Origin of the sequence: Pontibacter aquaedesilientis, from assembly GCF_014773225.1 — a bacterium.
GTDB classification, from domain to species: Bacteria; Bacteroidota; Bacteroidia; order Cytophagales; family Hymenobacteraceae; genus Pontibacter; species Pontibacter aquaedesilientis.
This window is the reverse complement of sequence record NZ_JACXAJ010000005.1, coordinates 57672-115342: the sequence shown is the minus strand read 5'-3', so window position 1 is coordinate 115342 and position 57671 is coordinate 57672. Positions and strand designations below refer to the sequence as shown.

Here is a 57671-nt window from a genome sequence, read left to right as displayed (position 1 = left end):
GACGAAGTACTTCGCATAGGCATCGTAGAACTCCGGTTTCAGGCTGCCGCCAATAGAGCTGTTGTTGGTTTTCATCCAGGTAGGAGGGGACCAGGGCGAGCCCATCAGCTTAATACCCGGATTAACGGTCAGTATTTCCTTTAGCACAGGTATAAGATCGGCACGGTCCGGACCCAGGTCGAATTTCATCATGTCAGGGTCAGTTTGCCCGGCAGGCAGGTCGTTGTAAGAGAAGACATGGCTGCTTAAGTCCGATGCCCCGATGCTGAGCCTGAGATAACTGACACCAATGTTATTGCCATCCGTCGCAAAAAGCTCCTTCAAGAGGTCTGCCCGGGCTGCGGGTGACATCTTGTTGAGGAGCAGGGCGCTTCCCCCGGTCAAGGTATAGCCAAAGCCGTCCATGGTCTGGAAAGTCTCTGTGGTGTCAACGGTGATGGTGGGATGCTGATTTTCGGAAGCCCCAAATGTAAGCGGAGTAATTTGCTGCTTAAACAGCACTGATGTGGATGGATCTGTCAACCAAAGGTTCACCTTGCGGCCGGTCAGTTCTTCCTTCGAACTGGATCCTGTACCTGATTCACTGACTTCCTTTTTGCAGGAAATTGCAAAGGGAATAGCCAGGAGCAACCACCAATGTTTCGGGAAGTAACTTGCAGCAAAGTAATTCACCTTTTTAAGGTTAGTTGGTGAGCCATTCAGGTATAGCCGTTGCTTTCTGGCATACCTTTTCATGTTGTGTAAGCCACCGAAGCTTACTAAGACCAGATTGGAATTTACTTCTGTATCATTTTGTAAACCCTCACATAATCTACTTCCATGGTCTGCGGAAATACACTTGGGTCCACCCCTTTGGCGCCACCCCAGTTGCCGCCAACGGCAATATTTAGCAGCAGGTGAAACCGCTTATCGAAAGGCCATTCGTTGATTCCTTTGCCCTCATTTATAAATTCAAAAACAGGCAGGTCGTCTATATAGCCCCTTATAGCGTAGGGAGTCCAGTCAACCCGATAGAGGTGGAAGGCCGTGCTAGCCGTTTCGATGATCTTGCTTTTTCCTTTCTGGGTGTTTTTGCTGTGGTTGTAGGCCTCTGTGTGTACCGTAATGTGCACATTGTTCTGATCGTAGCCCACATGCTCCATAATGTCGATCTCGCCGGATCTAGGCCATCCGCCATAAGCCCAGTCGGTTGGCAGCATCCAGATGGCGGGCCAGGTGCCCAGCCCTGTCGGGAGCTTGGCTTTTATCTCGAACCGGCCGTATAAAAAGTCGCCTTTGTTTTTGGTAACCAGTCTGGCGGAGGAGTATTCTTTGCCTTCTGTGTTTTCCCTTCTGGCCGTAATTTTAAGGATACCGTTTGCCACGCTGGCATTGCTGGCTTTGTTGGTATAGAATTGCAGTTCATTATTCCCCCAACCGGTTCCGCCTATGTCGTAGCCCCATTTATCGGGGTTTGGCTGACCGGTATAGTCAAACTCGTCGGCCCAAACGGGGGCGGACTCAAACTGCCAGTTCAGGTCCTGGGGGGCCTTCGGTTGGGAAATATAAGGCTGGGACTCCTCTGCTCCGTTTTTGCAGGAAGAAAAGGCAAATGAGAAGCAAACAGCACTGGTTGCCAGTAAGGCAGAGATGGTTTTTATGGGAGTAATAAAACTCATAAGACGATATGGTAAAAGAAATAAAATCAGGTCGATGCGGCAGTTAAAAGACGGCTGAGGCCTACTCCAGGCCCCGGCCTCTTTCACTTATTCACCCTTATTGCTCTAATCTGAAGTCGTCCAGGAAGAAAATGCCTGGTATGTGGTTTCCTTCGCCGCCAATTTGGATCAGTACCCGGTTAAGATCCTTTCTTTCAGCGAATTTTGAGAAGTCAAACGTAAGCTCCACCCATTTGTCCAGTTGGGTCACCTCTTGCTTGATTTCCACCTGGTTAGCCCAAGGTTGTGGCTTTGTGCCATCTTGCAACTTAACAGATACCTGCTTGAGCAGCGTCTTGATCGCCCAGTCCTCGCCGGCCATGGTATTAAAGTCGTTGTAGCTAGGAATGAATACCTTGAGCTTGAAAACGCTGCGCTTGCTTAGGTCGAAGTCAAAGGCGAAGTCGGCAAACATATTGGCGAACATGTATCCCGGGCCTTCCTGCTTCACATACATGGCTACTTTGGCTGATGTGTTGATCGGAACAGGGGCAGGGTTGTCGTAGCTTTCGTTGAGGGTGAGGGTCTCTTTTTTCCAAACCAGATTGCCATCCTCGTCGAAGTTATCGAACATATTCTCCATTTTGTAAGGGCGGGCCTCCACCGGATGAACAAAGCCTTTCGGTACAAGGCGCAGCCACCAGCCATTTCCGGCATTGGCTCCGTCTCCTCCTTTCAGGTATAGCACATTCTCTGACAACGACAGGATCTCATAGCGCGAAACACCCGTGTAGTATCCTATGAAGCCCTTGTTGGAGAGCACCAGGTATTTTTTGCCGCCTTCCTCTACCATGCTCCATACCATGTTAGTAGGAGGGGTGTAAGACAAGGTATAGTCGCTAGACTGCGCCGTTCCACCCAGGCCAGCGGCATTTGAGCCGTTCACGAAGGTGTTGCCATTGTTCTGGTAGGTATAGGCAAAGCCGTTCAGGTTAAAGGTCATTTCGTCGTCATACAAACCTTCCGAAGCTTTGTCGTTTGGTGCAGCAGACCACCATTCCGGCGTTGCCGCGCCGATAGGGCCAACGCCCATGTGACCTGCTTTGTGTCTGTCGATCACCCAGGTCTTTCCATTGGCTTTGGCAGCGCCACCGGTCAGGAAATTATAGTCTTCTCTGTCCAGCATCGACACATTGGTCTTGGCGATGGCGATGGTTTTGGTGTTGGAAGCATAGCCTCCGCTCGTGAAGATGGTCAGCTTCACGGTGTAGCTTCCTTCCACCGGGAACGAGCCGTTTACCTGGTTACCTTCTGCCGTGCCACCGTTTCCGAAATCCCAGATGGCCTTAAAAGCACCCGGAGTCGTGTTGGTGAAAGTGATGATGTTTGGGTTGCTGGCCGTGGGAGTGGCTGTAAACTGCACTTCCTCCGACCTTGGGGCAGGCGCCAGCCCACCCTCCATTTCATCCGGCGTACAGGCGGTATAGGCACCCGTTAGCAACGCCATTGCCAGGTAGAAGCAAACGCTGGATATAAGTCTATTATATTTCATGATTTTCTAGAGTTAAGGTTATGGACCTGTCTATTATTTGTATGCAGGGTTTTGGACCAGCTTTGTGTTAATCAGCTCATTTTGCGGGATTGGTAGCACTTCGTGCTTTCCAGCCACAAAACCCATCGGGGCCAACACTGCAGCGGCTCTGCCCGTGCGCACCAAGTCATAAAAGCGGTGCCCTTCAGTTGCCAGTTCCAGTCTTCTTTCCCGGTAGATGTTATCCAGGGTGGCTGCTACCGGTGCAAGGCCTACGCGGGCTCGCACGGCATTGAGCAGTTGTCCTGCTCGGGCAGCGTTGCCGCCAGCCTGTACCAGCGCTTCGGCTTCCATCAGGTAGGTGTCCGCCAGGCGCATTTCAATGTAGTTGTTCGGGTAGTTCAGGATCACATCGCCACCGCCTTTGCTCAACCACTCCGTTGTAGGGGCATATTTTTTCACGAAGTAACCCGTGTCATCGAAACCGGGCTCGTAAACCGCTCCTTCTACTTTTTTGATATCCAGCACGGTATGCTCATAACGGGGGTCACCGGTCAGGGCATTCACCAGGTCTTTGGTAAGCGGGTTAAAACCCCATCCGGCTTCGTAGGTTGGTCCTGTATAGCCCCTTGGCCCAAACATCAGCACCGCAAGGTTTCCTTCGAAGTTTGGCCAGCTGCCCCAGCCGCCGTTGGCAAGCGAGGTATGCACAATCTCAAAAATAGCTTCGCTGTTAAATTTGTTGGCCGGGCTGAAAATCTTGCCATAGTCATCGAGCAGTCGGTAACCATACATGCTGGTGCCGCCAGGAGTACCGTTCACGTCTGCCAGTTGCGTTGCCGCCGCTGCCCACTTGCTTTGGTACAGCAGCACTTTGCCCAGCAAGGCTTTGCCGGCGCCCTGTGTCACGCGTCCACCTTCTGTGGAGGCTGGAACTGTTGCTGGCAGGTTAGGTATAGCCTCTGTCAGGTCTTTCTCTATCTGGGCGTATACCTGCTCCGGAGTAGCCTGTTCCTGGCTGAACAGCTCTGATGTTGCCAGCGGAGCCGTGAAAAGAGGGACATTCTTGAAAAGGCGTACCAAATCGAAGTAGTAATAAGCACGCAGGAATTTTGCCTCCGCTATAAACCTGGCCTTCATGTTTTCCGACAGTCCCGGAACACCGGCCTCCACTTTCGACAAGATCGTATTGGCGCGGGATACGCCCCGGAAGTTCCTGTTCCAGTATTCCTCCTGCGGACCAATGGCCGGGTTCAAGGTAAATCTGTTCCATACCTGCCAGGTGTTCATGTCCGAAGGACCTCCACCGCCAGCGTGTGCGTCGTCGGAGGCGGCATTGACTGCCCCGAAGTTATGGAAGGTGTTGCCGGCTTGCCATCCCAGCGGGTCGTAAGCAGCTACTAAGCCTGCATAGGCTTCTTCCGGATTTTTATAATAGTTTGACTCCAGGATAGTGCCTTTTGGGTCCACTTCCAGGAATTCATCCTTGCACGAACTTAGCAAAGGCAGACCTAGTGCGATGCAGGCGATGTATGTGATATATCTTCTTTTCATGTTGCTTCTTTTTTTAAATCTGTCAGACTAAAAGCCAATGTTAACGCCAGCCATCAGGGTGCGTGCCTGTGGGTAGAAAGCACGATCTACACCCATAATGTTGCCACCGATCTCAGGGTCATAGCCTGTGTATTTGGTGAAGGTCAGCAGGTTGTTGGCGCTCACATAGAACCGTGCCTTTTGCAGGGAAATTTTATCGGTGAGTGTGCTTGGCAAGGTATAGCCGATCTGGAAAGTTTTGATCCTGAAGTAATCGCCATCCTCTAAGTAGAAGTCAGAAGGGTTGGAGAAGTTGTTGTTCGGATCGGTGGTAGACAGTCTTGGGTAGTCGTTGGAGGTGCCTTCGCCGGTCCAGCGGCCCAGTGCTCTGGTCTGCCAGTTGGCGTTGGTAATCTCGAGGCGGCGCAGACCCTGGAAGATCTTGTTGCCCGTCACACCCTGTCCGAATACCATCATGTCGAAGTTTTTCCAGGAGGCGTTCAGCGTTAAACCGAATGTCCAGTCAGGAAGTGGCTTGCCCAGTACCATGCGGTCATCGGCGTTAATCTGGCCGTCGTCGTTCGCGTCTACCCAACGGAAGTCACCAGGCTTGGCATTTGGCTGAATCACCTGTCCTGCCGAATTAACATAGGCGGCTACTTCTTCTTCGTTCTGGAAGATGCCATTTGTCTTGTAACCATAGAAAGCGCCATAGGGCTGTCCCACGATCATGCGGTTCAACCGGCCGTTGAAGGTCTGGATGCTGGCAGCCCCGTCTTCTGTGAATTCTTTACCGCTCTCGAGCGCAAGAATCTCATTCTTCACATAAGAGGCGTTGCCCGTTACACCTAAATTGAATTCGCCTATCTGGCGGTTATAGCCTAGCTCAAGTTCTATACCTTTGTTCTGCATGTCAGCAATGTTCGCCAGCGGGAAACCGGTTGAGCCCACGTAGCCAGGCAGTTCAAGCGGTCTCAAAATGCCGTTCGTCTTTTTGTTGAACCAGTCAAAAGTGAAGTTAATGGAGTTGAAAAGGGTGGTCTCGAAGCCGATGTTGGTCTGGGCTGTTTCCTCCCAACGCAGGTCAGGGTTGGCCGGAGCGTTCGGGCTGTAACCGATGGTATAGCCTTCGTAGCCGAAGGTATAGTTTCTGCCAGAGCCAACGGTGGAGATATAACCGAAGTTGCCGGTATTGTCATTGCCAACCACACCATAGGAACCACGCACTTTCAGGAAGTCCACTACCTGGTTGCTAGGCCAGAATGCTTCGTTCGATGCAACCCATCCTACTGAGATGGAAGGGAAGTAACCGTATTTGTTGTTGGATCCGAACCTCGAAGAGCCGTCACGCCGGATGATACCCGTAAACAGGTATTTCTCATTGAAATCGTAGGTGACACGACCAAAAAGTGAACTAACAGTGTGTGCCACGGCATCATACCCGTAAGCATTGATATTGGCCGTAGGTACCTGCAGGTTAAAGGAGGCCTCTTTGAAATTGGTGGCAGGTATAGCGGTATAGGATACGCCGAGCCCGTCGGATTCGCCGTCTTTATAAGCACCCTGGCCTAATAGTATTGCTAAGTTATGGTTGCTGAACTTACGGGCATAAGAAATGGTGTTCTCGATGTTGTAATCCAGCACCATGTTCCGGTCACGGCTTCTGGCCGTCTGCTGACTGGTTGTAGAGGCATTCAGGTAATAGATCGGTCTGTAGCTTTCGCCGCCCCAGAAGGCCAGCTTGCCACCCAGTGTCGATCGTACTTTCAGGCCAGTTAGCGGCTCTATTTCTACAAAGGCATTGCCCACGATGTTGTCGGACCAGCCATAGTTGCCCAATTGCGTCTGAATATAGGCCAGTGGGTTAGTCATTTCCTGCTGCACGGTAGTCGAAATGCCGTAAGGGAAGCCCTGAGCGTTTCTTACAACAGGCTGTCTGTTGTAAACGCTTTCCGGATCATCCAGAATCGCACGGTCGGTGATGAGAACCGGTGTAGTAGGGTCGAGGTTGATGGCAGAGCTAAGCGGACCGCCGAACTCCGTGTTGGCATTCAGACCACCCTGGCTCTTGATGTGAGAGTAGCCCAGTGTCTGCCCGATGGTTAGCCATTTGGCTGCTTTGTGGGTAGAGTTCAGGCGGATGTTGTGCCGTTCGTAGTTTGAAATGTCGCTTGTGACGATGCCTTGCTGGTCCAGATAGCCATAAGAAGCATAGAACGTGGATTTGTCGTTGCCGCCGCTAAAAGCGAAGTCGTGGCTCTGTATAAGGGCGTTGTCATTGAAAACGTACTCTTGCCAATCGGTGCCTTCTCCCAATGCGCGTGGATTATCATACACAATGCCACCGCCACCGGCCACTGACGCTTCGTTGCGAAGAGTGGCATATTCCGTTGCGTTCAACAGGTCCAGCTTTCTTACCGGCGCCTGTGTGCCTACATAGGCATTGTAATTAATTCTGACAGAACCCTGACGGCCTTTTTTGGTCGTTACCAGGATAACACCAGCTGCGCCACGTGTACCATAAATGGCAGCTGAGGCAGCATCTTTCAGCACTTCAATAGATTCGATGTCGGACTGGTTCAGGAAATCAATGCCTCCGTTTACTACCACGCCATCTACTACATAAAGTGGCTCGTTGCTGTTCAGCGTTGTGATGCCTCTTACCCTAACGGTGGCCGCCGCGCCGGGAGCACCGGAGTTGGATGCTACCGTCACACCGGAAGCTCTGCCCTGAAGCGCCTGCTCTACCCTGGTGATCTGCTGATTCTCGAGGTCTGTGGCACGCACACTGGAGATAGCGCCGGTCACGACACTTTTCTTTTGTACGCCATAGCCAATTACCACTACCTCTTCCAATGCCTTGGCATCTGTTTGAAGCTTAATATTGATAGTGGTATGATCATTAATCGGCACTTCCTGCTGCAGAAACCCAATGTAAGACACAACCAGAATGCCGCCCTCATCAGGTACGGTTACGGTATAATTGCCATTGGCATCGGTGATAGCCCCGGTTGAGGTTCCCTTAAGCGAGACGCTTGCGCCAATCAGTGGCTCGCCCGTGTCGGCTGTTACGCGGCCTGTCACCGTCTTGGCGTAGGCTTTCTCTTTTTTGAGTCGTACTTGGCCTGGATTATCTGCATAGGAAACTGAGTTCATGCAGGCAACCATGCTAAGACAACCCATAGCGGTGAATAAGTATTTTCTCATAAATTATTTATTATTGATTAAACTCAATTTATTTAGGTGAGAAATATGTAATCGTAAGTAGATAAAGTATGGTCTTACACCATGCCCCGGACGTTATGTGGAGCAGCTATAGGCACAGCTTTTTGTTGCGGTGAAATCCCCGGTCAGCCCTCTAGATTATTCCGTGTTATAAGTTTAGGGATGTTATCAGGAAATTCATAAAAAGTAGCCACATCATGGTTGCTTTTTGGCTACGTCATAACTACGTCAAATGCCGTTATGTTGCTGTAATGGTAAGATATAGAGTGATTTGCCAGATAATGAGACTGGCATTTAGCGGATGTTTTACAAGTAAAAGTGCGGAGAGGCAGGATTTTTCATTTCGTAAAAACCGAAGGTTGCGAGCCAGTACAATTAAAAAAAAGCAGGTATACGCAGCGTTTTTTTGTCAAATTATTAAGGCTGCGTGTGATGAGAAAGTTGGCAAAGCCCGTTGCTTTGAAAATTGTTAAGGGCAAGCAATAAACTGAAAGGATCATGTCGCGGAATACGTCACTCTGCAATCCCGGAATACAGTACGAATTTAGGTGCCTTTGTTTTGTTCTATTTTTTGTAAAGTGACTTAGCCTCGTTGTACCAAAAAAGCAATGTAAGCCACATAGATAAAAAGGAAAAGAATGCCATTCCATCTGTCTATAGTGTTTTTCTTGCCTAATGGTATCACCACTACCAGAAGCGTGCTGGCAAAAATCATGACCATGATGTCGGAGTTGCTCACCACGTTGAATGGTAGCGGATTGATGACGGCGCTTATACCTAGTATCCAAAGCAGGTTGAAAATATTGGACCCAATCACGTTGCCTATGGCAATGTCGATGTTTTTTCGGTGCGCGGCCATGGCGGAAGTAACGAGTTCTGGCAGGGAGGTGCCAATGGCCACTATGGTCAGGCCGATAAAAGACTCGCTCAAACCAAACGACTGCGCAATCGATACTGCTCCATCTACCACCCACTTCCCACCCAGAAATAGCCCTACGCCACCAAGCGCCATATATAACACTGATTTAGGGATAGTCATCATCGGTGTCTCCCCCTCCTGAATTACTTCATCTTTGTTTGTTTTGCTGATGTTGTAGATGTAGGCCATAAACAGCACAAAGAAGAACAGCAAAATGCCCCCATCGAGACGACTGATATACAAACTGGTCTTGTCTCCCACCAGCACGGCATTGGCCAGAAACCCCACCAATAGGGTAGCGATGAGGGAAAAGGGGATCTCGGTGAGGATGGTGTTGCGCTTGATAGGCAAGGGGCAAATGATAGAAGTTACCCCGATGATTAGTAGTAGGTTTGCTACGTTGCTGCCAAACACATTGCCTATCGCCAACTCAGACTGCCCCTGCATACTGGATAAAATATTGATAATCAGCTCAGGAAGGGACGTGCCGAACGATACAACGGTCAGGCCGACCACCATATCGGATATATCGAAGCGCTTTGCAATGGAAGACGCCCCCGAAACAAGCATGTCTGCACCTTTTATGAGTATTATAAAGCCAAGTACAAACAGGATGTAAAGCAGCATAGGAATGTTTTGTGCAGGTATGGAGGTAAAAAAGAAGGCTGCCCTGTTATGACAGGCAGCCTTCCACTATACTTTGCAGACTAGCGATGGGTTATGCCATATTATGGTAGACAGCCTGCACATCGTCATCCTCTTCAATTTTCTCTACCAGGTTTTCAATTTCCTCAGCCTGCTCATCCGTGAGTTCCATGCGGGTATTCGGTACACGCTGCAGTTCGGCACTGATGACGTTCAAACCTTTGTCCTCCAATGCCTTCTGCATTGCGCCAAAATCAGTGAAGGCGGTCTCAACGATGATCTCGCCCTCGTGCTCATAGATATCCTCGGCACCGGCGTCGATCAGTTCCAACTCCAGTTCCTCTATATCGAGCCCTTCGGCCGCAATCTTGAATATACCTTTGCGGGTAAAGATAAAGTCCAGGGAGCCTGTTTTGCCTACTGCGCCTCCGGCACGTGAGAAGTATACGCGCATGTTGGCAATGGTGCGGTTGATGTTATCAGTCGCTGTTTCGACAAGTATCGCAATGCCATAAGGTCCGTAGCCCTCGTACACTACTTCTTCGTAATCTTTCTCTTCTTTGGATGATGCACGCTTAATGGCAGCCTCCACACGGTCCTTCGGCATGTTCACGCCCTTGGCGTTCTGGATAGCCGTGCGCAGTCGGGAGTTGGATTCCGGGTTAGGGCCTCCCTCTTTCACCGCCATAACGATCTCTTTGCCTAGTCGGGTAAAGGCCTTGGACATTTTGTCCCAACGCTTAAATTTACGGGCTTTTCTAAATTCAAATGCTCTTCCCATAGTATCTGGTTAAGTATATCTATTACAAATTTAGGCAGCTTACCTGTAAATTGGTAACATTTTCGTTATTCGTTGATCGTTGTTTGTGGATCGGTGCTCGTAATTTGTTAATAACTATTAGCTATAGAGTCCTGCAGCACTTTTTGTAAAGCCGACCCTTGCTTAGGACTGTTATTTAAGAACACTCCCAATCAAAATTACCCCGAATAACAAACAACGACTAACGATTAACGAACTTGTCTGGCCTGCACGTGATAGTCGGTGATGTGGAGGTGATGCTCGCAGAAACTGTACTCATGCACAATATTGGAGCCCACGACGATCAGCCTGTCGGCTTTGTTCTGTTCCACGTGGTTCTGGTACCAGTCTATACCTTCCTGGTCGAGGTTTGTGGTGGGTTCATCCAACACGAGCAGTTGTGTATCAGAATAAATGGCCAAACCTAGCTTCAGTCGCTGCTTCATGCCGGAAGAGAAGTCTTTTATATATTTGTTTCTGGATTTCTGCAGCCCCATACGCTCTACCAGGTTCTGGTGCGAAAGATCGCCCCGCAAAGGCTTGAAGCGGGTATGGAAGGCGATCATCTCGAGTAGGGTAAATTCCTCTACCAGCTCCAGGTATGGAGCGGTGAGCGAGAGTTCGCGATAGGCCTTATCCGGTGCAATGGTTTTTCCATCCAGCTTATATGTAATGTCCCCTTCGCTGTGGAGGTTATGCCCGGCTATAATCGTAAGAAGAGTGGATTTCCCGGACCCGTTATGCCCCAGTATGGCATAGGAGGTGCCTGACTCCAAGGTATAGGTCAGGTTCCGGAAAATCCACTCGTAATTGTATCGTTTACCTAAATTGCTTAGGTTAATTTGCATCTTTGGCGAAGTAACTCTTAATGATGCCGCGGCCGGAGTTACGCACAAAGTTCACAATCTCGTCGCGCTCACGGCTTGGGGCCAGTTCCAGCTCAATTTTGTCGAGTGCCTCGGTGTTGTTATACCCGCTCATGAACAAGATGCGGTAAATCTGCTGCACCTCATTGATCTGCTCGCTGTTAAAACCCCTTCTGCGCAGGCCAATCGAGTTGATACCAGCGTAGGTAAGTGGTTCTCGTGCCGCTTTAACATAGGGAGGAACGTCTTTACGCACCAGGGAGCCACCTGAAATCATGGCATGTGCCCCGATCTTCACGAATTGGTGCACGGCGCTGGAACCCCCGATAATGGCGTAGTCGCCCATCTCTACGTGACCGGCCATCTGCACGGCGTTTACCACAATGCAGTTGTTGCCCACGATGCAATCGTGCGCGATGTGCGCGTAGGACATGATCAGGCAGTTGCTACCGATGATGGTCTTCATCTTATCGATTGTGCCGCGGCTTACCGTCACACACTCTCTGATCACGGTATTGTCTCCAATGATGGCGGTTGTTTCCTCGCCTGCGAACTTGAGGTCCTGTGGCACAGAGGAGATAACGGCACCCGGATAGATCTTGCAGTTCTTGCCAATGCGGGCGCCTTCCATGATGGTCACATTTGGGCCAATCCAGGTGCCTTCTCCGATCTCTACGTTTTTGTAGATGGTGGAAAAAGGCTCTACGACCACATTTTGGGCGATTTTAGCCTCTGGGTGGATGTATGCTAACGGCTGATTCATGCGTCTTTCTTTACTATACTTGCCGACATCTCTGCCTCCATTACCAGCTGGCCGCCCACGAAGGCCTGACCACTCATCTTGGCAATACCCCGCTTCACAGGGGCAAGCAATTCACATTTAAATATTATGGTATCGCCAGGTATAACCTTGCGCTTGAAACGGCAACGGTCTATCCCCAGGAAATAAGTCCAGTAATCCTCCGGGTTCTCCACGGTGTTGAGCACCAGGATGCCACCCGTCTGGGCCATCGCCTCGATCTGAATCACGCCTGGCAGCACGGGGTTGCCCGGAAAGTGACCCTGGAAGAATGGCTCATTCATGGTTACGTTCTTAACGCCCGTAACCGTGGTTTCGTCTAAGTGGATGATTTTATCGATGAGCAGGAACGGGTAACGGTGCGGCAAAGTGGCTGCTATCTGGTTGATGTCCATTACCGGTGGCTTCTTCGGGTCGTAAGTTGGTACGTTTTTGATCGAAGCTTCCTGTATCAATTTCTTAACACGTTTCGCAAAAGCGATGTTGGCGGCGTGGCCTGGTCTTGCTGCCAGAATCTGTCCTTTGATAGGACGTCCGATCAGGGCAAGGTCGCCCATCAGGTCCAACAGCTTGTGGCGGGCCATCTCGTTTTTGAAGCGAAGTTCTGTGTTGTTCAGGATGCCTTCTTCTTCTACGGTCACTTTTTTCTTGCCTAGCAAATCTGCCAGGTAAGACAGCTCACCGTCTTCCACCACACGATCCACAATCACAATGGCGTTGTCCAGGTCGCCGCCCTTAATCAGGTTCTGCTTGTAAAGCGCCTCCAGTTCGTGCAGGAAGCAAAAAGTCCGGCAAGGGGCTATCTGCTCTTCAAACTGGCTCATATCCGTAATGGATGCATGCTGGCTGCCCAGCACCGGAGAGTTATAGTCCACCATCACGGTCAGGCGATAGTCGTCTAGCGGGAGGGCCGCGATCTCAACACCACGCTTCTCGTCCTTATAGCTAACGCCTTCGGTTATCTCAAAGTAGTTGCGCAGGGCGTTCTGCTCCTGCAAGCCCACTGACAGCAAGGCCTTCACAAATTCGATGGAAGAGCCGTCCATGATCGGAGGTTCAGGGCCATCCAACTCGATCAGCACGTTGTCAATCTGCAGACCAACAAGTGCAGCCAGGGTATGCTCCACGGTATTTACCCGGGCACCATTCTGCTCGATGGTAGTGCCACGCGATAAATCCACTACATTATCCACGTCTACATTTACAATTGGCTGGCCTTCGAGGTCTATGCGCTGAAATTTGTAGCCGTGGTTAGCAGCAGCAGGCTTAAAGGTCATATTAGACACCACGCCTGTGTGCAACCCAACGCCCGATACGGTTACCGGAGACTTGATGGTGTGCTGTTTATAATTCATTAATGTATCATTATTTACTTTTTGCAGGGCAGTGATTCGCCGTGTCGGTCAGGTTATAGGCTGAGTTACAGGAACTACTTGCTTTGCGCCTGCAAACTTAAGACTTTATAAACTGCCTTGCCAATTTTTATTATAGTGTCGCGATAGGAGTAGGCTAAAACCTAATTTCTTTCCTTCAGTTCTTCGAGTACGCGCTGCAGGTCAGGTAATTTCCTGAAAACAGTGATAGCCCGCAGGTTTTGTTTGTAGTCAAAAGCAGGGGAGCCCTGTATGATGGTGCCGGACTCTTTTACCGTCTTCGATACACCAGACTGAGCACCGACGGTGGTTTTGTCTGCTATGCTGATATGGCCTACTATACCTACCTGGCCGGCGATAACGCACTGATTGCCAATTTTGGCTGAACCTGAAATGCCGGTTTGAGATGCGATCACTGTGTGCTGGCCTACTTCCACGTTATGGGCTATCTGCACCAGGTTGTCGATTTTGGTGCCTTTGCGGATAATGGTGGAGCCCATGGTGGCGCAGTCAATGGTGGTGTTGGCGCCGATGTTCACGTCGTCCTCCAGTACCACGTTTCCGATCTGCGGCACGGCTTTGTAACTGCCGTCGGGTTGCGGCGCGAAGCCGAAACCGTCGCTGCCCAGCACAACGCCCGCATGGATCGTACAATCTTTGCCTACCACGGTGTTGGCATACAGTTTTGCACCTGCAAAGATAGTGGTGTTGTCGCCGATGGTTACGTTATCGCCAATGTATACCTGCGGATAGATGCGCACGTTCTGGCCCAGCTTGCAGTTATTGCCGATATAAGAGAAAGCGCCACGGTAGTGGCCAGCGCCAATTTCGCTGTTTGCGCCGATAAAGCACGGCTCCTCTACGCCTGTTTTGGAAGCGAGCACCGCCTGGTGGTAGTACTGGAGCAGGGTAGAAAAACTGGAATAAGGATCTGCCACCCGAATAAGCGATGCGGTCACTGGTTTTTTGAGTTCCAGCTTGTCTGACACAATCACTGCACTCGCTCCGGTGGTATATAGATATGATTCGTATTTCGGATTGGATAGAAATGCCAGAGCGCCAGTAGTGGCCTCCTCGATTTTAGCTAATGAGCTGACATTTACTAAATTGTCTCCTTCAACTTCACCCTGCAAAAGGTCTGCAATCTGTTGAACAGTAAATTCCATCTTGTAAAATTAGAGCAAAAAATTAAATGTGCGAATGCTTAGGGGGCGCAAAATTAACAAAAACTTTACGCAGCACCGCCACATTCTTTCGGTAGATTGAAGAGAATGCCAGCAAATTTTGTGCAATTCCTGTTTAACGCACCTATAGGGCTGCTACCTCCTTTGGGTAGCACACAAAGTATTTCTCCACCTTATTGCTCAGGGCCTGTATGTTGGGCAGGTCAGAGGCATCGGCCACATTCACGACATACCCCGTTTTGGTGAGCACATCGATGGACTGCCCCACGGCCTGGTAGGCATTGTTGCTGATCTGCCCTGAGATCATCAGGTATTTCACATCCTCCGGAGCTACCCCAAAACGCTCCTGTACTAGTTCGCTTATACCTAGCATCATCTCTTCGTCTATCGGTTTGCTGGATATAAACACTTTAAAGAGTTTCCGGCTCAGGATACTCCTGGAGAGGTATGCAATAATTGGGTCGGGATGGGAGGCCCAAAGCTTGATGCCGCTCCAGACGTCGTGGTCGTCCAGTGAGACGAAGCGTTCCAGGATGGTGTTATCAGACTGAAAATCCTCCAGTGTGAGGTTGGAGGATAGAAAATACTGCAGGCAAGGGCTGGCCGGTACTTCTATACCTTGCTGCATAAGTTCCCGGGCACGCTGCACGGTGCGCAGCACCATGTTCTCGGCACTGATCACGGTTTTGTGCAGGTATACCTGCCAGTACATCAATCGGCGGCTCACCAGAAAGTTCTCTATACTGTAAATGGCTTTTTCTTCCACCACCAGTTTGTCGTTGGCCACGTCGAGCATCTTGATCAGGCGGTCGGCACCGATTTTGCCCTCGTATACCCCGGTATAGAAGCTGTCGCGGTTCAGGTAGTCGAGGCGGTCCACATCCAGCTGGCTTGACACGAGTTGGTGAAAGAACCGGCGTTCATAGGTATCTGTGAATATTTTTATCGCCAGACTCAATCTTCCACCAAAGGCGTCGTTGAGTAGGTGCATGATGTGCAGTGAGAGGTGCTCGTGGTGCACTTCCTGAAAAATGGCCGTTTCCAGTGCATGCGAGAAGGGCCCATGGCCAATGTCGTGCAGCAGGATGGCGATAAGAGAGGCTTCAAATTCCTCGTCAGAAATCTCGTTGTTCTTGCTGCGAAGCGTGTTCAGGGCTAGGTTCATGAGGTGCATGGCGCCTAAAGCATGATGAAATCGCGTATGCAAGGCCCCAGGGTATACCATATCGGTCAGGCCCAGTTGCTTGATGCGACGCAGGCGCTGGAAGTAAGGATGGTCGATGATGTCGAACAGCAGTTCAGTCGGCACCGTGATGAAACCGTAAACAGGGTCGTTTAATATTTTTTTCTTATTCACAAAAACCGAGGTTTTTAATTGTTAAATTGCTAATCATTAAACGGTTGCTTTGCAAAAAGACCTGATTCGCCGGATCTGCCGCATACCACTGGCAGGCAGGAAACTGCGCTGCCGCAGAACCAGTAACCTTAAGGCATAGGTGTAGTAAACTACATAATACTATCCCTTGTCTAAGACCCGCGACCAGCAATTAAGTTGCGTAACCATTTAAGTAGTAAGCCATTTAGCCTAATTAAGCAACAAGTAAAACTATGCAAAGATATACTATTTTATGGGCCGATGATGAAATCGACCTGCTCAAGCCGCACATTCTTTTTCTGGAAGAAAGAGGCTACGACATTACTCCCGTGAACAGTGGGGCCGACGCCATAGAGAAGGTACAGGAACAAGGATTCGACGTGGTGTTCCTAGACGAAAACATGCCCGGTATCAGCGGATTGGAAACCCTCAATGAGATCAAAACCATACGCCCGGCCATGCCTGTGATCATGATCACCAAAAGTGAAGAAGAGCACATCATGGAGGAGGCCATTGGATCCAAAATATCCGATTACCTGATCAAGCCACTCAACCCGAGCCAGATTTTGCTTTCTGTGAAAAAGACCCTGGAGAACAAGCGCCTAGTGTCCGAGAAAACCAACATGAGCTACCAGCGTGATTTCCGCCAGTTAGGTATGGCTTTTGGGGAACGTTTGAGCCCGGTGGAATGGGCTGACATTTACAAGAAACTCGTGTACTGGGAGCTCGAGATCGACGAGACCGAGAACAAGAGCATGGCCGATGTAATCAACATGCAGAAGGACGAGGCCAACTCCAACTTTGCCCGGTTCATCATGGATAACTACGAGGACTGGATCAACAAGGAGTCGGACGATGCGCCCCTGATGTCGCACCAGCTGTTCAGGGAGCGGGTAATCCCTATGATGAAGGAGTCTGACAAGCCCGTATACTTCTTGCTGATCGATAACCTGCGCTACGACCAGTGGAAAGTGCTAGAGCCGCTTATCTCGGAGTACTTCACTGTAGACACAGAGGAGATGTATTATTCCATACTCCCTACCACCACGGCCTACTCCCGAAATGCCATTTTCTCAGGTATGATGCCCACCGAGATCATCAAGAAATACCCGAATCTGTGGGTAAGCGACGACGAGGAGGAGGGCAAGAACCTGAATGAACCAGACTTCCTGGAGATTCAGTTGCAGCAAAACCGCATCTCGGACAAGCACAGCTATCACAAAATCACTAACCCGTCCGCCGGCAAGGACCTCAACAGTAAGTTCAATAACCTGGATAATAATAAGCTCAACGTCATTGTCTACAACTTTGTGGATATGCTCTCGCATGCCCGCACAGACAGCAACATGGTGCGCGAGTTGGCCCCGGACGAGTCGGCTTACCGCTCCATTACGCGATCCTGGTTCATACACTCGCCCTTGTTTGAGATGCTAAAGCTGATCGCTGAGCGCAAAGCCCGCCTCATCATCACTACAGACCACGGCACGATACGGGTAAAACGGCCTTTCAAGATTATTGGCGACCGCCAGACCAACACGAACTTAAGGTATAAGCACGGTAAAAACCTGGGCTACACCGACAAAGATGTGTTTACGGTTCGCAAGCCAGAGCGATTTTTCTTGCCAAAAGCCAATGTTTCTACTACGTTTGTGTTTGCGATTGAAGACTACTTCTTCGCATACCCAAATAACTATAATTACTACGTGAACTACTACAAAGACACTTTTCAGCACGGAGGTGTCTCACTGGAGGAGTGTATCATACCGTTTATCACGCTGACACCTAAGAATGTATAACGCAGGAGTTGAGAAGAAGAGTATTAAGATGTCGTCGTTGGCTGATTTGCCAGCGGCGGCTTCTGTGCTTTTAGAGGAGTGCCGGAAGGAGCCGATTATTTTGTTTGAGGGCCCCATGGGAGCAGGCAAGACCACGCTCATAAAAGAGCTTTGCCGCCAAATGGGCGTGAAGGAGAATGTGAGCAGCCCGACCTTTGCCCTGGTGAATGAGTATGAGAAGGGTGACGGGAACCTAATCTACCATTTTGACTTTTATAGGATTAATGAGGAGCGTGAGGCGCTGGGCATTGGGGCGCTGGAGTATTTTGACTCCGGCAAAACTTGCCTGATCGAGTGGCCCTCTATGATCCCGAACCTGTTGCCGGAGCATTACCTGTTGGTAAAGCTGGAGCCTGCCGCCGAAGGCGAGGAACGCACCATGACCATAAACCTTGTATGATATGACGGAGAGATTCGCCGTTGAATTAGGAAAGCTGGCCAATAGTCCGGCGCTATACCCAAAGGAGTCGATGCTGGCTGTGGAGGAACGGCACAAAAGCCTGTTTATCGGCCTGCCAAAAGAGTCTTCGTTTCAGGAAAACCGCATCGGCCTGACTCCAGACGCCGTGAAGCAGCTAACCGACCAGGGACATAAGATCTGGATTGAAGCCGGAGCAGGAAGCCCATCCAAGTACTCCGACAACGACTACTCCGAAGCCGGTGCCCGTATTGTTTATTCTCCGGAGGAAGTATACGAGGCTGGCATCGTCCTGAAGATCGCACCTCCAACCTACGACGAGATCGAGTATCTGCGCCCTGGCCAGACCCTGATCTCCGCCCTGCACTTCGGTAACTTGACTTCCGATTACGTGAATGCCCTGCTACGCAAGAAGATCAACGCCATTTCCTTCGAGCTGATCCGCGATAAATCGGAGTCTAAACCGGTGGTGCGTGCTATGAGCGAGATAGCCGGCAGCTCTGTTATGCTGATCGCGGCAGAGTATTTGAGTAGCAGCAACGATGGCAAAGGCGTAATTCTGGGAGGTATAACTGGTGTGGCCCCGTCCAAGGTGGTAATTATGGGAGCCGGCACGGTAGCCGAATACGCAGCACGCGCGGCTTTGGGCCTGGGAGCCGAAGTAAAGGTGTTCGACAACCACATCTACAAACTTCGCCGACTCAAGCACAATATCGGGCAGCAGATCTTTACCTCTACCCTGGACAAAGCCATCCTGTACAACGAGCTAAAGCAGGCTGATGTCGTGATAGGGGCGTTGGTGGCTGAAGAGGGGCGTATGGCCTGTATGGTAGAGGAAGGCGTTGTAGGCCAGATGAACCCGGGTTCCATCATCATCGATGTGTGCATTGACCAAGGAGGTTGCTTCGAGACCTCCGAACTGACATCGCATAGCCGTCCGATCTTCCGCAAATACGATATTATTCACTACTGCGTACCAAACATTGCATCCCGTGTGCCCCGCACAGCTTCAACGGCGCTCAGTAACATCTTCACGCCGATTTTCACAGAGATTTCAAAATTCGGAGGTATCAACGAAGTTTTGTTCACCAATGAGCATTACCGCAGCGGTGTGTATATCTACAAAGGCAGCCTCACAAATTCGCAGATCGCCAAGAAATTTGGCATGCGGTATAAAGAGTTGGGTTTGATGATTGCCGTAAGAAATTAAGGTATAGCAGTACCTAAGTATAAAACGAGAAAGTCCCGGCTAGGTATAGCCTGGACTTTCTCGTTTTATAGGGCTTTTAAGAAAGAGGGTTACTTCACCAAAGCTTTATCGACCCGTGTAGGTGTGTCTTCGCCCGATACAACCCCTTGCGCAGCCAGGGCAATCGCCCGGATCATACTCGTAAAGTGCGGCATGTCCAGCAGTTCGAACTCATCTTTTACGGTATGGTAGGTTTTGTCCTGGTCTATCTGAACAGACGAAATGGTATGCGCCGGCACACCAAGGCGGGCCAGGGTGGCATTATCGGATCGGTAGAACAGGTTCTGCTTCGGGTATGGGTCAGGATGAATACTGTAGGTGGTGCCTTTTAAGCGTTTTTGCATGAGCAGACCCAGGTCAGATTTCTCGAAACCCGTGAGGTAGGCGCTGTTGGGACCGAACCTGGACGGTTTGCCTACCATCTCGATGTTGAACATGGCCACAATCTGGTCGGGGTTGAGTTGCTCAGAAAAATAGCGCGAACCATGGCCACCGATTTCCTCCGCCGTGAAAGCGGCAAAGATGAGCGTGCGCTCTGGCTGGACCTGCTGCTTGTAATAGCGGGCCAGCATCATCATGGCGGTAGTGCCGGAGGCGTCATCGTCGGCACCGTTGGCGATACTGTCACCATCCACAGACTTGTGGAAGCCGATGTGGTCGTAGTGACCGGAGAATACCACAAACTCATTTTTACGCTTCCCCTCTATCATACCCACCACGTTGGACAATTCGAGTTTGTCTATTTTGTTCTCGAACTTTACCTGGTATTTCTTGGGATTGGCCTGGTCGGTGAGCACGTATACCTTACTGCTGCCCGTTCCGATTTCTTTCTTCACGGCGCCTTTCGCAAAATAGCCTCTGTAATCTTGAAACGCTTCGGCATGACTAGGGTGGACTAGCACGATCGCATCCTGCTCCTGGGAATTGACCTTGGCAAACGCCGCCCTGAAATTTTTGCCTTTTGATATAGTGATGATATCGACCTTGTTTTTCTGGTTCCAGTCCAATTGCTTCTGGGATGTATTGACGAATAAATGCTCGGCAGCAATCTCTATATTGTCGAGGTTCACTTCCGTTTGGCTGGGCGTGAGGCGATGAACGTAAAAAGTTTGACGGAAAGACGGAGCCTGGCTGGCGCTGCCACCCTTGAGCGGAAGCAGACCTGCTGCGCTAAATTCCGTTTCTATAAAAGTAGCTGCTTTTTCGATGCCGGCAGTAAAGGTGGCACGGCCCTGCATGTCATCGTGGCTCAGCGTCTGCAGCAGGCGGGTGGCTTCCTGTTGGTTGATAACGGATAGGTCCTGGGCCGAGAGGGATGCGCCCATCAAAAGTGAGAAGGCAGTGACGAACAGCTTTTTGCGGATCATAGGTATAGGGGTGTGTATGCTTAGGATTTTGTGATTTATTAGAAATAGTACAGAAGTATCAGTTGCCTGTGTACCCCTGCACGGAAACAGGCACCCAATATACTCAAATATGGAAAAAAGCCCCAACGTGAACTGGCTAAAGTTGCTACAGTATACCTTGTTGGTAGCTGCTTTGCTGTATTTTGGGCGCACCCTTTTTATTCCTTTTAGTTTTTCGTTGCTTATCAGTTTTGTGCTATACCCCATTGTGCGTTGGATGGAAGAGCGGGGTTGGCGACGCTGGAGTGCGATCTTGCTTTGTTTGCTGGCGCTGGTGCTGTTTGTCGGGGGCATGAGTTGGCTGTTGGTGCGGCAAATGGCCAGCTTTGGCCAGGAGTGGCCTGTGCTTCAGGACAAACTGCTCGGTGCCTGGCAGCAGCTGAACCGGTACCTGGAGCACCAGTTCGGTATAGACGATGCACAGCGGAGCAGCTGGATAGAAGGGCTTGTGAAAGACGCCACCTCCCAGGTGTTTGACATGATACAGGGGGTGCTCTTCGCATCCCTAAAGACCGTAGTGCTGGTCCTGCTGATTCCGCTGTATGCCGCGCTTATTCTGTTTAACCGGGAGCAACTGGCAGCCGCGCTGTTCTCTATGTTCCCCAAATCTGAGCATAGCAAGATCCGCAGCATACTGCATGAGACCATCACCACCTACTATAATTTTATCAAAGGGATGATTATTGTGTATGCAGTAGTGGGCGTGCTTAACAGTGTTGGTCTACTGCTGCTAGGTATACCGCATGCCATATTTTTCGGTATTGTAGCTTCTATCCTCACCTTTATACCTTATGTGGGCATTACGATCGGGGCCATTCTGCCCATGGCAGTCGCCTGGATTACTTACGACTCGGTGTGGTATCCGATCGGGGTGATCATCGTGTTCTCGGTGGTGCAGTATCTGGAGGCCAACCTGATTTTCCCGTTGGCGGTGAGTTACCGTCTGCAGGTAAATATGCTGTTTACCCTGCTGGCTATTGTGGCGGGCGGGATTATCTGGGGGGCTTCGGGTATGATTTTGTTTGTGCCCTTTCTGGCTATCCTGAAGCTCATTGCCGACAAGCACGAAGAACTCAGGCCGGTGTCGCTGTTGCTGGGAAGTAAAGTGTCTGCCAAGCCAAAGGCCAAACCTACGATCAAGCTGAACCGCTTTCGCCGGAAGTAGCATCGGATTACTTTTTATGCCACTCCCGCTTCAGCAGGCTGTATACCTCCAGGTCGATGAAGCGGCCCCGAAGCCATTCCCCGTCGCGTTCTATACCTTCCAGTATAAACCCCAGTCGTTTTGGAATGCGGCTGCTTTTGTGGTTGCCAACGCCTACTTTTATCTGAATCCGGTTGATGTGCATCTGCTCGAAGGCCTGCTTTATCATTGCCTCACAACTCCGTGCCATGATGCCCTTGCCTTGGAAATTCTCACCCAGCCAATAGCCAATCTCCAGCCTGCTGTTGGCACGGTCAATCGACTTATATCCAATCACGCCAATCACCTGGCCGTGGTAGCGAATGGTGTATACCTGATCCTGTATGTTGCCGGGGGCTGTAACGGTGCGCAGGTATAGCTCGGTGTCGGCAGCCGAAACCCTATGATCGACAAAAGGCAGCCATTCCCGCATGTAAAGCCGGTGCTTGTCTATAAGCTGGTAAAGCGCCTCAGCGTCGGATACCTGAGCCTCATGCAGCGCAAGCTCGGGGGAAACAGTAATCGGTGGAGACGTTGCTGTAGTTTTCATTTCTCTTCTTAGGGATTTAGGTAATTCACAGATCGTGAAAATAGTTTCAGCGCAAAAGCTGTTCGCCTTTTACTGAAGCTGGTGTACTAGTTAGGTTGTAAACATATGTTGCTAAAAATCAGTTAAATAAAGTGTTGTGCTATACCTGCAACGCATGATTCTGTGAACATCGATACCCACACCATAAACGCCAGGTTATGAAAAAGTCTATTTTACTGCTGCTATTTTTATATGGCTTCATTCACACCGTTTCTGCGCAGGATACACCTGTTCGGTTGGGCGGTAAAATCGGTCTCAATGTGGCCAACATCAGTAGCGACCCAACGCTGGTAGAAAAATCATCGGGGCTGGGCACCGAATTTGGCGCTTTTGCGCGTATCGGCGAGCGCTTTTATGTGCAGCCGGGCGTGGACTTTGTGAGTAACAAAGTAACCATACAGCGCACCATCCAACCCCGCTCCGGCGAAAGCGACGAAGTACGGCTGCACTACGTCAGGGCGCCTGTGCTGATCGGTATGGAAAACGTTTATAACAGCAGCAGCGGTAGTTCTACCATATTTCGCGTCATGGCGGGTCCTTCGTTTGGCTACAATGTGGGCGTGAGCGATAACAACCTGGACGTGCGCCGTCGCAACATCCGCAATGCTCAGTTCTCGCTGCACGGAGGTGCGGGGATCAGGTTGCTTCGTTTCGTTGAGCTCGACCTTATGTATACCCATGGCCTAATGACGGTATTCAATGACAACGACGCCGAAGGCAAGTTCCGAAACATTTCGGCGACAATTGGCTTCAGTATTTAAGTCTTCGCTATTCATCCAAGTGCTTTCTGATAAACTCCACCGCTAGTTTGTGAGCATCCTCGGCTGCCTCTTGATCATATTTGGGATTGCTCGGGTTTGCAAAGGCGTGCACGGCATCATACATTTTGATCGTCACCTTTTTGTCTGCTTCCTTCATTTTTGCCTCGAAGTCGCGCACTATTTCCGGTGTAATGGAACCATCCTGTTCGGCGAAAATACCCAGTACCGGAGCCTTCAGTGTTTTCAGTCGCTCCACATCACGTTCCGGCATGCCATAATAAATAACGGCTGCCTCTGCCTGATTCCCGGCCAGCAGGGCGGCCTGCAGTGACCAGCCACCGCCAAAACACCAGCCAATGGTGGTAATGTCGGCTTTTGACCCGGCATAGGTAATAGCCCCTTGGATGATAGCTTTCGCACGTTCGTTATTCACAGCCTGCATATACTGCATCGCCTGTTCCCGCTCTTTGGCGATTTTGCCGTCATATAAGTCCAGGGCAATCACGTTCACATCACCTAGTTCGCGGTGAAGCCGCTCAGCCTCTTGTTTAATGTAGTCGTTAAGACCCCACCATTCATGAATCACAAAAAGGTAGTTATTAGTTTTCTTGGCCGCTTTTATCTCGTAAGCGCTGGCCGTTTTGCCATCCGGGGTCTTGTAGGTAATGGTCTTGCCTGCCTGTTTCTGGAGCGTGAAGGGCAGCGGATTTTCGTGTTTCTCTACAAAGGACTTGTCGTTGGCCAGCATGGCAAATTGTGTGGTAGCCTCATTGGAAGCTGGTTTTACGCAGCAGGACATCTTCTCCTGGGCAGTGGCGGCCTGGAAGATAAACAGGCAGAGCGCCAAAAGGAAGGCAAGTTTTTTCATAGTGGTGTAGGTTTAGTGTGCTGTAAGTTAGTGATTTAGGTGGTTGTTCGAAAGCGGATGCCGCTAAAATAAAAACAGCCTTTCCCCGGGTAAACAGGAAAAGGCTGTTGATGTTAATTTTCAGGGACGATTTAGTTGTGCCGCTCTTCCTTGGCCGAAGATGTTTCCTTTGCTTTGGATGGCTTGCGCCTTTTGACCGCACTGCGGCGCTTCACATAGACCGCCGAGGAGCCTTTGTCGTCTTCCTTGCGGATCGTGAACAGGTCTTTATGCGCTTTGATGAGCTGAATGAGCTGGCTATACCCAAACGTGCGCGGATCGAAGGCCGGATCGAGGGTACGCAGGCTGGTGCCGATGCCTCCCAGATGTGCCCAACCGTCTTCGCCCACCGCCATCGTAAAGGCTTCTTTCAGCATCGGCACCGGGTTCGGTCGTGGGTTGTCCTGTCCGTTTGGTGTTATTTTATCGGCTGCTGCAATTTGCTTTTCGTCGATATCGTCCGTCAGGTTTTCGGTGTAGATAAAAATGTTGCAGGCGTTCACAAACGGCTTGGGCGTCTTACGCTGCCCGATGCCCATCACAAAGATGCCTGCCTCCCGGATACGGGTTGCCAGTCGGGTATAGTCGCTGTCAGACGACACGATGCAGAAACCATCTACCAGGTGGCTGTGCAGCAGGTCCATCGCGTCGATGATCATGGCGCTGTCGGTGGCGTTTTTGCCCACGGTATAGCGGAACTGCTGAATGGGCTGTATGGCGTGGTTATTCAGGCAGTCTTTCCAGCCGTTCATCTGCGGGGTGGTCCAGTCACCGTAAATGCGGCGGATGGTGGTTTGCCCGTATTTGCCGGCCTCGGCCAGTATTTTAACAATCAGGGTTGGTTGCGCGTTGTCGCCATCTATCAGCATGGCCATGCGCTGCTGTTTTTTCTCGTTGAAGGGTTTGGTCATAAAAGGATACTCTGGGTTTAATATTCCCGGTTTGAGCTGTTTTTGTACTGTTATACTTCTGAAATGAAGATGGGTTGTAAGAAGGTAGGGAATTCCCTATATAAGGGGAGAATGCTTATATTGTGGTGTAATTTAAGGAATTTAAATTAAAGAGGATAAAGGAGGGAGATATTTGATTTCGGGGTAAGTATAAGCCAAGTAAGTTAATCCTATTAATAATTAAGGACTCTTTAGTTAATTTTTAAACATGAACTTGTACTAAAAACTACATGACATGCACATCTTTGTAGAGACAGAACGGCTTATATTGAGAGAGCTTTTACCTTCTGATGATCTTGGTATGTTTGAACTTGACTCGGATGTTGAAGTGCAGCGGTATCTAGGAAACAAACCTATCAAACAAATTGCGGAAGCAAGAGAGACCATCGATTTTATAAGAAAGCAGTATCAGGAAAATGGGATTGGAAGGTGGGCAGTGGTCGAAAAAGAAAGTAACAACTTTGTTGGGTGGGCAGGACTAAAGCTTGTTAAAGACCGGACTAATAACCACATCAACTATCATGATTTGGGGTATAGGTTGATAAGAAGATACTGGGGGCGAGGTTACGCAACAGAGGCTGCAAATGCTTCATTAAAATATGGTTTCGAACGACTGGTATTGGAGAGAGTGTATGGGATGTGTGATGTGGAAAATGCCACGTCCAGAAAAGTTCTGGAAAAGGTAGGGCTTAAACTTATGGGTACTTTTGATTTGGAAGGTATTCCACATTATTGGTTCAATATTTCGAAACCTCAAATCCGATGAACAGACTGATTTTACTTTTGCTGATTACAATAGCATTCTCTTGCAATAAAAAATTGGCTAGTACGGAGCAATTGGTATTTGACAGGATGGCGTATATGTATGATCTCAAACCAGCCATAGCAAAAGATATTTGGCCGGGCTTCGATGAAAAGCAGTATGACGTACCGTTAATATACTACACCGATTCCACATCGTTCATAGCCAATCCTACGGCGCGGTTTTTAGCAATTTATAACCCAATTGCAGTTTTCAAAAGCAGCGCAATAAAGGTATACAAAACCGCCTCCCGCCTTGACAGTACTCCTTTTCACATGGCTGTGAACTTCACTCTTGGAGACTCAAGTGCCTATGATAATTATGTGCCCTTTATGCATTGCAGCGGTTTTGAAGAAACCCGCGACGTGATAGAAGACGTGGAATCTGTAGAGGTATGGGTGACGATGGTTGTACATGAGTACTTTCACGGATTTCAATTCCAGCACAAAGACTATCTTGAGCGCTTTGGCAACCACGCAGCTTCTTCTCAGAAGAGCAAGCTAAAGGAGCTTTATAAAGAGCATGCGTGGTTCAAAACTGCAGTGGACAAAGAAAACGAACTCTTGCTGCAGGCTTTAGCTTCTGATGATCGGAATGAGATCAGAGAACTGATTGCAGCCTTCTTCAAAGAAAGGGAAACGCGCAGAGATGAAGCAAAGCGGAAACTCGATCTTGACATTGGAACTGTTGAAAGTACTTACGAAACACTAGAAGGTACGGCAAGGTATGTAGAACAAAAGCTCTACGAAAAGTTCTCCCAAAAGCTACCGGATGCTAAATTACAGCAGACAGATTCAGCGTATCATGCTTACCATGCTTTCAAAGGTTACAAATTAGAGAAAGATCAATGGCTATACCTGACGCCAAAGTCTGGCGTGTACTTTTATGCAACAGGCTTCAATATGACAAGACTTTTCGATAAGCTGCATATAGGGTATAAAGACAGACTGTTCAAAGAAAGTCATCTGTCATTAGAAGATATACTTAAAACAATCTAACACGAACAATAACTGCGGGTATAACCTAACCTACTTAAACTCTGTACTCCCCATGAAAAAACTATTCTCCATACTAACCCTCCTTCTCACCGTGACACATTTCTCCACACAGGCGCAGGTGTTTAAAAGTGAAGAGCCCCTGGCCCATACCTATTCGATTGTAGCCCGCGACGCGAAGACCGGCGAGATGGCCGTAGGCGTGCAAAGCCACTGGTTCTCGGTGGGCACGGCCGTGCCCTGGGTAGAAGCGGGCGTGGGCGTAGTGGCCACCCAGTCTTTTGTGAACAAGTCATTCGGCTTGCGCGGGCTTGCTTTGCTGAAAGAGGGCAAGTCGCCGCAGGAAGCGCTGGATATGTTGCTGGCCGAAGACGAAGGCCGTGAAGTGCGGCAGGTGTCGATACTGGACGCGCAGGGACGGGTGGCGACACATACGGGCAAGCAGTGCATCCGCTATGCGGGGCACACCGTCGGCACAAATTTCTCGGTGCAGGCCAACATGATGCTCACCGATAAGGTATGGCCCGCCATGGCCAAGGCCTTTGAAACAAGTGCAGGCAAGCCACTGGCTGAGCGGGTACTGCTGGCCATGCAGGCAGCCGAGCGGGAGGGAGGCGACATCCGGGGCAAACAGTCGGCGGCGCTGGTAGTGGTGCGCGGCAAAGCCACAGGCCAGCCTTGGGACGACAAAACCATCGACCTGCGGGTAGACGATCACGAAAAACCGCTGGACGAACTGGAGCGACTGCTCAAGGTATACCGTGCCTACGAGCACATGAACAATGGCGACTTGGCCGTGGAGAAGGGGCAGATGGAGAAGGCCATGGAAGAGTATGGCAAAGCCGAGACCATGTTCCCGAACAACCTCGAAATGAAGTACTGGCACGCCATCACGCTGGCCAACAACGGCGACATCAGCGGGGCCACCAAACTACTGAAGGAGGTATACAAAAAAGACAAAAACTGGAAAGAACTGACAGAGCGCCTACCCGAAGTAGGGCTGCTCACCCTAAGTGCTCAAGACCTGCAGAAGGTGCTGCAAGTGAAGTAGGTATAGCCGGAAATTGGCGATTGTTGTCTATACTTCAAATAGATTGCTTATATTAAAGCCACAAACTAATCTAAACAAACCTTTCACGCATTATTCACCTGATGATGTTATTTAAACACAAATTACGCGCTTTTGTGGCGGGGGCAGCAATGTTGTCTGCTATACCTGCTACGGCGCAGCAAAATACATTCAAGTCCGACTCAACTGTTATCCGGAAGTTCTACGACGACGCCCTCACCAGCCACGAAAGCTACGAGAACCTGCGCTACCTTACCAAGAACATCGGTGCTCGCCTAAGCGGATCCCCGCAGGCCGCCGCCGCCGTGGAGTGGAGCCGACAGGTGATGGAGAACATGGGCCTCGACCGCGTATACCTGCAGGAGGTGATGGTGCCGTACTGGGTTCGCGGCGACAAAGAAGTGGGTCGGATTATTAGTGGGCGCAACGGTAGCCAGGATGTGAACATACTGGCCTTGGGCAGTTCGGTAGGCACCGGCACGCAAGGCCTGAGTGCACAGGTGCTGGAAGTGCAAAACTTCGAAGAACTCGAGAAGCTGGGCAAAAAGAAAGTAAAGGGCAAGATTGTCTTCTTCAACCGTCCGTTTGACAACAGGCATGTGGTAACGGGGGCAGCCTATGGCGGTGCCGTAGACCAACGTGGAGGCGGTGCCGTGGCGGCAGCCAAGCTGGGCGCAGTGGGTGTATTGGTGCGCTCCATGACAAACGACATTCAGGATGTGGCCCATACCGGTAACATGCGTTATGAAGATGGCGTGGAAAAGATTCCGGCAGCGGCCATTAGTACCAAAGGAGCCGAGGAGTTGAGCGCCATGCTGAAAAATGACCCGGAGTTGAAGTTCTACATGCGCATGACGAGCGAAACCCGCCCGGATGTGCTGTCTTATAACGTGATTGGCGAGATAAAAGGCTCTGAAAAGCCCGACGAGATCATCGTGGTAGGAGGCCATCTGGACTCTTGGGATGTAGGCGAGGGTGCCCATGACGACGGCACCGGCTGCGTGCAATCCATCGAAGTGCTGCGTTTGTTCAAAGAGCAAGGTATACGTCCGAAGCGCACCATCCGGGTAGTGATGTTCATGAATGAGGAAAACGGGCTGCGCGGTGGTCGCAAGTACGCCGAAGAAGCCAAAGCAAAAGGAGAGAAGCACGTAGCGGCCCTCGAATCTGACGCAGGTGGCTTTACCCCACGTGGTTTCGGCATCGACGGCAATGACGCTCAGTTTGCGCAGGTGCTGACCTGGAAACCCTTGTTAACGCCTTACGGACTGCATGATTTAACCCGTGGCGGCGGGGGCGCTGACATCGGTCCCCTGAAAGGGCAAGGCACGGTAGCGCTTATTGGATTCAAGCCTGATTCCCAGCGTTATTTCGATTATCACCACACCCACATCGACACATTTGAAACCGTGAATCGGCGCGAAATGCAGCTCGGTGCCGCCTCTATGGCCGCACTGGTATACCTGATTTCGGAGCACGGATTGGATGGCAGTAGTGCCAAGGCAGGCAAGTAATCATCTGATTGACCATAAAAAAAGCCAGCCCTGTATTTCAACAGGGCTGGCTTTTTTTATAAGTAGTAATCACACGGTGTCCGAACGCACCGCAAGGTCATCCAGCCTTTAGGGCAGCAACAGCGAACTGTCACCATAGCTCAAAAAGCGGTAGTCATTATCAAGGGCATGTCGGTATACCTGTTTCCAGTTTTCGCCGATCAGGGCAGCTACCAGTAGCAGGAGCGTACTTTCAGGCTGGTGGAAGTTTGTGATGAGTCCGCTGCATACCCGGAAGGTATAGCCCGGCGCGATGATGATCTGGGTGCTGGCATGCAAATGATCAACCTGATGCCGATCCATGTAACCGAGCAAGGCCTGCAAAGCCTCCGAAGCAGCAGGTGGGGCGCTGGTCTCGTAAGGCAGCCATTGCGTGACGTGCAGTTGCTCTGCTTTCAACTCCGGCTGCTGCAAAAGCAAAGTGCCCAGCCAATACAGGCTCTCCAGACTACGCATCGAAGTCGTGCCGACAGGTATAAGCGGCTGGCCTATGTGCTGCAAAAGCTGCGCTACCACTTGCTTCGTCACCATCAGCTGCTCGGCGTGCATTTCGTGGGTATCCATGGTATCGGCTTTCACGGGCTTGAAGGTGCCGGCTCCTACGTGCAGCGTGAGGTAGGTGCTTTCTATACCTTTGTCGTGCAGTTGCGTCATCACGTTATCTGTGAAATGCAGGCCAGCGGTCGGGGCAGCCACAGCGCCTTCGTGGTGGGCATAGATGGTTTGGTAGCGGGTACGGTCTTCGGGCGTCAGGTCGCGGTTGAGGTAGGGCGGCAGTGGCAACCTTCCGCAACGCTCCAGCACTTCTGCAAAGGTAAGTTCGGCAGGCGTCCACGTGAAACGGATCAGGAAGTGGCCGTCCTGCTGTGCTTCACGTTCGGCTGTCAGCACGCCTCCTTCAAAAAATATCTTCAGAGGACCCTCTTTCCAGCGCTTGTTATTACCGACGAGGCATTTCCACGTGCAACTGCGGGTTTGCTGCATGGCCAGCTGCACTTCGCGGTGCGGCTTCACTGGCTCCAGGCAGAAAATCTCCACAGCCCCTCCGGTTGGTTTTTGAAAGATCAGGCGAGCCTGCACTACTTTGGTGTTATTGAAAACGAGCAAACTGCCAGCGGGCAGCAAATCAGGCAGCTCAGTAAAGGTATAGTCGGCTATGCGGTGGTTTTTGTAATAGAGCAGTTTTGACTGGTCGCGCTCCGGCAGCGGAAACTTGGCAATGCGCTCATCTGGCAGCTCATACACAAAATCCTTTATGGCCAGATTTTTCGGATTGATTTTCATTTGTTGAAATAAAGCGTGAAGAGTTTTGAGTTAATGCCGAGAGCTAATGCTTGCTTTTCTTGTTAACATGGAACTCCTAACAAAATTCGACTTTTGACTCATGAAGCGCAAAGGTACGAAATCCCAAAAATATCGCTTCTGCGGATCAATTTGCGAGCTAAGGTAGGCGGAAGGCATACGAGGAAACATTTGGGGCCATGCTGTGGCAGCGGTATAGGCGCAATCGAAACGGCTGTGTTTATTTTTTGCCGGAAGATTCCGCCAGGTCGTTCAACTCCAGTTCCAGCGCCCTGACAGAGATCTGGATTTCGCGCAGGGCCAGCGCCAGAGAGATCATCAGAAGCAGTAGGCTCAGTCCGAAGGTATACTTCCCCACCGTGGTGTAGCCTGCGAATAGAATAAACATACAGAACACGCAGCCGAACATACTCGCAATGCCGAAGGCCTGCATGTTACGGATCAGCCCCAGCCGGATGCGCAGGTTCTTTATCTGGCCATAGACCAAATGACTTTGCGTGGAGGCATAGCGGCTCTTGAGGCTACGGATAAGATTAGCCAAAGCCATAAATCGGTTGGTGTAGGCCAGCAGCAGGAGCGAAATCGCCGGAAACAGCAGGGCAGGAGTGGTTAGCGTGATTTCCATGAGCCCAAGAAGGTATAGCGTTATTTGATACTTTTCAGAAAATCTTCATCCAAAGGCTCATCATCGTCCTCATCATGACGGGCACTTTCAAAGTCTATTTCCTGCAAGGCCTCCAGCCCTTCCATGATCAACTCATCCAGTTCATCTTTGGAAGCGGAGTCCAGGGTTTGCTCAAAAAGGGCCAGGATATGCTCACGCTGCTCGTTCACAAATATCTCGTGATACAGGCTGTCAAACAGGGATATTTTTTTTTGGATGATCTTGTCTATCTCGCGGGTACTCTTGGCCTTGACAGCCTCCTGTAGCAGTTGCAGCACCTCTTTTGCGCCTTCATTATCGGCCAGACGGGAGTAGGCCTTGATAAAAGCAATGGCGATTCCCAGTCGCAGCATTTCAAACCTGAAGCTCAACTCCTCTGAAGCATTTCCCTGCTGCTGACGGGAAGCCTTGAAGGCCTGTTCCAGCTTTTGGTATACAGCAGTCGCCGGCTCCTCAAAAACATGTGGTTTTTCGGGTGCGAAGGCGGTGTCAAGTAATAGTTCAAAGCTTTTGGCGCTCATAGTGGGTGTTGCTTAAGTAAGAACCCTGCAAAGGTAATAGTTTATGGTAGGTTTTGCTAAGGACTGAGCCGGAAGAAAAGGGGGAAAAATCAAAATTTGCATCAACGGCATAGGGTGGACTGTAGCCTCTTGTTTCAGGGATGCTACAAGCAAAAATACAAATAGTTATAATTACTTTTTTGGTATATTATTCTGTATTTTTAAATATAAATTGTATAGTTTTGGTTTATTAAAAATATGTAATATTCTATAGAAATGCGCTTAAGTAATTATGGAATATGCACTGACTTTCTTTAAACCAATTAGGCTGCAATCTATAAGCCGAGTTCATAAGGCTATATGTGAATGTTTTATGTGATTTAAATAGCACTATTTTATTTAATTTTTTGATAAAATATTTAAATTATAATCGTTTAAGTTCAATTTTATCGATTGTTTATCTGGTGCAGCAGGCCGCTGAGAAATGGCTGGATAGGCAATTGAAGATACATCAGATTTGTAAGAATCCAATGGCACACACTCTAACCCCTACTGTATGGAAATAAGCTCTACCCGAAGAAAAAACCTCCTTCTTGTGATTTTACTCTTAGGGATGTTGCAGCTAGCGACATCCTTAAACGTGTTTGCCCAAGTGCAGACTATCAGAATGGATTTGACAGGGCAGCCCAATGGCTACATGAAATCACAGTCCGTTAGGAGGAGTGGCAGTGCCTGTGGTGGCAGTAACTGTGTACAGATCATAGTTACGCTGGATAAAGACGCTTCCCAATTGGAGCTGAGCCTTCCATCCGGAGCAGAGCCTGGCGGTGCTATGTTCTATACGGTTGACTGCGGTACACAAACTTACCCTGTCGGTCAGCTGATGTGTATTCCCCGGACAGGATCCAACACCATCACCTTAACAATTTGTAAGCCCGGTAACAATGCGAATGTTTATGCTATTACTTCCTTGGCGGCATTCGAACCGATGGATGATGTTTCGGTGATAGGTGGATGCTCCAAACAGCTAAGTGCGCCGGCTACTTTTCTGGAAGGCTCCATAAGATGGGAGGATATATCAGGCAGAGGCTATGAGAAATTTCTCAGCGATGTAACATCCGCCACCCCTACTGTAACACCAGATGAGACAGCGCCTCCATTTGTAGACTATCGTGTTAATGGTGCGGTACGCCCTAGTGAGTGTGCAACAAACTCATCGCACTATGATGAAGTAAGGGTATATTTCCTGCCGAAACCTGTCGTGTCTATTGGACCAGATCCGGCCATTATATGCCCGGGTGGGAGTAGTGCCACACTCACAGGAAGCGTGACAGGCGGCGATGGCGAGTTTGACTATTTTTGGTATGATCCGAGTAATACCCTTGTTGGTCGAAACCTGACCTACAATGCCTCGACAGTTGGAAGACACAAGTTCGTGGCAGTTCCGAAAAATTCTACGAACTGCCAGGAGTTCTCAGCCACGACAAACGTTGTATCAAACCTCTCGGCCAATGCCGGCCCTGACCAATTGGTTTGCGCAGGCAGCACGGTGCAACTGGCAGGTACAGTGACAGCTGCTACCGGTGGCAGGTGGATAGGTGGAGCCGGTACTTTCTCGAGCAGAACTGACCTAAACGCTACCTATACCCCAACGGCAGCCGAGCTTAGCGCAGGTTCAGTGCGGCTGACTTTAGAATCGACCGGAAACGGAGATTGCTCACCCGTGAGCGATGAAGTGCTGATCTCCTTTTATCAGATGGAGGTGAACCTGACGGGCACGCCAGTAATCTGTAACGGCACTTTGGGTAGTGTCTCCGCCAGTGTGACGGGCGCACAGGGGGCTGTTACGTACCGCTGGAGCAGTGGTGAGACCACTGCCTCTATCAACAATAAGACAGCCGGTACTTATACCGTCACTGTTACTGATAGCAAGGGCTGTTCTGTTATGAAGAGCTTCTCTATCACGCAGGTAACAGGCCCGTCTGACTTTACCGCCACACCTAGCAACACAACTTGCGGCAATGCGAACGGGCAGATTGTCATCAATAACGTGTCAGGTGGCACTTCGCCCTATACCTACAGCAAGGACGGGACGAACTTTCAGAGTTCCACGACTTTCGCAGGGCTGATGGCCGGAACCCACAACATCACGGTGAAGGACGCCAACGGCTGTACCATGGCCAAATCGTTCACACTAACTAATGTGCCAGGACCAACAGCCGTATCTGCCACATCTCAACCGGCAAGCTGCCACAACAACGACGGCTCGATCACGGCTGGTGCGGTAACAGGCGGTACGGCTCCCTATACCTACTCCATCAACGGCACCACCTTCCAAAGCAGCACGGCCTTCACGGGTCTGGCCTCCGGAAACTACACCTTAAGGGCGAAAGACGCCAACGGTTGTATGGTGACTGCTTCCGTTTCCGTGGCGCAGGCTACACTTACTAATTTTACAGTCACGTCTGCTTCCTCTACTTGCGGCAACCCGAACGGTACGGTAACGATTTCAGGTGTTACAGGTGGTGTGGCTGGTTATGAGTATAGCAAAGACGGTACGAATTATCAGGCTTCTGCGACGCTCACTGGTTTCGCAGCCGGGGCGCACACAGTTTGGGTGCGCGACGCCAAAGGCTGTACCTTGAGTAAACCTGTAACGGTAACCAACATCGCCGGTCCAACCGATTTTGCGGCTTCCACCAAAGCCTCGACCTGTGGCGCGGCCAACGGCGAGATCACGGTAACAGGCACGACAGGCGGCACGGCTCCTTATACCTACAGCAGGGACGGGGTGAACTTCCAGAGTTCCACTGCCTTCACAGGGCTGGCAGCAGGCACGCATACCATCACGGTGAAAGACGCCAACGGCTGTACCGTGGCCAAGTCGTTCACAGTGACCAACATCGCCGGCCCGACGGCGGTTGCTGCCACCTCGGCTGCGGCCAGCTGCGCCGATAACGACGGCTCGATCACGGCCGGTGCGGTGACGGGCGGTACGGCTCCCTATACCTACTCTATCAACGGCACTACCTTCCAGAGCGGCACGGTCTTTTCGGGCCTTGCCTCCGGCAGCTACACCCTGACAGCCCGCGACGCCAACGGCTGCGCGGTGACCAGAGTGGTCAATGTCACCAAGAACATCCCGACCACCTTCGCCAGCACTTCCAAGTCCTCTACCTGCGGTAGCAATAACGGCACCATCACAGTAACCGGCGTGACGGGAGGTTTCGGCCCTTATACCTACAGCAAGGACGGCACCAACTTCCAGACTTCTGCAACGCTGACGGGCTTTGTGGCTGGTTCGCACACGATCACGGTGAAGGACGCGAAAGGCTGTACAATTGCTCGTCAAATCACAGTAACTGATGTGGCCGGACCTTCTGATCTAACCGCAACCGCTTCTTCCTCTACCTGCGGGAACCCGAACGGGGCCTTAACGGTAACCGGAGTAACTGGCGGAACAGCGACTTATACCTATAGTATAGATGGCGTGAATTTCCAGACCTCAACTACATTCAGCGGTCTTGCAGCCAGAACCTATACGGTAATGGTGAAAGATGCCAATGGCTGTACGTTTGCAAGGGATGTAGCAGTGAATAATATAGCAGGGCCGACTTTTGTAGCCACCGCGCAGTCAAGCACGTGCGGCAACAGCAACGGCAGCATCACCATCGGCGACGTGACGAGCGGCACGGCTCCTTATACCTACCGTATCGGCAACGGCGCCTTCCAAAGTGCCAAGGCATTCACGTCGTTAGCGGCAGGCAATTACGAGATCGCAGTGAAAGACGCCAATAGTTGTGTTGCCATACAGACAATTGAAGTAACTAACATAGCAGGCCCATCTAACCTGACACTGACCAGTACTGCTGCAACCTGCGGACGTGCTAATGGTGCTGTTATGGTGAGTAAGGTAACAGGCGGCACAGCTCCCTATACATACAGCAAAGACGGGGTGAACTTCCAAGCCTCGACCACTTTCGGTTCTCTGGCAGAGGGCGCTTATACGATCACGGTGATGGATGCTAACGGCTGCGTTTTCTCAAAGCAGGTAACGGTATCCAACATCTCCGGTCCAACCGATTTTGCGGCTTCTACCAAATCCACTACTTGTGGCGCGGCCAACGGCGAGATCACGGTAACGGGCACGACGGGCGGTACTTCTCCTTATACCTATAGCAGGGACGGGGTGAACTTCCAGAGTTCCACTGCCTTCACAGGGCTGGCAGCAGGCACCCACACAATCACGGTAAAGGACGCCAATGGTTGTATTGTGGCCAAGTCGTTTACAGTAACAAACGTTGCTGGCCCGACGGCAGTAGCGGCCACGTCGGCTGCGGCCAGCTGCGCCGACAACGATGGCTCGATCACGGCCGGCGCGGTGACGGGCGGCACTTCGCCCTATACCTACTCCATCAACGGCACGGTCTTCCAGAGCGGCACGGTCTTCACGGGGCTGGCCTCCGGCAACTACACCCTGACGGCCCGCGACGCCAACGGTTGTATCACAAGCACTTCGGTTTCGGTTGCCAAAGTAATGCCGACAGATTTCACAGTTACTCCAACTGCTGCCACTTGTGGTAACAGCAATGGCAGGGTAGTGGTGAGTAATATCATCGGGGGTACTTCGCCTTATACTTACAGCAAAAACGGTACAACCTTCCAGACATCGGCTACGCTGACTGGGCTGGCTGAAGGCACGCACACGATCACGATTAAAGATGCCCGTGGCTGTACAGTTGCTAAAACTGTAACAATCACCAATATTCCGGGCCCAACCGATCTACAAGCCACAGTACAGTCCTCTACCTGTGGCAACCCGAATGGCAGCTTCACGGTGAGTGCCGTAACAGGCGGTACCCAGAACTATACCTATTCCATCAACGGGGGAGCATTCCAGAGTTCAAGCGTGTTCTCCTCGCTGGTGGCAGGCAATTATCAGGTAACTGTGAAGGATGCCAACGGCTGCGTGTACACCGAAACGGTTGTGGTGGCAAACATTGCCGGTCCTGAGTTTACAGCAGCTGCCACCTCATCTACCTGCGGTAACAGCAACGGTCGAATCAATGTGACGGTGAGCGGCGGAACGGCACCGTTCCAATACAGCAAGGACGGTTCGACTTTCCAGGATGCAGCCCTGTTCGACAACCTGGCGGCCGGAACTTACACCATCACGGTGCGCGATGCCAACGGCTGTATAAAAACGGCTTCTGTAGCGGTGACCAATATTGCCGGTCCTACTAACCTCAACCTGACCAGCACGGCCAGCACCTGTGGTGCCAGCAATGGTGTGGTGCGTGTCAATAGCACAACGGGAGGTGTCTCACCATATACCTATTCTATTGACGGCGCTGCATTCCAAAGCGGGACAACCTTTAGCAACCTGCTGGCTGGTAACTATACCATCACGGTGAAGGATGCCAATAACTGTACCTTCTCAAAATCTATCACCGTCACCAATATTGCCGGTCCGTCTGCTTTCACTACTACTGTTAAGGCATCCACCTGCGGTGCCAGCAACGGTGAGTTCACGGTGAGCAGTGTGACCGGAGGAACTTCCGGCTATACCTATAGCATAGACAACACCAATTTCCAGACTTCGGCCACCTTCACGGCACTGATCGCCAGAACATACAACGTAACAGTGCGCGACGCCAACGGCTGTACGCATACACAAGCGGTGGTGATTCCTGATGTAGCCGGTCCATCCGGTTTTACGGCGAGTGTAACCACAACCTCCTGCGGTCGCAACAATGGCAGCATTCGGGTAACGGCGGTGTCCGGCGGAACTTCGGGCTATACCTACAGCAAAGACGGTACTAATTTCCAAACCGCTGATACGTTCGGATCGCTGCTTGCGGGTACCTACACGATTACCGTAAGAGATGCCAATGGCTGTATTTTCGCGAAAGAGGTAGTAGTAGGAGACGTAGCCGGACCAAACGGATTTGCCCTGACGACCAATGCTGCAACCTGCGGAGCCAACAACGGCTCTCTGGTAGTGGGCGCCGTAACAGGCGGCACAGCCCCTTATACCTACAGCAAGGACGGCATCAACTTCCAGACCTCAACCACTTTTGGCGCTCTGGCCGAGGGTGCTTACACGATCACGGTGAAGGACGCCAACGGCTGCGTTTTCTCCAAGCAGGCAGACGTGGCCAACATCGCCGGGCCAACGGATCTGGCGGCTTCTACCAAAGCCTCGACCTGCGGCACGGCCAACGGCGAGATCACGGTAACGGGCACAACGGGCGGCACTTCTCCTTATACCTACAGCAGGGATGGGGTGAACTTCCAGGCCGCTGTTACTTTCTCAGGGCTGGCAGCAGGCACGCATACCATCACGGTGAAAGACGCCAACGGCTGTACCTTCACGCAACAAGTGGTGATAAGCAACATCGCCGGCCCAACGGCGGTTGCTGCCACTTCACAACCAGCCAGTTGTGCCGACAACGACGGCTCGATTACGGCGGGCGCAGTGACGGGCGGCACGGCTCCCTATACCTACTCCATCAACGGTACCACCTTCCAGAGCGGCACGGCCTTTTCGAGCCTCGCCTCCGGCAGCTACACCCTGACGGTGCGCGACGCCAACGGCTGCGCGGTGACCCGGACGGTAACTGTCACCAAGAACATCCCGACCACCTTCGCCAGCACTGCCAAGTCCTCCACCTGCGGCAACAGCAACGGCACGATCACGGTCGGCACGGTGACGGGCGGTTTTGCTCCTTACACCTACAGCAAGGACGGCACCAACTTCCAGGCCTCGTCAACGCTGACGGGCTTTACGGCTGGGTCGCACACGATCACCGTGAAGGACGCGAAAGGCTGTACAGTTGCCCGCCAGGTGACTGTAAGCGATGTGGCCGGACCTTCTGACTTAGTTGCCACTGTCAAGTCCTCGACTTGCGGTGCCAGCAACGGTGAGTTCACGGTGAGCAGTGTAACCGGAGGAACTTCCGGCTATACCTATAGTATAGATGGCTTCAACTTCCAATCCTCTTCTACCTTCAGCGGTCTTACAGCCAGAACCTACGCGGTAACAGTGAAAGATGCCAATGGCTGTACGTTTGCCAAGGATGTGGCAGTAAATAACATTGCAGGGCCGACTTTTGCAGCCACAGCGCAAGCCTCGACCTGCGGGGCCAGCAACGGACGCATTAGTGTAAGCGAGGTAAACGGAGGCACTACTCCTTATGTCTACAGCATCAACGGTGGGGATTTCCAAAGCGAAGCAAACTTCACAGGGCTGGCAGCAGGCACCCATACCATCGCAGTAAAGGACGCCAATGGCTGTACGGCCACTAAAGAAGTGGAAGTTCTGAATATTGCGGGTCCGTCAGACCTAACCCTTGCCAATGCTTCTGCAACTTGTGGGAATGCGAACGGCACGATCACAGTGGGCACGGTGATGGGCGGCACGGCTCCCTATACCTACAGCAAGGACGGCCTCACTTTCCAAACCTCGACCACTTTCGGCTCTCTGTCCGAGGGAGCTTACACGATCACGGTGAAGGATGCCAACGGCTGCGTTTTCTCCAAGCAGGCAGCGGTAGCCAACATCGCCGGGCCAACGGACCTGGCTGCTTCCACCAAAGCCTCGACCTGCGGCGCGGCCAACGGCGAGATCACGGTAACAGGCACGACAGGCGGAACGGCCCCTTATACCTACAGCAGGGACGGGGTGAACTTCCAGAGTTCAACTGCCTTCACAGGGCTGATGGCCGGTACCCACAATATCACGGTGAAGGACGCCAACGGCTGTACCGTGGCCAAGTCGTTTACAGTGACCAACATTGCCGGCCCGACAGCTGTAGCTGCTACTTCGGCTGCGGCCAGCTGCACCGACAACGACGGTTCGATCACGGCCGGCGCGGTAACGGGCGGCACTTCGCCCTATACCTACTCCATCAACGGCACGGTCTTCCAGAGCGGCACGGCCTTCACCGGCCTGGCCTCCGGCAGTTACACCCTGACGGTGCGCGACGCCAACGGCTGCGCGGTGACCCGGACGGTCACTGTCACCAAGAACATCCCGACCACCTTCGCCAGCACCTCCAAGTCCTCTACCTGCGGTAGCAATAATGGCACTATCACGGTCGGCACGGTGACGGGCGGTTTTGCTCCTTATACCTACAGCAAGGACGGCACCAACTTCCAGACTTCATCCACGCTGACGGGCTTTGTGGCTGGGTCGCACACCATCACGGTGAAGGACGCCAAGGGCTGTACAGTTGCTCGTCAGATCACAGTAAGCGATGTGGCCGGACCTTCTGATCTAACCGCAACAGCTTCTTCTTCTACCTGCGGCAATCCGAACGGGTCCTTAACGGTAACCGGAGTAACTGGTGGAACAGCGACTTATACTTATAGTATAGATGGCGTGAATTTCCAGGCCTCAGCTACATTCACAGATCTTACCGAAGGCACGCACACCATCACCGTGAAAGATGGAAATGGGTGTACGTTTGCCAAAACATTTGCTGTAACCAATGTGGCCGGTCCTCGCTTTGCCATGCAGGCGCAGTCGAGCACGTGCAGCAACAGCAACGGCGGCATCACCATCGGCGACGTGACAGGCGGCACGGCTCCTTATACTTACCGCATCGACAACGGCGCTTTCCAAAGTGCCAAGTCATTCACGGCGTTGGCAGCAGGCAGCTACGAGATCGCCGTGAAAGACGCCAATGGTTGCGTTGCCACACAGACAATTGAAGTAACCAACATAGCAGGCCCAACTGACCTGACCCTTGCCAGTGTTGCTTCTACCTGTGGCAATCGCAATGGTACGGTGACGGTAAATGCGGTAACAGGCGGAACGGCTCCTTATACCTATGCCCTGAATAACGGCACATACCAGCAAGCTGCTTCTTTCTCAGGCTTACTGGCCGGTACCTATACCATCACGGTGAAAGATGCCAACGGCTGTGCCTATCAGAAAGAAGTTGCAGTGGAAAACATCGCCGGACCAGACGGATTAATAGCCACCACAACGCCTTCAACTTGCGGCAGTAGCAATGGCACACTGACAATTACAACTGTATCGGGAGGCACGGCGCCGTATACCTACAGCAAAGACGGGGTGAATTTCCAGGAGGCGACTGCTTTTGCAGGTTTGGCTGCCGGTAACTATAGCATCACGGTGAAGGACGCCAACGGCTGTACCTTTACACAAAGCTATACGGTAACTAACACCGGTGGGCCAACGGCTGTAACAGCTACTTCCCAGCCAGCCACTTGCGCCGACAACGACGGTTCGATTACGGTCGGAAACGCAACAGGCGGTACACCTGCTTATACTTACTCGATAGACGGCAATAATTTCCAGGCATCTAAAGTCTTTACCGGGCTGGCAGCAGGGAACTATACGGTAACGGCCAAAGACGCCAACGGCTGTACCGTGACGACCGCAGTGAAGGTGAACACGAATGTGCCAACCAATTTTGCCAGCTCAACCGTCGCCTCTACTTGCGGCAACAGCAACGGCAGCATCACGGTCGGAACGGTGACAGGCGGTACGGCTCCTTATACCTACAGTAAGGACGGCGTCAACTTCCAGGCATCTGCTACGCTGATGGGCTTTACGGCTGGTTCCCATACCATCACCGTGAAAGACGCCAATGGCTGTACTTTCGCCAAGTCAGTAGCGGTAAGCAACGTAGCCGGACCGGAGTTTACAGTCAGTACACAGGCTACAACTTGTAGTGCCAGCAATGGCCGCATTGCCATTAACAATGTGAGTGGAGGGGTAGTACCTTATACCTACAGCATCGACGGGCTTACCTACCAGTCTTCCAATGTATTCGAAAACATAACGGCTGGTTCTTATGCTGTTACCGTGAAGGATGGCAATGGTTGTTTGGGCAGTGAAAGTGTGGAAGTGAAAGACATCGCAGGTCCAAGCGACTTTGTGTTGACGGCAGCTTCTTCAACTTGTGGCAACAGCAATGCCAGCCTCGCGATCACGGATATAGACGGTGGCACGGCTCCTTATACTTACAGCAAAGACGATGTGAATTTCCAGGCCTCAGCCAACTTCGGTTCCCTGGCGGCAGGCAAATACAACATCACCGTTCGCGATGCCAACGGCTGTACTTTCGCTAAGATAATCGAAGTGGAAGATGTGGCCGGACCAAGCGAGATGACACTGGCCAGCACGTCTTCTACCTGTGGCAGCGCCAACGGCACAATCACGGTAACCGGCGTGACGGGCGGAACGGCCGGCTATACCTACTCGCTGGATGGAAACAGCTTCCAGGCCGGCACCCGCTTCGAAGCGCTACTGGCCGGAACCTATACCCTGACGGTGCGCGACGCCAACGGCTGTACCTTCAGCAAGGAGATCGTGGTGGAGAACATCGCCGGGCCAACGGACCTGACCGCTTCTACTGAAGCCTCGACTTGCGGCGCGGCCAACGGCGAGATCATGGTAACAGGCACGACTGGCGGAACGGCCCCTTATACCTACAGCAGGGACGGGGTGAATTTCCAAACCACTGCTACTTTCTCAGGTATGTCAGCCGGAACTTATACCATCACGGTGAAAGACGCTAACGGCTGCACGGTTTCTAGGTCGTTCACGGTGACCAACATAGCCGGCCCAACTGCAGTGGCAGCCACATCGGCTGCGGCCAGCTGCGCCGATAACGACGGCTCGATCACGGCTGGTGCGGTAACGGGCGGCACTTCACCTTATACCTACTCCATCAACGGCACGGTCTTCCAGAGCGGCACGGCCTTCACAGGTCTCGCCTCCGGAAGCTATACCCTGACGGTGCGCGACGCCAACAGTTGTGAAGCCACTACGACCGTAACCATCAGCAAGAATATCCCAACTACCTTCGCCAGTACTTCCACAGCTTCTACCTGCGGCGGCAACAATGGCACGATCACGGTGGGAGAGGTAACAGGCGGTTTTGCTCCTTATACCTACAGCAAGGACGGCACTACCTTCCAGACCGATGCAAGATTGACGGGCTTTGTGGCCGGCACGCACACCATCACGGTGAAGGACGCGAAAGGCTGTATAGTGACACGTCAGATTCAGGTAAGCGACATTGCTGGTCCTTCAGAGCTGGCAGTGCGTGTTCAGTCAAGCACCTGTGGCGATCCAAATGCTTCTTTCAACATCAGTGAAGTGATGGGTGGCACCGCTCCTTATACCTACAGCCTGGACGGAACCAACTTCCAAAATGCGACAACGTTCGCATCGTTGGCCGCCGGTAACTACCAGGTAACGGTGAAGGACGCCAACGGCTGTCTCTATATACAGGCTGTTACACTTGAGAACATCCCGGGTCCATCGGCCTTCATGGCTACAACGCAGAGCGCAAGTTGCGGTCGTGCCAACGGCAGCATCACGGTGAGCGAAGTAACAGAAGGAACGGCTCCATATACCTACAGCAAGGACGGCGTGAACTTCCAGTCTTCGGCAACGCTGACAGGTCTGTTGGCCGGAACGCATACCATCACAGTAAAAGACGCCAACGGCTGCGTGATCTCGAAGGAAATAACCATCGAACATGTGGCCGGACCAAGCGAGATGACCTTGGCCAGCACGTCTTCTACCTGTGGCAGCGCCAACGGCACGATCACGGTAACCGGCGTGACGGGCGGAACAGCCGGCTATACCTACTCGCTGGACGGAAGCAGCTTCCAGGCAGGGACCCGCTTCGAAGCGCTACTGGCCGGAACCTATACCCTGACGGTGCGCGACGCCAACGGCTGTACCTTCAGCAAGGAGATCGTGGTGGAGAACATTGCCGGGCCAACAGACCTGACCGCTTCTACCAAAGCCTCTACCTGCGGCGCAGCCAATGGCGAACTGACTGTCTCAACTGTTTCAGGTGGAACCGCTCCTTATGCTTACTCACTAGACGGGGCTAATTTCCAGGCGGCGGCTACCTTCTCAGGTCTGTCAGCCGGAAACCATACCATCACGGTGAAAGACGCCAACGGCTGTACCTTTGAGAAAGTGATCACATTGGCCGATATCGCTGGTCCTACGGTTGTGACAGCTAGCGCCCAGCCTGCTACCTGCGCCGACAACGACGGCCGCATCATAGCGGGCAGCGTAACAGGCGGTACGGCTCCTTATACCTACAGTCTGAACGGAGGCAACTTCCAGAGTGCAACAGCCTTCACTGGCCTCGCCTCCGGAAACTATACCCTGACAGTGCGCGACGCCAACGGTTGTGAAGTGAGCACTACAGTGAAAGTTGACAAGGACGGTCCGGGAAGTTTTGTGGCGGCAACCACCAGCTCAACCTGCGGCAGCGACAACGGTAGTATCCGAATCACTTCGGTGCAAGGTGGTGCTGCTCCTTATACCTACCGCATCAACGGAGGAAACTTCCAGAGTGGGGCTAGCTTTGCTGGCCTGACTGCCGGAACCTATACTCTAACCGTGAAAGACGCCAATGGCTGTACACACACCGAGTCAATCGAGGTAACTGACGTAGCCGGTCCATCCGACCTGATCGCTATTGCTCAACCGACGACTTGCGGAAACGCCAACGGCCAGATCAGTGTGAGTAGCGTAACGGGCGGAACCGCTCCTTATACCTACTCCATCAACGGTTCTAACTTCCAGTCCGCTGCTTTTTTTGCATCGCTTGCTGCTGCCGAGTACCAGGTAACGGTGAAGGATGCCAATGGCTGCGTCTTTGTTAAAACGATTTCAGTAACCAACGCAAACGGACCGGAAGGCTTCGCTATGGAACCGAAAGCTGCGACCTGCGGTGCCAGCAATGGCAGCGTGGTGGTGAGTGGCGTGACGGGTGGAAAGGCGCCGTATACCTACAGCAAGAATGGCAGCGACTTCCAGAGCTCCGCTAACCTGACGGGCCTGGCTGCCGGCAACAACACCATCACCGTGAAAGACGCCAACGGCTGTACCTTCAGCAAAACTGTTGTGATCGAGAGCATAGCCGGCCCTGCCGGGTATGAGCTGGCGGCAACAGCTGCCAGCTGCGGCGAGGCCAACGGCAGCGTTACGGTAAGCGGCGTATCCGGTGGCATGGCCCCTTATACCTATGCCCTGAACGGAGGCGACTTCCAGAGCAGCCCTGCCTTTGCTTCGGTTGCGGCTGGCGAGCACACCGTGACGGTACGCGACGCCAACGGCTGTACGCTCGACAGGAAAGTGGTGGTAGAAAACGTAGCCGGACCATCGGCCCTTGTGGCCACTGCCACACCTGCTTCGTGCTCCGCAAGCGACGGCACGATCACGGTAGGAACTGTAACGGGCGGTACGGCACCTTATACCTATTCGCTGGATAATAGACGCTTCCAGACTGCCGGTGCATTTGCCGGTCTGGCACCAGGCGAGTACCAGGTATATGCCAAGGACGCCAACGGCTGCAGCACCTCCACGACAGTAACAGTAGGAGAGAAAGGTCCGAAAGAGGCCGTTATCACTTCTGCCCAGGCAACCTGCGGCGCGTCTAACGGTTCGATTAAGGTGACTTCGGTAACCGGGGGAAAAGCTCCTTATACCTACAGCATCAACGGAACATCGTTCCAGGCATCGGCAACTTTTGCCAACCTGGCAGCAGGGACCTACGACGTGACCGTGAAAGACGCTGAGGGATGTACGCTGACGCAAAACCAGCGTGTGGTGAATAGCGGAGGCGTAGAGTCATTCAAGGTAACGGGCACCGACGCCAGCTGCGGTGAGCGCAATGGCCGCATTTCGATCTCAGAAATCGTGGGTGGTCAGCGTCCTTATACCTACAGCATCGACGGCACAACCTATACGGACCAAGCAACCTTCACTGGTCTTGCAGAAGGAAACTACCAGGTGTTTGTAAAAGACGCAAGTGGCTGTACCCTGAGCAATAGCGTGACGATTGGCAACAGCCCTGTGCTGACGGATGTGAAATTCCGTGTGTCAGCCGCCAGCTGCGGCGCGAACGGTGGACAGGTGGTTGTGGATCAGGTGATCGGCGGTACGGCTCCTTATGCCTACTCACTGGACGGTACTAACTTCTCTGCATCTGCCACGCTGGATAACGTAGCGCCTGGTAGCTATACCCTAACCGTGAAAGACGCGAAAGGCTGTACCTTCTCGGTGCCGCTAACCATGAAAGGGCTCAGCAGCAAAGTGTCTTCGGTACGGCACATCGCCTGCCCCGGCGAGACCAGTGGTGTGATCACCATCTCGGCAACCGGCAAAGACGCCAACACGGAGTACAGCATCGACAATGGCAAGACCTTCCAGAAGGACTCTGTTTTCACGGGTCTCGCGAAGGGTACTTACCAACTGATCACCCGCTTCTCCAGCACTTGCTCCATTACGGTAGGGGCAGTGGAAGTGAAGGAGCCAGCGCCAATACAGGTGGAGATGAGCATCGCAGAAGGTGCCGTAGGGCAGCCTAACTCAGGAAGCGCCTCCGTGAAATCCATTAGCGGTGGCACGGCCCCTTATACCTACCAGCTGAACTATGGCCAGTTCACATCCGAATCTGTGTTCAAAAACCTACGTGGCGGAGAGCACTGGTTGGTAGTGAAAGACGCCAATGGCTGTACGGCAGAAGTCAGCTTTACAGTAGGCGGCCTGGCCGAGCTCGACATCCCGAGCGGATTTACGCCAAACGGCGACGGCATGAATGATCGCTGGGAAATCCGCAACCTCACAGAGCTGTACCCTAACTGCAAGGTAACGGTGTACAACCGCTGGGGCAGCCCGGTATTCGAATCAAACGGCTATGCCAAGCCGTGGGACGGTACCCACAATGGCAAGCGTCTGCCAGATGGTACCTATTACAGTATCATCGAGTTCGGAGATGCAAAGCCAGCCATCAAGACGTCAGTAACCATCATGCGTTAAGTTTCGCTTTTTAAAGAGAACGTTATGAAAAACAGAATATTAGTGCTTTTCTTTCTGCTGATGGCTTCGGGAGCCATGGCCCAGCAGAAAGCCCTTTACAGCCAGTACATGACCAATTACTTCATTCTCAACCCGGCGGTAGCCGGGTTCGAGAAGGATGTCAGTTTAAAGGCGGGGTACCGCAACCAGTGGGTCGGATTTGATGGGGCTCCCAAAACCTTTTACCTGAGTGGCGAAGGGGCCTTGTTCAACCGCAACCTGAAACGCAGCCGGAGAGCGCAGCCTTTCCATGGGGCAGGCGGCATGGTGTATACCGACCAGACCGGGCCGACAACCCGCACCGGTGCGCTGGCATCTTATGCCTACCACGTGCCGCTTAACAGGAGCCTGTTTTTGTCATCAGGCTTCTTTGCCGGTTTCCAGCAGTTCCGATTCGACCCTAACAAGGTATACCTGGCGGATGGCTCTAATGAGCGCGACCCCGTCACCAACCAAGGCCGTATCGACGCCTTTATGCCTGACCTGACAGTGGGCGTGTTCCTGCACTCAGAGGAGTTTTACGTTGGAGCATCCCTGTTCCAGGTGCTCGGCAACAAAATTCACGACGCAGACGGAGCAGAAGAATCAAGCCGGCTTTCACGCCATTTGTTTGTGTCGGGGGGGTATAACTTCGATGTGCACGATAAGATCCGGTTGATGCCCTCGGCTTTGCTGAAGTATGTACAGGGTGCCCCGATCCAGGCAGACTTTAACCTGAAGGGAGCCTATCACATGAGCAAGCGCCGCCAGAAGACGGTGTATGATGACCAGGTATGGGCAGGTGTTTCTTACCGTACCCAGGACGCCATCGTGGGCCTGGTAGGTGTGCAGTTCAAAGAGCAGTTCCAACTGAGCTATACCTACGATATCACTGTTTCGCCTTTGCGCCACCAAAGTGCAGGATCGCATGAGATCGTGCTCGGCTATCGCATCAAGTAAGCACTAGTCCACCGTTCATAAACAGAAAAGCCAGCGCACATGCGCTGGCTTTTCTGTTTGATAGCTATACCTGTTAGTGGGCGTCCTCCTCAGCGCGGGCAGAGCCACCGCTGATGATCTGGCCAAAGAAAATACTGTTCAGGAACAGTTTGTTGGTACCATACCAGAAGGCCCGGAAGTTCGGGTTGTCTGTCATCGCAATCACCTTGCCGCCGCCAATGGCCGACACACTGATCGCCGCGCTGTTGCTCAGCTGCTTCAGGTTTGGCTTCGAGATATAGCCGCTCAGCAAGGGCTTGGCAGTATAGACCACCGGGTTGGCATAGGGGCTTTTAGAGGTCTCCATAAACAGGCGGTTGTCGCGGAAAACCGGTAGCTTGTTGCTGTAGTAGCCATAGCCGAGCGGGTGTGTCAGGTCCAGGTCGGTTTCGAAAATAGCGCCGCCAATTACCTGTGCACCCATGGTGTTGCTCATTTGGGCGTAAGGCAGGCGGGACGTGCCGTTTTCTTCGCTCTGCTTAAAGCTGAATGTTCCGATCTTGTTATCAGCCAGCCAGCGGGAAGCGTTGCCCATGGCGATGAGCGTGCCGCCCTGCTGCACCCAGTTGCGCAGCCTGGTTTTGCCAAAATCAGAGATGCTGCCATAAGAGCCGTCAGCCATTACCATTACATTGTAGCGGCTCAGGTCGGTACGGTTTACCAACTCCGCATTGATCAGGCTGGTGTTGATGTTGAAGCGGTGGTCAAGCAGGTGCCAGGCCTCGCCGGCGTCGTTGCTGTTCACGCCATCGCCTATCAGCATGGCCACCTTGGGCTGATTGATGTTGTAAATACCCGGGCTACCCAAGTTGATACCGCCCGTAAAACCGGTGCTCATGGCGTACACGGTAAGGCCGTTGTCCTGCGCCACCTGGGCCATGAGTGCCTGTATGCGCTCCAGACTGAGCGGTTGGCCACTTACCGGAATCAGGATGGTGCCATAGTCGAACTGCTTGCCCTCGGCGCTGGTAAACTTATCTGTAGCCACTCTCGCCTGCAAACCCTGGCCGAAAAGTGTGTTCAGGGCACGCGGTGCATAATAGCCGTGCCACTCAAAAGCGTAGGCATAGGCGCTGTTACCGCCGATTACCTGTCCCTTCGGGAAGTCCACCGAATCAATTTTCTGCCCGAGCATCTTGTCTTTGAATTGGCGGGAAGTCAGGTTCGCGTGCTCCAGGTTAAAGGCAAGCGGCAGTGTCCAGGCCGACACGTCATAAAAGAGACTGTCCTGGAACGATGTGCGGCGCTCAAACATCCCTTCGATCAGCTTGTATTGCGGCTGGTTGGTTGGTACGATGTAACTGTTCTCCGGGGTATAAGTCACGTTATTTACCGTGAACTTCTCCTTCGGGCGGTAAATGTCGATCTGGTGCTGGTGGATGATTTCGGCCAAATGGAAAGCGCGTGCCGGGTCTTTCTCAGAGCTGAACACATAGGCGCTTACCGAGGCTTTACCGGCCTCCTTGGTCGCTTCGCTGTAGAAATCACGTTGATGCGCCAGCAGTTCTTCGCGCATGTTCTGCACAGCCTCAAGCGTGGAGAGGGTAGTGGTAAACTGGTTGCGGATCGTGAAAGGGAAAGAAAGGACGCCGTTCACGCTCTCCTGCGCATGGCCTCTGGAGCTTGCCTGCTCAAACAGGATACCGATGGCGCCATTCACGTCCGGGTAAGTAGAGCCCTTGCCATAGTAGAAGTCATCAAAGCTCTCTTCGGTATAGTAGAAAGAGCCGATCTTGTCGAGGGCCTTGGCATGGAAGCCGGCAATTTTCTTGGTCAGTTCGTAGTTTTTGGCTGGTGTGAGTGGGTGGTTGCGGCTCGGTATACCTGGCTGAAAGAAGAAAGTAGAGTTGGTGCCCATCTCGTGGTGGTCGGTCAGCACATTTGGTTTCCACTCATGGAACTTCGCCAGTCGTCCCCGGGACTCCGGGTGTTGCAACGGCAGCCAGTCGCGGTTCAGGTCAAACCAGTAGTGGTTGGTGCGGCCACGCGGCCAGGCCTCTGCAAACTCCTCGCTGTTGGGGTCGGTTACCAGGTTTTTGCTGCGGTGCGTGTTTACCCAGCTGGCAAAGCGGTTCAGACCGTCCGGGTTGATAGAAGGGTCCAGCAGGATAACGGTTTCGCGCAAAAGCTTCTCTATCTCCGGCCCTTGTGCCGCTGCCAGGTGGTATACCGCCAGCAGGGAGGCATTGCTGCCGCTCGGTTCGTTGCCGTGCACGCTGTAACCCATCCAGACCACACCCGGCATATTTTTGATGTCCAGGTTACCAGATGCTTTCGGGTTGGTCAGTTTGCGGTGCTGCTCCTTTATCCCCTGGATGTTTTTGTGGTTCTCCGGCGAGGTGATCGTGAGTAGGTATAGCGGGCGGTTCTCGTGCGTGCGGGCATACTCCTCGATCGTGATACGGTCGGAGAGTTGGGCCATCTGGCGCACGTACATGGCCAGTTGGTCGTGGCTCACGTGCCACTCGCCTACGTTATACCCTAAGATGTCTTTTGGTGTCGGGATCTCTTTGTTGTAGGTAACTTCCTTGGGGAGGTAGTAGGAGAGGTCTGCCTGCGCCGAGGCCCACTGGCTGACAAAGACCAGTGCCGCTGCAGCGAGTGCATAAAGCTTTCTCATTAGTAATTGGTTTTAAGGGTGATAAGATTATCAGGTTAGTACTGCAATTTGCCGTTTTGTGCGCCTTTTTCCAAATAAAAAGCCCCACCATTCTCAGGAGGGGCTTGCGTTTCCTTTTTCTGGCACCTGATCAGGAGGTGCTGCCTATGACAGGTCGCTTGTAGGTGTTTGTTTTCGTTTTTGCTGACTTACCCCGAGAACCATTGCTTACAAAATACAAGGCGAAGCCCGAAGCGATCGTTACCATACCTGCAATCGAGAAAATGCGGAGTAAGATGTTGCCAAAGTTGTCGCGACCCTGGTAATCCATGGTGTGCAGCATCCATAGAAAGTCAAAAATGCGCCACTTGTTGTTGCGGAATTTGGTAACCACACCCTGTTCGGCGGCCACATACACAGTCGTCTGGGTCGGGTGCTCCATGGTGACAGCCCAGGCCGGCAGCGCACTCTCCCGGTACTCATGGTGTCCGTCTATGTTCTCCTTCGTGAGGTACTCCACTCGGGCCACCTTCACGGGTTCGACAAAATTATCAACAGCCATTTGAACGGCTTCCTGCTCCGAGAGCGGCGGACGAAGCTCCCCTGTAGCGGCTACCGCCAGTTGGGTTTGACTGGCTACGTGCTCGTGGCCCTCTGCATGATTTACTGCAGTATGATACACCAACTGGTAGTGCGGATCGCCCATGATATCGATTAGCCTCACGGAAGTGACAGTCTCTGCCTGGGGCAGCTGCTTGATGACCTCCGCCGGAGAAACGAGGTCCATTTGGGCGTTAAAGGTGGTGCCATGCTGCTTCCGCTGGTGGTCGCCGTGTATCTCATCCATATCGCTCCAGCTGAAATAGAGTCCGCCAATGGTCCACATAACGAACTGTATACCTGTGATCAGTCCCAGGTAGCGATGGGTCTTGCGAACCCGAAGATGAGTTTTCCTTTTCATAATGGCACAGATATAGAAACCTAAAAGTAAGTAAATACCCGGGTTGCTGCAACAATTTGAAACAGGTTATTGGAGTAAGTTAACACGCTACTTAGCAGGTGTATAAGAGCTTCTCCAAAACGGTTGGTAAGCGGCTTTCGTGAAGCAGGTTAGCCAATGAAATTGTGTCTGCCTGGTAACAGCACAAGGCAAAATGGGATGGTATTTTCTCTTAATAAAACACAAGGTCAAAAAGCTGACAGGCTGTGAAACAAGTGGTTATTCAGTGCAATTTTGAATTCGGGTCTCAGAATCATTTTACCTTAAAACATAGGCACATAGCAATATAAGGCCTAATCGGGTGGCATGTTAGAAATTATACAGGGATAATTTTATATTGGTTGGATGCAATACTTTGTGTGATAATTATGAAATAAAGTATAATAATTTATAATAATTTAATAAGATTATACCTTAAGTATGAAACTTTTATACTTATTAAAGGTAATTATAGGCTAGGAAGTATACAGTTGCAGTCATATATAACGTGAGACTTTTAGCCGATATGTCGACTTACAGCCATAAGGAAGAACGAGCCAGCCTTTTTCGACTTGCACAGGTCTGTTATGACGGTTCTCCTTTCTATCCTCCAGACTAATAAAGCCTGGCAGTCTGTGCCTTATAGGTGTCAGTTAGCTGCTTTTTTGATTTGAAGCCCGAACCAAAGGCTTAACTCCTCCCCGAAGCTCCCTTTGAGCCTTCGCATGACTCCTTTTGCCTTTTTGAAACGGAAAACAAGCACACAAACCCTAATAGCGTGCGCCCGAATCCCATCTTAACCCTACAGTGTATGAAAAAGAATTTTACGCAATTGATTAATGGTCTCATTCAATCTAAAAAGTTTTTAATCGCCCTCACCAGCCTGATGATTCTGGCTGGTTCTCTGTATTTGTACGCAGATATACAGCCTATTACGGCAGTTGATAGAAGTGCCACAGTGGATCAGGCAGCTAATGCTATTTCACCATCTTATGTTTCAATAGGTAATGTAGTTATCAGAGAACAGAATGGTAAAGATTTTAACAATGGCAGCTATAACTTTATAATTAAAACTTCGGGCAATTGGCAATTCAACTCCAATAGTCAGACAACTGTAGCATTTGTAGCTAGTCCGGGAGGGAATATTCCAACGACTGCTTTCCGGCCAGTGCTCTCTCCCGACCGGAAAACCCTGACCTTTTCATTGAGTGGAATTTCTAATAGTAATAGCATAGATGTTGTAACTATTAGCGGGATTGAAGTACAGCCTATATCTGGTGCTGTGGCGTTGCCGTCAACGAGTAGTGTTTTTATAGAAGGAAATCCAAACATAGCCGGCTTAGGGTTAAATACAGCAGTAGCTAATCTTACAATGACCCACGGTGCTGCCAGGCAAATAGTCTTTACCCAACAGCCTACCAACACTGACATTTACACATCAATTGCACCTGCTGTTAGATTCCAAGACCAGTTTGGCAACATAGTTACGACAGGCTCTGGATCAACGGCGTCGGTTTCTATCGCGATCGGAAATAACCCAGTAGGAAGCAACGGTACACTAAGTGGCACAACAACAGTCAATGCAGTAAGCGGTGTTGCTACATTTTCAGGCCTCAGTATCAATGCAGCAGGCACTGGCTATACTTTAGTGGCCTCTAGTAGTGGTTTTACATCTGTTGCAAGCAATGCATTCAATATCAACAGTGTAACACCTACACTTAATGCCATTACAGCTTGTATTACCGAGGGCTCTGGAGCGCAGACATTGGTCTTGTCCGGATCAAACTTCGACCGAAATGCAGTAGCGCGGGTAGATGGAACATCTAGAACAACGGTTTTCAACAATGCCAACCAATTGACGGTTAGCCTGACTGCTGCCGATGTGCAGACAGCTGGCACCAGAACGATTACAGTCCTGAACCCCGGCCCTCCAGACAGTAAGGTTTCAGATGGTCAAACATTAACGATAAGGCCAAACTTTGCAAACGCAACCATCTCCGGCAACTCAACAGCATGCTCAGGACAAACGCTGACTTACACTGTTCCTACAGGATTTACTAGTTACCTATGGCAGATTGGCGAAGGTGCTACCATTGCTTCGTCTTCGGCTAACTCTGCTAGCATAGCATTTAATGCAACAGCGCCGGTAGCTCCTGTTAGAATAACGGTTACTGCAACAAACGCCTGTGGTGTTAGAACAAGCACCTCAAGAGATATAACCGTCAACCAGACACCTAATGCTGAGATAACATACACAGGCGCAACAACTTTCTGTGAAGGTAGCGAACTGGTACTTTCGGCAACTACCGGCACAGGCTATACCTACCAGTGGTTCAATGGTTCTACAGAAGTAGGTACTTCAAGCACCTATACCGCCAATGCAACGGGTAGTTACCGCGTTACTGTCACTTCAGCTGAAGGTTGCTCCAAACAGTCGGAGGCTGTTAACATCACTGTGACGCCTACGCTTGGGCAGGGCGCTATCTCTGGCACCCTGAACTACTGCCAGAATGCTACGGCTTCACTTGTAGGAGGAACTGTGACAGGCGGAGGCAGTGCGAGCATTTCCTATCTGTGGGAGCAGAGCCCTTCAGGCACAGGCAACTGGACAGCCGCTGCAGGCACCAACAATTTGGCGAATTATTCACCTTCCACAGCTTCGGGTGGCACGACATACTATAGAAGAACGATAGCGGGCGGTGGTTGTACGAATACAAGCGATCCTGTTGCCGTTGAGGTAACACCTACCATCGTCAACACGATTTCAGGCGGTGGAAGCGTATGTTCGGGTGCTACGATCAGCAAACTGACAGGAACTTTCTCTGGAGGTCAGGCTGGGGATGTTACCTACCTGTGGGAGCAGAGTCCGACAGGGTCAGCCAGCTCCTGGACTGCAGCAGAAGGCACTAACAACGAAGCAGATTATACCCCGACTCCCAAAACAGTTACAACTAACACGACCACTCTTTACAGACGTACGGTTACATCGGGCTATTGTACCAGCGTATCTGGTACTGTATCTGTTACCGTTACGGCACCTCCAGTAGCAGAGATAGAGCAGGGTACCCAAACCTATTTCTGCCCGGGTGATGTAATTACACTGTCAGCCAAGACTGGGTCAAACTATAGCTATACATGGTATAGAGTGGGGAATACAAATCCTGTAGGTCTTGCACGTTTATTTGACGTCGATCAAACCGGCAATTACTATGTTGAAGTGACAGACGGAAACGGCTGTATAAGCACTTCCTCAACAATCAATGTCGGCTCGACCGTTGTAGACAACAACATCATCAGTGGAACCCAGACCATATGCTACGGTGCCACGCCAGAAGAATTGGATGGCAGCCCAGCTACTTCGGATATACCTGGTGAGGCTGTGCTTTATCAGTGGCAATTTAAAACCGGGAGCGCTGCCTTTGCCAATGTGGCTACAGGCGGAACAGGTGAGAACTATACGCCTGGCAATCTTACTGAAACAACGGTTTATAGACGACTGGCAAGTGTAGGGCAGTGCGTTAGCACAAGCGATGAAGTAACAGTAACTGTTAGACCGGAACTGGTACTGAGCAGTAACCGCACGCCAGCAGCCATCTGCAGCGGCACTAACTTCGATTACACGGCCACCAGCGCCACATCGGGCACCACTTTCAGCTGGGTGCGCCAGTCTGCCGCGGGCATCACGACCACGGCCCCGTCCTCGGGCTCGACGGCCAGTGTGAGCCATGCGCTAACCAACACCACAGCAGCCCCGGTGAACGTGACCTATACCTATACCTTGACAGCCAACGGTTGCACCAACACCCAAGATGTAGTAGTGCGCGTCAACCCAACGCCTGTGCTGAACAGCACGCTCACGCCGGCCATCTGCAGCGGGGTCACCTTCAGCTACACGGCCACCAGCGCCACGGCGACCACCACCTTCAGCTGGGCGCGGCAGACGCTGCCGACGGGCGTCACAGCCACCGGCGCGGCCAGCGGCACTGCGGCTGGCACGGGCAACCAAGTGCTGACCAACTCAGGCACTGCACCGGCGAACGTGACTTACCGCTATACCTTGACAGCCAACGGCTGCACCAACACGCAGGACGTGGTGGTGACGGTGAACCCAACGCCTGTGCTGAGCAGCACGCTCACGCCGGCAGCTATCTGTAGCGGGGATACCTTCAGTTACACGGCCTCCAGCGCCACGTTGAATACCACCTTCAGCTGGGCGCGGCAGACGCTGCCGACGGGCGTCACAGCCACCGGCGCGGCCAGCGGCACTGCGGCTGGCACGGGCAACCAAGTGCTGACCAACTCAGGCACTGCACCAGCGAACGTGACTTACCGCTATACCTTGACAGCCAACGGCTGCACCAACATACAGGATGTGGTGGTGCGCGTCAACCCGACCCCTAAACTGAGCAGCACACTCACACCGGCGGCTATCTGTAGCGGGAACATCTTCAGCTACACGGCCACCAGTGCCACGGCGAACACGACTTTCAGCTGGGTGCGACAAGCAAATGCAGCCATTAATGGAGGTGCTACGTCCAGCGGCTCGACACCTACAATTAACGAAACGCTGACCAGCACCAGCTCCAGCTTTACAAATGTCACATACAGCATCACAATGACAGCCAATGGTTGTCCTCCCAACACACAGGAGGTGGTAGTCCGGGTTAATCCTACTCCGGTGGCTTCCTTCACAGGAGTAACTGAAGGGCAGACCATATATTCTGCTAGCGGTAATATTACCCTTACACCTACCGGAACCACAGGCGGATCATTCTCGATTGCTTCGCCTGCGGGCACTAGCGGCATGAGTTCTGGAGGTGTGCTCAACCCATGCACAGCACTTGGCACCGCTGACGAGAAAACCATTACCATTCGCTATACGGTGACGTCAGGTAGTGGAGGAAACGCCTGTACCTCTACCGCTGACAAGTCAGTTACACTTAAGAAAACTACCTATACCGCTGTAAACTTTGCCACGCCTTTCCCGATCTGTAAAGGCCAGAATACAGAGTATAGAGCTATTGTTTATCGGGATGTTATTGTGGTGCCTGTAACAGATACAAGACACCCAAGCTACAACGAATGGTTTACAGAACCCAATGCGCTCAGAAGAGATGAAGCGTTTAGATACTGGCAGCCTTTTGTAGGAGTGTTACCACTGGATGCAAACGGCAAGCTGCAGCCCGCACCCGCCAGTTTGATCATGAACCCGGATGACGTGGACAAGAGCTCAAGTAACTTGTTCGACTATCAGTGGTACAAAAATGGCACTGCGCTGGGTAATGACAGGGTGACTACAAGACAGGCAGGTTTGTCTGCTACTGATGAGTTTTGGGTCTTGGCAACACCTAAGAATCCATTATACTGTACAGGAAGTTCAGCTGCCCTGCGGTCCAACAGCCTATGGATAAGTACCCCAGCAAACTACAGCTTCACGCTTACGGCAACTAACCCTATTTGCGCAGGGCAAGGCACCAAGCTAACAGCAACTCCAAACGTGAATTTCAACTTCTCGAACGTCAACCTGGAACTGTACTTCTACATCAAAAAAGCGAACTCTCCTGCAGAGGAACCTCCTGTGGTCCTGAATCCGGGTCAGCCGGTTACACAACCTGTTCCTGGCTCCAGCCCAGCTGTGTATGAGTATAATGTGGCTCCGGGTATGATAGAAAACGGGGATGTGATTTCTATCCACTTCCAGACAGATGTGGTAAAATGTCTGACCTCCGGAGACCAGGGAAGCTTCGTCACCATGGTGGTGAACCAGCCACCAGTCATTGCCACGCAGCCATCTGACCGAGCCTTCTGCGCGAACTCGACAGCCACGCTGACGGTAGGAGCCACAGGAACAGGTCTTACCTACCAGTGGTACAAGCGCCCGGGTTCATCTACAACTGGTAATGGTACAGCTGTGGCAAACAATGGAAGAATCTCAGGCGCTACTACAGCTACGTTGACCTTTGACAATGCGCAAGCAGGTGACGCCGGTAACTACTATGTAATTGTGAGTGGTGTTTGTCCATCGCCTGTTACATCAGTCAATGCGCAGCTCACCATTAACCCGGTTACTGTCATGACGGTGCAGCCTGTGGGTGGTGCAATATGCCCAGGCGCAAGCCATACCTTTAATGCCACCGCCACCGGTACCAATGTCACCTACCAATGGTTGAAAAATGG

General features: G+C 51.8%; 33 protein-coding genes (2 of these 33 cut by a window edge). 12 read left to right on the top strand and 21 right to left on the bottom strand.

Annotated features, from left to right (window positions below; genetic code table 11):
• The 12 genes from H9Q13_RS11895 to H9Q13_RS11840 form a co-directional block, all read right to left on the bottom strand.
• On the bottom strand, window positions 1-735 hold the 5' portion of the coding sequence (locus tag H9Q13_RS11895; protein ID WP_191184029.1) for a glycoside hydrolase family 30 protein. Its footprint begins 783 nt before the window's first position; the window shows 735 of its 1518 coding nt (coding positions 1-735); its start codon is at window positions 733-735; its stop codon lies off the left edge, out of view.
• 41 nt (window positions 736-776) lie between these two features.
• On the bottom strand, window positions 777-1658 hold the full coding sequence (locus H9Q13_RS11890; RefSeq protein ID WP_191184028.1) for a glycoside hydrolase family 16 protein: 882 nt from the start codon (window positions 1656-1658) through the stop codon (window positions 777-779).
• A 97-nt stretch (window positions 1659-1755) separates the two neighbouring features.
• Window positions 1756-3189 carry a PKD domain-containing protein gene (locus H9Q13_RS11885; RefSeq protein WP_191184027.1) on the bottom strand — a complete coding sequence of 478 codons (1434 nt, stop codon included), beginning with the start codon at window positions 3187-3189 and terminating at the stop codon, window positions 1756-1758.
• Window positions 3190-3222: 33 nt separating this feature from the next.
• Complete coding sequence (locus H9Q13_RS11880) at window positions 3223-4722, bottom strand: RagB/SusD family nutrient uptake outer membrane protein (protein WP_191184026.1); 1500 nt, start codon at window positions 4720-4722, stop codon at window positions 3223-3225.
• A 27-nt stretch (window positions 4723-4749) separates the two neighbouring features.
• Window positions 4750-7857, bottom strand: a complete 3108-nt coding sequence (locus tag H9Q13_RS11875; protein WP_191184025.1) for a SusC/RagA family TonB-linked outer membrane protein — start codon at window positions 7855-7857, stop codon at window positions 4750-4752.
• A 652-nt stretch (window positions 7858-8509) separates the two neighbouring features.
• Window positions 8510-9472, bottom strand: coding sequence for a calcium/sodium antiporter (locus H9Q13_RS11870; protein WP_191184024.1), 963 nt, complete (start codon window positions 9470-9472; stop codon window positions 8510-8512).
• Between the two features lie 91 nt (window positions 9473-9563).
• Window positions 9564-10271: a YebC/PmpR family DNA-binding transcriptional regulator gene (locus tag H9Q13_RS11865; protein WP_191184023.1), complete on the bottom strand. Its 708-nt coding sequence runs from the start codon at window positions 10269-10271 to the stop codon at window positions 9564-9566.
• Window positions 10272-10498: 227 nt separating this feature from the next.
• Window positions 10499-11137, bottom strand: a complete 639-nt coding sequence (locus H9Q13_RS11860; RefSeq protein WP_191184022.1) for an ABC transporter ATP-binding protein — start codon at window positions 11135-11137, stop codon at window positions 10499-10501.
• Window positions 11127-11918, bottom strand: coding sequence for an acyl-ACP--UDP-N-acetylglucosamine O-acyltransferase (gene lpxA / locus H9Q13_RS11855; RefSeq protein ID WP_191184021.1), 792 nt, complete (start codon window positions 11916-11918; stop codon window positions 11127-11129). The genes H9Q13_RS11860 and lpxA overlap by 11 nt, the downstream gene beginning before the upstream one ends.
• Window positions 11915-13309 carry a bifunctional UDP-3-O-[3-hydroxymyristoyl] N-acetylglucosamine deacetylase/3-hydroxyacyl-ACP dehydratase gene (locus H9Q13_RS11850; RefSeq protein WP_191184020.1) on the bottom strand — a complete coding sequence of 465 codons (1395 nt, stop codon included), beginning with the start codon at window positions 13307-13309 and terminating at the stop codon, window positions 11915-11917. The genes lpxA and H9Q13_RS11850 overlap by 4 nt, the downstream gene beginning before the upstream one ends.
• A 161-nt stretch (window positions 13310-13470) precedes the next feature.
• Window positions 13471-14493 (bottom strand): UDP-3-O-(3-hydroxymyristoyl)glucosamine N-acyltransferase, encoded by a 1023-nt coding sequence (gene lpxD / locus H9Q13_RS11845; protein WP_191184019.1) that lies wholly within the window; start codon window positions 14491-14493, stop codon window positions 13471-13473.
• A gap of 142 nt (window positions 14494-14635) precedes the next feature.
• Window positions 14636-15868 carry an HD domain-containing protein gene (locus H9Q13_RS11840; RefSeq protein ID WP_191184018.1) on the bottom strand — a complete coding sequence of 411 codons (1233 nt, stop codon included), beginning with the start codon at window positions 15866-15868 and terminating at the stop codon, window positions 14636-14638.
• Between the two features lie 251 nt (window positions 15869-16119).
• Here H9Q13_RS11840 and porX point away from each other — a divergent pair, with 251 nt between their 5' ends.
• Genes porX through H9Q13_RS11825 form a run of 3 tightly spaced genes read left to right on the top strand, consistent with a single transcriptional unit; the run spans window position 16120 to window position 19349 of the window.
• Window positions 16120-17682, top strand: a complete 1563-nt coding sequence (porX, locus tag H9Q13_RS11835; RefSeq protein ID WP_191184017.1) for a T9SS response regulator signal transducer PorX — start codon at window positions 16120-16122, stop codon at window positions 17680-17682.
• Window positions 17675-18121 (top strand): tRNA (adenosine(37)-N6)-threonylcarbamoyltransferase complex ATPase subunit type 1 TsaE, encoded by a 447-nt coding sequence (gene tsaE, locus H9Q13_RS11830; RefSeq protein WP_394367981.1) that lies wholly within the window; start codon window positions 17675-17677, stop codon window positions 18119-18121. Before porX ends, tsaE begins: the two co-directional genes overlap by 8 nt.
• Before the next feature lies 1 nt (window position 18122).
• On the top strand, window positions 18123-19349 hold the full coding sequence (locus H9Q13_RS11825) for an alanine dehydrogenase (protein WP_191184016.1): 1227 nt from the start codon (window positions 18123-18125) through the stop codon (window positions 19347-19349).
• Between the two features lie 89 nt (window positions 19350-19438).
• Here the strand turns inward: H9Q13_RS11825 and H9Q13_RS11820 are convergent, their stop codons facing one another.
• Complete coding sequence (locus H9Q13_RS11820) at window positions 19439-20755, bottom strand: M20/M25/M40 family metallo-hydrolase (RefSeq protein WP_191184015.1); 1317 nt, start codon at window positions 20753-20755, stop codon at window positions 19439-19441.
• A 109-nt stretch (window positions 20756-20864) separates the two neighbouring features.
• On the opposite strand from H9Q13_RS11820, the gene H9Q13_RS11815 reads away from it, so the two are divergent.
• A complete protein-coding gene (locus tag H9Q13_RS11815; RefSeq protein WP_191184014.1) occupies window positions 20865-21959 on the top strand; it encodes an AI-2E family transporter in 1095 nt (364 codons plus the stop codon).
• Window positions 21960-21966: 7 nt separating this feature from the next.
• On the opposite strand, the gene H9Q13_RS11810 is transcribed toward H9Q13_RS11815, so the two are convergent.
• A complete protein-coding gene (locus tag H9Q13_RS11810) occupies window positions 21967-22527 on the bottom strand; it encodes a GNAT family N-acetyltransferase (protein ID WP_191184013.1) in 561 nt (186 codons plus the stop codon).
• Between the two features lie 197 nt (window positions 22528-22724).
• Here H9Q13_RS11810 and H9Q13_RS11805 point away from each other — a divergent pair, with 197 nt between their 5' ends.
• Window positions 22725-23327 (top strand): porin family protein, encoded by a 603-nt coding sequence (locus tag H9Q13_RS11805; protein ID WP_191184012.1) that lies wholly within the window; start codon window positions 22725-22727, stop codon window positions 23325-23327.
• Between the two features lie 7 nt (window positions 23328-23334).
• On the opposite strand, the gene H9Q13_RS11800 is transcribed toward H9Q13_RS11805, so the two are convergent.
• Both H9Q13_RS11800 and H9Q13_RS11795 read right to left on the bottom strand, forming a co-directional pair.
• On the bottom strand, window positions 23335-24195 hold the full coding sequence (locus H9Q13_RS11800) for a dienelactone hydrolase family protein (RefSeq protein ID WP_191184011.1): 861 nt from the start codon (window positions 24193-24195) through the stop codon (window positions 23335-23337).
• Window positions 24196-24326: 131 nt separating this feature from the next.
• Window positions 24327-25145, bottom strand: a complete 819-nt coding sequence (locus H9Q13_RS11795; protein WP_191184010.1) for an NYN domain-containing protein — start codon at window positions 25143-25145, stop codon at window positions 24327-24329.
• A gap of 274 nt (window positions 25146-25419) precedes the next feature.
• Between H9Q13_RS11795 and H9Q13_RS11790 the strand changes: the two genes are divergently transcribed.
• The 4 genes from H9Q13_RS11790 (at window position 25420) to H9Q13_RS11775 (ending at window position 29564) form a co-directional block, all read left to right on the top strand.
• The gene (locus H9Q13_RS11790) at window positions 25420-25950 is read left to right on the top strand and encodes a GNAT family N-acetyltransferase (RefSeq protein ID WP_191184009.1); all 531 of its coding nucleotides are present in this window, start codon (window positions 25420-25422) and stop codon (window positions 25948-25950) included.
• The gene (locus tag H9Q13_RS11785; RefSeq protein WP_191184008.1) at window positions 25947-26984 is read left to right on the top strand and encodes a hypothetical protein; all 1038 of its coding nucleotides are present in this window, start codon (window positions 25947-25949) and stop codon (window positions 26982-26984) included. The genes H9Q13_RS11790 and H9Q13_RS11785 overlap by 4 nt, the downstream gene beginning before the upstream one ends.
• Before the next feature lie 52 nt (window positions 26985-27036).
• A complete protein-coding gene (locus tag H9Q13_RS11780; protein WP_191184007.1) occupies window positions 27037-28032 on the top strand; it encodes a DUF1028 domain-containing protein in 996 nt (331 codons plus the stop codon).
• Window positions 28033-28136: 104 nt separating this feature from the next.
• Window positions 28137-29564, top strand: a complete 1428-nt coding sequence (locus H9Q13_RS11775; RefSeq protein ID WP_191184119.1) for a M20/M25/M40 family metallo-hydrolase — start codon at window positions 28137-28139, stop codon at window positions 29562-29564.
• 108 nt (window positions 29565-29672) lie between these two features.
• Here H9Q13_RS11775 and H9Q13_RS11770 read toward each other — a convergent pair whose 3' ends face one another.
• The 3 genes from H9Q13_RS11770 to H9Q13_RS11760 all read right to left on the bottom strand — a co-directional run bounded on the left by H9Q13_RS11770 (window position 29673) and on the right by H9Q13_RS11760 (window position 32090).
• A complete protein-coding gene (locus H9Q13_RS11770) occupies window positions 29673-30887 on the bottom strand; it encodes an S-adenosylmethionine:tRNA ribosyltransferase-isomerase (protein WP_191184006.1) in 1215 nt (404 codons plus the stop codon).
• A gap of 238 nt (window positions 30888-31125) precedes the next feature.
• On the bottom strand, window positions 31126-31530 hold the full coding sequence (locus H9Q13_RS11765) for a DUF2721 domain-containing protein (RefSeq protein WP_191184005.1): 405 nt from the start codon (window positions 31528-31530) through the stop codon (window positions 31126-31128).
• Window positions 31531-31550: 20 nt separating this feature from the next.
• Entirely contained in the window at window positions 31551-32090 is a 540-nt protein-coding gene (locus tag H9Q13_RS11760; protein WP_191184004.1) for a hypothetical protein, read from the bottom strand.
• Window positions 32091-32664: 574 nt separating this feature from the next.
• Here H9Q13_RS11760 and H9Q13_RS11755 point away from each other — a divergent pair.
• Window positions 32665-46899 (top strand): T9SS type B sorting domain-containing protein, encoded by a 14235-nt coding sequence (locus tag H9Q13_RS11755; RefSeq protein WP_191184003.1) that lies wholly within the window; start codon window positions 32665-32667, stop codon window positions 46897-46899.
• Between the two features lie 24 nt (window positions 46900-46923).
• Window positions 46924-47877, top strand: a complete 954-nt coding sequence (locus H9Q13_RS11750; RefSeq protein ID WP_191184002.1) for a PorP/SprF family type IX secretion system membrane protein — start codon at window positions 46924-46926, stop codon at window positions 47875-47877.
• A gap of 73 nt (window positions 47878-47950) precedes the next feature.
• Here H9Q13_RS11750 and H9Q13_RS11745 read toward each other — a convergent pair whose 3' ends face one another.
• Both H9Q13_RS11745 and H9Q13_RS11740 read right to left on the bottom strand, forming a co-directional pair.
• Window positions 47951-50536 (bottom strand): M14 family metallopeptidase, encoded by a 2586-nt coding sequence (locus H9Q13_RS11745; protein ID WP_191184001.1) that lies wholly within the window; start codon window positions 50534-50536, stop codon window positions 47951-47953.
• A gap of 130 nt (window positions 50537-50666) precedes the next feature.
• A complete protein-coding gene (locus H9Q13_RS11740) occupies window positions 50667-51476 on the bottom strand; it encodes a PepSY domain-containing protein (RefSeq protein WP_191184000.1) in 810 nt (269 codons plus the stop codon).
• 1390 nt (window positions 51477-52866) lie between these two features.
• Between H9Q13_RS11740 and H9Q13_RS11735 the strand changes: the two genes are divergently transcribed.
• Window positions 52867-57671, top strand: partial view of an immunoglobulin domain-containing protein gene (locus tag H9Q13_RS11735; protein ID WP_191183999.1) — the 5' portion only. The gene runs 2305 nt beyond the window's last position; 4805 of the gene's 7110 nt are visible here — the first part of the coding sequence; it begins with the start codon at window positions 52867-52869; its stop codon lies beyond the right edge, outside the window.

Coding starts and splice junctions, on each gene's coding strand:
- H9Q13_RS11890 (WP_191184028.1), bottom strand. CDS start 1,658: ATGAGTTTTATTACTCCCATAAAAACCATCTCTGCCTTACTGGCAACC.
- H9Q13_RS11885 (WP_191184027.1), bottom strand. CDS start 3,189: ATGAAATATAATAGACTTATATCCAGCGTTTGCTTCTACCTGGCAATG.
- H9Q13_RS11880 (WP_191184026.1), bottom strand. CDS start 4,722: ATGAAAAGAAGATATATCACATACATCGCCTGCATCGCACTAGGTCTG.
- H9Q13_RS11875 (WP_191184025.1), bottom strand. CDS start 7,857: ATGAACTCAGTTTCCTATGCAGATAATCCAGGCCAAGTACGACTCAAA.
- H9Q13_RS11870 (WP_191184024.1), bottom strand. CDS start 9,472: ATGCTGCTTTACATCCTGTTTGTACTTGGCTTTATAATACTCATAAAA.
- H9Q13_RS11865 (WP_191184023.1), bottom strand. CDS start 10,271: ATGGGAAGAGCATTTGAATTTAGAAAAGCCCGTAAATTTAAGCGTTGG.
- H9Q13_RS11860 (WP_191184022.1), bottom strand. CDS start 11,137: ATGCAAATTAACCTAAGCAATTTAGGTAAACGATACAATTACGAGTGG.
- lpxA (WP_191184021.1), bottom strand. CDS start 11,918: ATGAATCAGCCGTTAGCATACATCCACCCAGAGGCTAAAATCGCCCAA.
- H9Q13_RS11850 (WP_191184020.1), bottom strand. CDS start 13,309: ATGAATTATAAACAGCACACCATCAAGTCTCCGGTAACCGTATCGGGC.
- lpxD (WP_191184019.1), bottom strand. CDS start 14,493: ATGGAATTTACTGTTCAACAGATTGCAGACCTTTTGCAGGGTGAAGTT.
- porX (WP_191184017.1), top strand. CDS start 16,120: ATGCAAAGATATACTATTTTATGGGCCGATGATGAAATCGACCTGCTC.
- tsaE (WP_394367981.1), top strand. CDS start 17,675: ATGTATAACGCAGGAGTTGAGAAGAAGAGTATTAAGATGTCGTCGTTG.
- H9Q13_RS11825 (WP_191184016.1), top strand. CDS start 18,123: ATGACGGAGAGATTCGCCGTTGAATTAGGAAAGCTGGCCAATAGTCCG.
- H9Q13_RS11820 (WP_191184015.1), bottom strand. CDS start 20,755: ATGATCCGCAAAAAGCTGTTCGTCACTGCCTTCTCACTTTTGATGGGC.
- H9Q13_RS11815 (WP_191184014.1), top strand. CDS start 20,865: ATGGAAAAAAGCCCCAACGTGAACTGGCTAAAGTTGCTACAGTATACC.
- H9Q13_RS11810 (WP_191184013.1), bottom strand. CDS start 22,527: ATGAAAACTACAGCAACGTCTCCACCGATTACTGTTTCCCCCGAGCTT.
- H9Q13_RS11805 (WP_191184012.1), top strand. CDS start 22,725: ATGAAAAAGTCTATTTTACTGCTGCTATTTTTATATGGCTTCATTCAC.
- H9Q13_RS11800 (WP_191184011.1), bottom strand. CDS start 24,195: ATGAAAAAACTTGCCTTCCTTTTGGCGCTCTGCCTGTTTATCTTCCAG.
- H9Q13_RS11795 (WP_191184010.1), bottom strand. CDS start 25,145: ATGACCAAACCCTTCAACGAGAAAAAACAGCAGCGCATGGCCATGCTG.
- H9Q13_RS11790 (WP_191184009.1), top strand. CDS start 25,420: ATGCACATCTTTGTAGAGACAGAACGGCTTATATTGAGAGAGCTTTTA.
- H9Q13_RS11785 (WP_191184008.1), top strand. CDS start 25,947: ATGAACAGACTGATTTTACTTTTGCTGATTACAATAGCATTCTCTTGC.
- H9Q13_RS11780 (WP_191184007.1), top strand. CDS start 27,037: ATGAAAAAACTATTCTCCATACTAACCCTCCTTCTCACCGTGACACAT.
- H9Q13_RS11775 (WP_191184119.1), top strand. CDS start 28,137: ATGTTATTTAAACACAAATTACGCGCTTTTGTGGCGGGGGCAGCAATG.
- H9Q13_RS11770 (WP_191184006.1), bottom strand. CDS start 30,887: ATGAAAATCAATCCGAAAAATCTGGCCATAAAGGATTTTGTGTATGAG.
- H9Q13_RS11765 (WP_191184005.1), bottom strand. CDS start 31,530: ATGGAAATCACGCTAACCACTCCTGCCCTGCTGTTTCCGGCGATTTCG.
- H9Q13_RS11760 (WP_191184004.1), bottom strand. CDS start 32,090: ATGAGCGCCAAAAGCTTTGAACTATTACTTGACACCGCCTTCGCACCC.
- H9Q13_RS11750 (WP_191184002.1), top strand. CDS start 46,924: ATGAAAAACAGAATATTAGTGCTTTTCTTTCTGCTGATGGCTTCGGGA.
- H9Q13_RS11745 (WP_191184001.1), bottom strand. CDS start 50,536: ATGAGAAAGCTTTATGCACTCGCTGCAGCGGCACTGGTCTTTGTCAGC.
- H9Q13_RS11740 (WP_191184000.1), bottom strand. CDS start 51,476: ATGAAAAGGAAAACTCATCTTCGGGTTCGCAAGACCCATCGCTACCTG.